The organism is Streptomyces cinereospinus, assembly GCF_042430725.1.
GTDB classification, from domain to species: domain Bacteria; phylum Actinomycetota; class Actinomycetes; order Streptomycetales; family Streptomycetaceae; genus Streptomyces; species Streptomyces cinereospinus.
The window spans coordinates 1-55,895 of sequence record NZ_JBHMCY010000020.1; the positions used below are offsets into that span (position 1 = coordinate 1).

The 55,895-nt window shown below is 72.5% G+C and carries 53 protein-coding genes and 7 tRNA genes (1 of these 60 running past the window's edge); 15 read left to right on the top strand and 45 right to left on the bottom strand.

Annotation, left to right across the window (positions count from 1 at the left end):
* The 7 genes from ACFF45_RS12855 to ACFF45_RS12885 all read right to left on the bottom strand — a co-directional run.
* Window positions 1–364 (bottom strand): chorismate synthase (locus ACFF45_RS12855; RefSeq protein ID WP_381345815.1); only part of this gene is annotated, 364 nt, incomplete at its 3' end.
* Between the two features lie 232 nt (window positions 365–596).
* Window positions 597–1,436, bottom strand: coding sequence for a shikimate dehydrogenase (locus ACFF45_RS12860; protein ID WP_381345817.1), 840 nt, complete (start codon window positions 1,434–1,436; stop codon window positions 597–599).
* Window positions 1,417–3,093 carry an endolytic transglycosylase MltG gene (gene mltG / locus ACFF45_RS12865; RefSeq protein WP_381345819.1) on the bottom strand — a complete coding sequence of 559 codons (1,677 nt, stop codon included), beginning with the start codon at window positions 3,091–3,093 and terminating at the stop codon, window positions 1,417–1,419. Before mltG ends, ACFF45_RS12860 begins: the two co-directional genes overlap by 20 nt.
* 120 nt (window positions 3,094–3,213) lie before the next feature.
* Window positions 3,214–3,678, bottom strand: a complete 465-nt coding sequence (gene ruvX, locus ACFF45_RS12870) for a Holliday junction resolvase RuvX (protein ID WP_381345820.1) — start codon at window positions 3,676–3,678, stop codon at window positions 3,214–3,216.
* Window positions 3,679–3,691: 13 nt separating this feature from the next.
* On the bottom strand, window positions 3,692–6,364 hold the full coding sequence (gene alaS, locus ACFF45_RS12875; RefSeq protein ID WP_381345821.1) for an alanine--tRNA ligase: 2,673 nt from the start codon (window positions 6,362–6,364) through the stop codon (window positions 3,692–3,694).
* Complete coding sequence (locus tag ACFF45_RS12880) at window positions 6,364–6,714, bottom strand: hypothetical protein (RefSeq protein WP_381345823.1); 351 nt, start codon at window positions 6,712–6,714, stop codon at window positions 6,364–6,366. The genes alaS and ACFF45_RS12880 overlap by 1 nt, the downstream gene beginning before the upstream one ends.
* 8 nt (window positions 6,715–6,722) lie before the next feature.
* Window positions 6,723–7,157, bottom strand: a complete 435-nt coding sequence (locus ACFF45_RS12885) for a DUF948 domain-containing protein (RefSeq protein ID WP_381345825.1) — start codon at window positions 7,155–7,157, stop codon at window positions 6,723–6,725.
* Window positions 7,158–7,316: 159 nt separating this feature from the next.
* Between ACFF45_RS12885 and ACFF45_RS12890 the strand changes: the two genes are divergently transcribed.
* Complete coding sequence (locus tag ACFF45_RS12890; RefSeq protein ID WP_381345827.1) at window positions 7,317–9,476, top strand: ATP-binding protein; 2,160 nt, start codon at window positions 7,317–7,319, stop codon at window positions 9,474–9,476.
* 24 nt (window positions 9,477–9,500) lie between these two features.
* Here ACFF45_RS12890 and rpsD read toward each other — a convergent pair whose 3' ends face one another.
* The 5 genes from rpsD to ACFF45_RS12915 all read right to left on the bottom strand — a co-directional run bounded on the left by rpsD (window position 9,501) and on the right by ACFF45_RS12915 (window position 14,646).
* On the bottom strand, window positions 9,501–10,115 hold the full coding sequence (gene rpsD, locus ACFF45_RS12895; protein ID WP_381345829.1) for a 30S ribosomal protein S4: 615 nt from the start codon (window positions 10,113–10,115) through the stop codon (window positions 9,501–9,503).
* A gap of 305 nt (window positions 10,116–10,420) precedes the next feature.
* Complete coding sequence (locus tag ACFF45_RS12900) at window positions 10,421–11,776, bottom strand: replication-associated recombination protein A (protein ID WP_381345830.1); 1,356 nt, start codon at window positions 11,774–11,776, stop codon at window positions 10,421–10,423.
* A 48-nt stretch (window positions 11,777–11,824) separates the two neighbouring features.
* Window positions 11,825–12,487 (bottom strand): vitamin K epoxide reductase family protein, encoded by a 663-nt coding sequence (locus ACFF45_RS12905; protein WP_381345832.1) that lies wholly within the window; start codon window positions 12,485–12,487, stop codon window positions 11,825–11,827.
* Window positions 12,488–12,662: 175 nt separating this feature from the next.
* Entirely contained in the window at window positions 12,663–13,925 is a 1,263-nt protein-coding gene (gene hisS, locus ACFF45_RS12910) for a histidine--tRNA ligase (protein ID WP_381345834.1), read from the bottom strand.
* 13 nt (window positions 13,926–13,938) lie between these two features.
* Window positions 13,939–14,646: an MBL fold metallo-hydrolase gene (locus ACFF45_RS12915; protein ID WP_381345835.1), complete on the bottom strand. Its 708-nt coding sequence runs from the start codon at window positions 14,644–14,646 to the stop codon at window positions 13,939–13,941.
* 181 nt (window positions 14,647–14,827) lie between these two features.
* On the opposite strand from ACFF45_RS12915, the gene ACFF45_RS12920 reads away from it, so the two are divergent.
* Together ACFF45_RS12920 and ACFF45_RS12925 are read left to right on the top strand one after the other, a co-directional pair.
* Window positions 14,828–15,643, top strand: a complete 816-nt coding sequence (locus tag ACFF45_RS12920) for a peptidylprolyl isomerase (RefSeq protein WP_381345837.1) — start codon at window positions 14,828–14,830, stop codon at window positions 15,641–15,643.
* 134 nt (window positions 15,644–15,777) lie between these two features.
* Complete coding sequence (locus ACFF45_RS12925) at window positions 15,778–17,007, top strand: DUF349 domain-containing protein (RefSeq protein ID WP_381345838.1); 1,230 nt, start codon at window positions 15,778–15,780, stop codon at window positions 17,005–17,007.
* An 89-nt stretch (window positions 17,008–17,096) separates the two neighbouring features.
* Here ACFF45_RS12925 and ACFF45_RS12930 read toward each other — a convergent pair whose 3' ends face one another.
* From ACFF45_RS12930 to pgsA, 15 genes are all read right to left on the bottom strand, one after another.
* Window positions 17,097–19,628: a RelA/SpoT family protein gene (locus ACFF45_RS12930; RefSeq protein WP_381345840.1), complete on the bottom strand. Its 2,532-nt coding sequence runs from the start codon at window positions 19,626–19,628 to the stop codon at window positions 17,097–17,099.
* A 290-nt stretch (window positions 19,629–19,918) separates the two neighbouring features.
* Window positions 19,919–20,458 (bottom strand): adenine phosphoribosyltransferase, encoded by a 540-nt coding sequence (locus ACFF45_RS12935; RefSeq protein WP_381345842.1) that lies wholly within the window; start codon window positions 20,456–20,458, stop codon window positions 19,919–19,921.
* Entirely contained in the window at window positions 20,455–21,570 is a 1,116-nt protein-coding gene (gene secF / locus ACFF45_RS12940) for a protein translocase subunit SecF (protein WP_381345843.1), read from the bottom strand. The genes ACFF45_RS12935 and secF overlap by 4 nt, the downstream gene beginning before the upstream one ends.
* 1 nt (window position 21,571) lies before the next feature.
* Entirely contained in the window at window positions 21,572–23,350 is a 1,779-nt protein-coding gene (gene secD, locus ACFF45_RS12945; RefSeq protein ID WP_381345844.1) for a protein translocase subunit SecD, read from the bottom strand.
* A 131-nt stretch (window positions 23,351–23,481) separates the two neighbouring features.
* Window positions 23,482–23,964, bottom strand: a complete 483-nt coding sequence (yajC, locus tag ACFF45_RS12950; RefSeq protein ID WP_381345846.1) for a preprotein translocase subunit YajC — start codon at window positions 23,962–23,964, stop codon at window positions 23,482–23,484.
* A gap of 174 nt (window positions 23,965–24,138) precedes the next feature.
* Window positions 24,139–25,209 carry a Holliday junction branch migration DNA helicase RuvB gene (gene ruvB / locus ACFF45_RS12955; RefSeq protein WP_381345848.1) on the bottom strand — a complete coding sequence of 357 codons (1,071 nt, stop codon included), beginning with the start codon at window positions 25,207–25,209 and terminating at the stop codon, window positions 24,139–24,141.
* Between the two features lie 202 nt (window positions 25,210–25,411).
* The gene (gene ruvA / locus ACFF45_RS12960; RefSeq protein WP_381345849.1) at window positions 25,412–26,017 is read right to left on the bottom strand and encodes a Holliday junction branch migration protein RuvA; all 606 of its coding nucleotides are present in this window, start codon (window positions 26,015–26,017) and stop codon (window positions 25,412–25,414) included.
* Window positions 26,014–26,559: a crossover junction endodeoxyribonuclease RuvC gene (ruvC, locus tag ACFF45_RS12965; RefSeq protein ID WP_381345851.1), complete on the bottom strand. Its 546-nt coding sequence runs from the start codon at window positions 26,557–26,559 to the stop codon at window positions 26,014–26,016. Before ruvC ends, ruvA begins: the two co-directional genes overlap by 4 nt.
* Before the next feature lie 135 nt (window positions 26,560–26,694).
* Window positions 26,695–27,447, bottom strand: a complete 753-nt coding sequence (locus ACFF45_RS12970) for a YebC/PmpR family DNA-binding transcriptional regulator (RefSeq protein ID WP_381345853.1) — start codon at window positions 27,445–27,447, stop codon at window positions 26,695–26,697.
* 78 nt (window positions 27,448–27,525) lie between these two features.
* Window positions 27,526–28,134 (bottom strand): pyridoxal 5'-phosphate synthase glutaminase subunit PdxT, encoded by a 609-nt coding sequence (gene pdxT, locus ACFF45_RS12975; protein WP_381345855.1) that lies wholly within the window; start codon window positions 28,132–28,134, stop codon window positions 27,526–27,528.
* 13 nt (window positions 28,135–28,147) lie between these two features.
* Window positions 28,148–29,059, bottom strand: coding sequence for a pyridoxal 5'-phosphate synthase lyase subunit PdxS (gene pdxS / locus ACFF45_RS12980; protein WP_512701186.1), 912 nt, complete (start codon window positions 29,057–29,059; stop codon window positions 28,148–28,150).
* Window positions 29,060–29,221: 162 nt separating this feature from the next.
* Window positions 29,222–29,764 (bottom strand): LemA family protein, encoded by a 543-nt coding sequence (locus ACFF45_RS12985; RefSeq protein ID WP_381345858.1) that lies wholly within the window; start codon window positions 29,762–29,764, stop codon window positions 29,222–29,224.
* A 40-nt stretch (window positions 29,765–29,804) separates the two neighbouring features.
* Complete coding sequence (locus ACFF45_RS12990) at window positions 29,805–30,968, bottom strand: glycosyltransferase family 4 protein (RefSeq protein ID WP_381345860.1); 1,164 nt, start codon at window positions 30,966–30,968, stop codon at window positions 29,805–29,807.
* Complete coding sequence (locus ACFF45_RS12995) at window positions 30,965–31,870, bottom strand: phosphatidylinositol mannoside acyltransferase (protein WP_381345861.1); 906 nt, start codon at window positions 31,868–31,870, stop codon at window positions 30,965–30,967. Before ACFF45_RS12995 ends, ACFF45_RS12990 begins: the two co-directional genes overlap by 4 nt.
* Window positions 31,867–32,607, bottom strand: a complete 741-nt coding sequence (gene pgsA, locus ACFF45_RS13000; RefSeq protein ID WP_381345863.1) for a phosphatidylinositol phosphate synthase — start codon at window positions 32,605–32,607, stop codon at window positions 31,867–31,869. The genes ACFF45_RS12995 and pgsA overlap by 4 nt, the downstream gene beginning before the upstream one ends.
* Before the next feature lie 226 nt (window positions 32,608–32,833).
* On the opposite strand from pgsA, the gene ACFF45_RS13005 reads away from it, so the two are divergent.
* Both ACFF45_RS13005 and ACFF45_RS13010 read left to right on the top strand, forming a co-directional pair.
* Window positions 32,834–35,032, top strand: coding sequence for an elongation factor G-like protein EF-G2 (locus tag ACFF45_RS13005; RefSeq protein ID WP_381345864.1), 2,199 nt, complete (start codon window positions 32,834–32,836; stop codon window positions 35,030–35,032).
* Window positions 35,033–35,330: 298 nt separating this feature from the next.
* Window positions 35,331–36,992 carry an AbeC-like domain-containing protein gene (locus ACFF45_RS13010; RefSeq protein WP_381345865.1) on the top strand — a complete coding sequence of 554 codons (1,662 nt, stop codon included), beginning with the start codon at window positions 35,331–35,333 and terminating at the stop codon, window positions 36,990–36,992.
* 64 nt (window positions 36,993–37,056) lie between these two features.
* On the opposite strand, the gene ACFF45_RS13015 is transcribed toward ACFF45_RS13010, so the two are convergent.
* From ACFF45_RS13015 to ACFF45_RS13030, 4 genes are all read right to left on the bottom strand, one after another.
* Window positions 37,057–37,617: an HIT family protein gene (locus tag ACFF45_RS13015; RefSeq protein ID WP_381345866.1), complete on the bottom strand. Its 561-nt coding sequence runs from the start codon at window positions 37,615–37,617 to the stop codon at window positions 37,057–37,059.
* 315 nt (window positions 37,618–37,932) lie between these two features.
* On the bottom strand, window positions 37,933–39,909 hold the full coding sequence (gene thrS, locus ACFF45_RS13020) for a threonine--tRNA ligase (RefSeq protein ID WP_381345868.1): 1,977 nt from the start codon (window positions 39,907–39,909) through the stop codon (window positions 37,933–37,935).
* 108 nt (window positions 39,910–40,017) lie between these two features.
* Window positions 40,018–41,235 carry a hypothetical protein gene (locus tag ACFF45_RS13025; protein ID WP_381345870.1) on the bottom strand — a complete coding sequence of 406 codons (1,218 nt, stop codon included), beginning with the start codon at window positions 41,233–41,235 and terminating at the stop codon, window positions 40,018–40,020.
* Window positions 41,232–41,798: a DUF4365 domain-containing protein gene (locus ACFF45_RS13030; RefSeq protein WP_381345871.1), complete on the bottom strand. Its 567-nt coding sequence runs from the start codon at window positions 41,796–41,798 to the stop codon at window positions 41,232–41,234. The genes ACFF45_RS13025 and ACFF45_RS13030 overlap by 4 nt, the downstream gene beginning before the upstream one ends.
* A gap of 189 nt (window positions 41,799–41,987) precedes the next feature.
* On the opposite strand from ACFF45_RS13030, the gene ACFF45_RS13035 reads away from it, so the two are divergent.
* Complete coding sequence (locus ACFF45_RS13035; RefSeq protein ID WP_381345873.1) at window positions 41,988–42,713, top strand: 3'-5' exonuclease; 726 nt, start codon at window positions 41,988–41,990, stop codon at window positions 42,711–42,713.
* A 56-nt stretch (window positions 42,714–42,769) separates the two neighbouring features.
* Here the strand turns inward: ACFF45_RS13035 and ACFF45_RS13040 are convergent.
* The 5 genes from ACFF45_RS13040 to ACFF45_RS13060 all read right to left on the bottom strand — a co-directional run bounded on the left by ACFF45_RS13040 (window position 42,770) and on the right by ACFF45_RS13060 (window position 45,035).
* A tRNA-Val gene (locus ACFF45_RS13040) sits at window positions 42,770–42,841 on the bottom strand.
* 39 nt (window positions 42,842–42,880) lie between these two features.
* A complete protein-coding gene (locus tag ACFF45_RS13045; RefSeq protein WP_381345978.1) occupies window positions 42,881–43,339 on the bottom strand; it encodes an SRPBCC family protein in 459 nt (152 codons plus the stop codon).
* Window positions 43,340–43,698: 359 nt separating this feature from the next.
* The gene (locus tag ACFF45_RS13050) at window positions 43,699–43,962 is read right to left on the bottom strand and encodes a hypothetical protein (protein ID WP_381345874.1); all 264 of its coding nucleotides are present in this window, start codon (window positions 43,960–43,962) and stop codon (window positions 43,699–43,701) included.
* A 469-nt stretch (window positions 43,963–44,431) separates the two neighbouring features.
* Window positions 44,432–44,503, bottom strand: a tRNA-Val gene (locus tag ACFF45_RS13055).
* 79 nt (window positions 44,504–44,582) lie between these two features.
* Window positions 44,583–45,035, bottom strand: a complete 453-nt coding sequence (locus ACFF45_RS13060; RefSeq protein WP_381345876.1) for a TIGR02611 family protein — start codon at window positions 45,033–45,035, stop codon at window positions 44,583–44,585.
* A 191-nt stretch (window positions 45,036–45,226) separates the two neighbouring features.
* Here ACFF45_RS13060 and ACFF45_RS13065 point away from each other — a divergent pair, with 191 nt between their 5' ends.
* Together ACFF45_RS13065 and ACFF45_RS13070 are read left to right on the top strand one after the other, a co-directional pair.
* Window positions 45,227–45,640: an SsgA family sporulation/cell division regulator gene (locus ACFF45_RS13065; RefSeq protein WP_004002642.1), complete on the top strand. Its 414-nt coding sequence runs from the start codon at window positions 45,227–45,229 to the stop codon at window positions 45,638–45,640.
* Between the two features lie 513 nt (window positions 45,641–46,153).
* Window positions 46,154–46,714: a CGNR zinc finger domain-containing protein gene (locus ACFF45_RS13070; RefSeq protein WP_381345877.1), complete on the top strand. Its 561-nt coding sequence runs from the start codon at window positions 46,154–46,156 to the stop codon at window positions 46,712–46,714.
* A 114-nt stretch (window positions 46,715–46,828) separates the two neighbouring features.
* Here the strand turns inward: ACFF45_RS13070 and ACFF45_RS13075 are convergent, their stop codons facing one another.
* Together ACFF45_RS13075 and ACFF45_RS13080 are read right to left on the bottom strand one after the other, a co-directional pair.
* Window positions 46,829–46,981, bottom strand: a complete 153-nt coding sequence (locus ACFF45_RS13075; protein WP_189699665.1) for a hypothetical protein — start codon at window positions 46,979–46,981, stop codon at window positions 46,829–46,831.
* A 160-nt stretch (window positions 46,982–47,141) separates the two neighbouring features.
* A complete protein-coding gene (locus ACFF45_RS13080) occupies window positions 47,142–47,588 on the bottom strand; it encodes a hypothetical protein (RefSeq protein WP_381345879.1) in 447 nt (148 codons plus the stop codon).
* Between the two features lie 196 nt (window positions 47,589–47,784).
* Here ACFF45_RS13080 and ACFF45_RS13085 point away from each other — a divergent pair, with 196 nt between their 5' ends.
* Window positions 47,785–48,303, top strand: coding sequence for a DsbA family protein (locus ACFF45_RS13085; RefSeq protein WP_381345881.1), 519 nt, complete (start codon window positions 47,785–47,787; stop codon window positions 48,301–48,303).
* Window positions 48,304–48,440: 137 nt separating this feature from the next.
* Here the strand turns inward: ACFF45_RS13085 and ACFF45_RS13090 are convergent, their stop codons facing one another.
* From ACFF45_RS13090 to ACFF45_RS13100, 3 genes are read right to left on the bottom strand one after another with little or no spacing between them, the layout of a single operon-like run.
* Complete coding sequence (locus tag ACFF45_RS13090; protein ID WP_381345883.1) at window positions 48,441–49,265, bottom strand: GNAT family N-acetyltransferase; 825 nt, start codon at window positions 49,263–49,265, stop codon at window positions 48,441–48,443.
* A 52-nt stretch (window positions 49,266–49,317) separates the two neighbouring features.
* Window positions 49,318–50,139 (bottom strand): aminotransferase class IV, encoded by an 822-nt coding sequence (locus ACFF45_RS13095; protein ID WP_381345884.1) that lies wholly within the window; start codon window positions 50,137–50,139, stop codon window positions 49,318–49,320.
* An 11-nt stretch (window positions 50,140–50,150) separates the two neighbouring features.
* On the bottom strand, window positions 50,151–51,263 hold the full coding sequence (locus ACFF45_RS13100; RefSeq protein ID WP_381345885.1) for a chorismate-binding protein: 1,113 nt from the start codon (window positions 51,261–51,263) through the stop codon (window positions 50,151–50,153).
* Between the two features lie 178 nt (window positions 51,264–51,441).
* Here ACFF45_RS13100 and ACFF45_RS13105 point away from each other — a divergent pair.
* The 5 genes from ACFF45_RS13105 (at window position 51,442) to ACFF45_RS13125 (ending at window position 51,915) form a co-directional block, all read left to right on the top strand.
* Window positions 51,442–51,514, top strand: a tRNA-Gly gene (locus tag ACFF45_RS13105).
* Between the two features lie 38 nt (window positions 51,515–51,552).
* Window positions 51,553–51,626 (top strand) — tRNA-Cys (locus ACFF45_RS13110).
* 1 nt (window position 51,627) lies between these two features.
* Window positions 51,628–51,699, top strand: a tRNA-Val gene (locus ACFF45_RS13115).
* Window positions 51,700–51,725: 26 nt separating this feature from the next.
* A tRNA-Val gene (locus ACFF45_RS13120) sits at window positions 51,726–51,797 on the top strand.
* A gap of 46 nt (window positions 51,798–51,843) precedes the next feature.
* A tRNA-Val gene (locus ACFF45_RS13125) sits at window positions 51,844–51,915 on the top strand.
* Window positions 51,916–51,973: 58 nt separating this feature from the next.
* On the opposite strand, the gene ACFF45_RS13130 is transcribed toward ACFF45_RS13125, so the two are convergent.
* The 4 genes from ACFF45_RS13130 to ACFF45_RS13145 all read right to left on the bottom strand — a co-directional run bounded on the left by ACFF45_RS13130 (window position 51,974) and on the right by ACFF45_RS13145 (window position 54,969).
* Window positions 51,974–52,258, bottom strand: coding sequence for a TFIIB-type zinc ribbon-containing protein (locus ACFF45_RS13130; protein WP_381345887.1), 285 nt, complete (start codon window positions 52,256–52,258; stop codon window positions 51,974–51,976).
* Between the two features lie 81 nt (window positions 52,259–52,339).
* Complete coding sequence (locus tag ACFF45_RS13135) at window positions 52,340–53,275, bottom strand: phosphotransferase (RefSeq protein WP_381345888.1); 936 nt, start codon at window positions 53,273–53,275, stop codon at window positions 52,340–52,342.
* Between the two features lie 1,006 nt (window positions 53,276–54,281).
* Window positions 54,282–54,497, bottom strand: coding sequence for a hypothetical protein (locus ACFF45_RS13140; RefSeq protein WP_381345890.1), 216 nt, complete (start codon window positions 54,495–54,497; stop codon window positions 54,282–54,284).
* A 202-nt stretch (window positions 54,498–54,699) separates the two neighbouring features.
* Window positions 54,700–54,969, bottom strand: a complete 270-nt coding sequence (locus ACFF45_RS13145; protein ID WP_381345892.1) for a DUF8836 family protein — start codon at window positions 54,967–54,969, stop codon at window positions 54,700–54,702.
* Window positions 54,970–55,164: 195 nt separating this feature from the next.
* Here ACFF45_RS13145 and ACFF45_RS13150 point away from each other — a divergent pair, with 195 nt between their 5' ends.
* On the top strand, window positions 55,165–55,895 hold the 5' portion of the coding sequence (locus ACFF45_RS13150) for a serine/threonine-protein kinase (protein ID WP_381345894.1). 712 nt of this gene lie beyond the right edge of the window; 731 of the gene's 1,443 nt are visible here — the first part of the coding sequence; its start codon is at window positions 55,165–55,167; the stop codon falls past the right edge of the window.

The following is a 55,895-nucleotide window of genomic DNA, read 5'->3' on the forward strand; positions in this document are numbered from 1 at the left end:
CGGCGAGATCGGCGTGGCCGGGCCGGGGCCGGGTCAGCGGCGCGTTGCGCGCCAGCTCGGCCAGCTCGGCCGGGTCCACGGGGTCGGCCGCCATGACCTTCTCCCACTTCGGCCACTCGGTGTTGCCGACCATGACGGCCACCGGCGAGCCGAGGGTCAGCCCGTGCCGGACACCGCCGAGGAACGTCACCTCGTCCCGCTCGAACTTCATGCGCGCACCGCGTCCGTAGCCGAGCCGCCGCCTCGCCAGGTGGTCCGCCACCATCTCCGTGGTGATCGGCACGCCGGCGGGAAGGCCCTCCAGCGTCGCGACGAGTGCGGGACCGTGGGACTCCCCCGCGGTCAGCCAGCGCAACCTGCTCAACGGTGCTCCTCAGTGCTCGCGCCCTGGTACTGCCCTGCCGCACACGCGTCCTCGCGTACGGCGACGGCGTGACCGGGGTGCGCGGCCCTGGCCCGCCAGGTCCGATCCTCCCACGTTCCGGCCACCGGTCAGCCCGCCGGTCCAGCAGACGGACGCCGCGGTGGCCGGGTCGCGGCCGGGACGGAACCCGGCGGCGCGCTCCCGCGCCGGGAGGGCGAGCGGGTAACGCCCCCTAGTGACCGGCGAGGGCGTGCTCACCGGCCTTGCGCATGGCGTCCAGCGGCGCCGGCGCGCGGCCCGTCATCTGCTCCACTTGGAGCACGGCCTGGTGCACCAGCAGGTCCAGCCCGCCGACCACGGCCCCGCCGTACGCCGACCAGCGCGCCGCCAGCGTGGTCGGCCACGGGTCGTACAGCACGTCGAAGAGCGTCGCTGGCCGCTCCGGGACGGCCGCGGCGAGGGCGTCGGTCGCCCCGGCCGGGGTGGTCGCGACGACCAGCGGGTGGTCCAGCCCTTCGGCCGCGTCCGCCCAGTCCGCGATCCGCACCTCGGCCTCCAGCCGCTCGCCCCACTGCCGCATCTCGGCGGCCCTGGCCGCGCTGCGGACGTATACGACGACCTCCCCGGTGCAGATCCGGGCGAGCGCGGCGAGCGCCGAGGAGGCGGTGGCGCCGGCGCCCAGCACCGCGGCCGAGTCGGCCTGTTCGATGCCGTGTTCGCGCAGGGCCGCGACCATGCCGGGGATGTCGGTGTTGTCGCCGACGTACCGGCCGTCCTCGGTCCGGACGACCGTGTTGACCGCCTCGACCGAGGCGGCGGTGTCGCTGATCGAGTCCAGCAGCGGGATCACGGCCCGCTTCAGCGGCATGGTCAGCGACAGCCCGGCCCACTCGGGGCCGAGCTGCGCGAAGAAGCCCGGCAGCCCCTCCTCGTCGACCTGGAATCGGTCGTACGTCCAGCCCGTCAGTCCCAGTTCCTGGTAGGCCGTCCGGTGCAGCACCGGGGACAGGGAGTGGACGATGGGCGAACCGAGCACGGCGGCCCGGCGCGCTTCAGTTGCCGGCGCTCTCATTGAACTTGTCCTTCAGATCCAGGAATTCGTCGTGGGTCCGGGCGAACTCCGTCTTGTTCAGGCCGTCGGTCGCCACGAAGTACATCCAGCCGTCGTCGGTCGGGTTCAGCGCCGCCTTGAGCGCCTCCGCCCCGGGGTTGCCGATCGGTCCGGGCGGCAGGCCCTTCTGGGTGTAGGTGTTGTACGGGTCCTGGTTGCTGTTGATCTCGTCTTCGCTGATGTTGATGTTGCTCTCGCCCTTCAGGTAGTTGAAGGTCGAGTCGAACTGGAGCAGTTGGTAGGTCTCCGTGTTGTCCGGCGACAGGCGGTTGTAGACCACCTCGGCCATCCGGCGGAAGTCGTCCTCCGTCTTGCCCTCGGCCTGCACGAGGCTGGCGACCGTGATGACCTGCATCGGGTTGTCCAGGTTCAGCGTCTTGGCCTGGGCGTCGAGGTCGTACTGGCCGTACTGCCGGTTGGCCTGGGTGATCATCTCCTTCAGGACCGCCTCGGGCTTCATGCCCTTGGCCGCGGGATAGGTGCCCGGGAAGAGGAACCCTTCCAGCGGGTCCTTGACCTGGGCGTCGGTGCTGTTCCTCGCCCAGCTGGGCAGGCCGAGGCTCTTGTACTGCTTCTCGGCGACGTCCTCGGTGGTCCCGGACTCCAGGCCGAGCTTCTCGTCGATGGCGCGGTAGACGGCGACGTTGCGCTGGCCCGGGGTCACCATCACGTTGTTCTGGCTCTTGGGGTCGAGCATCATCTCGACGGCGCTCTTGGCGGACATCTGCTTGTTCAGCAGGTAGGCGCCGGCCTGGATGGACTCGCCGTCGGGGTTCTGCGACTGGGCGGCCACGAAGGCGTCGACGCTCTTGACGACGCCGGCCGCCTTCAGCCGGCGGCCGATCTCGGCACCGGCCGCGCCCTTGGGGATCTCGACGGTGACCTGCTCGTCCGTACCCTCGCCCGCGTAGTCCGGGGCCGCGCCGAAACGGTCCTGGTAGAACTGGTAGCCGAAGTAGGTGACGCCGGCCAGACCGCCGCCGAAGACCAGGGCCACCACCAGGCAGGCGCACCCGTTGCGGCTGCGCTTGCCCTTGCCGCCCCGGCCGCGCCGCTCACCGCGGCCGCGCCGCTCGCCGGGCTCGTCGTCGTTCTCGCCCTCGCCCGAGAAGAAGGCGTGCTCGCCCTGGTCCGGGCCGGGATCCCAGTCGGCTCCGGGTTCCGGCTCGGCGCGCCGCCGGCCGGGCGGCTCGGGCGGCGGATAGGCGTCGGGCGTCCCGTAGAGGTCGGGCTGCTCGCCGCCGAAGGCGGCCGCCTGCTGGGGGTAGGGGTCGGTCGGGTCGCCGGTGTAGGACAGCTGCGGCTGCGCCCCGGTGGGCCAGTTGCCGGTGTCGTACTGCTGCTGGGGGTACGGCTGCTGCGTCTGGCCGGCGTACTGCTGCTGGTCGTACTGGGGCGGATACTGCTGCGGGCCGTAGGCGGGCTGCCCGCCGGTGCCCCAGTCGCCGTACTGCGGCTGCTGCTGCGGCTGCGGCTGCTCTGGACAGTGCTGCGGCTGGCCGCCGTAGGGGGACTGCTGACCCGTCCGGGCCTGCTGTCCTCCCCATCCGCCGTCCCCGTACAACGGGTCCTCCGGATGCCACGGTTCGGAGCCTCGGCCCCGGCCATACTCAGTCATCGATCCCCTAGAGCCGCGAGGCGGCGGTCGCCCGGCTTCGGACACGGCTTCCGTTCCGCCTCTTGCTGTGCGGCGCTGTTCGAATGCCGCCGCATCGCGCGGAACGTTACCGTATCGCGATCAGATGACCACTTCGACGCCCTCGCCGGGGGGCTCGCCTGACACCCGTTCGGATTCCAGTGCCTGCTGGAGGATGATCACAGCGGCGGCCTGGTCGATGACCGAGCGGCCCTTCTTGGATCTCACCCCGGAGGCCCGCAGGCTCTGCCCGGCGGTCACCGTGGTCATCCGCTCGTCGACCAGCCGGACCGGGACCGGGGCGATGCCCTTGGCCAGTTCCTGGGCGAAGCCGCGGACCTTCACCGCGGCGGGGCCCTCGCCCCCCTTGAGGGAGCGAGGGAGCCCGACGACGACCTCGATCGGCTCGTACTCCTCGACGAGGTGCCTCAGCCGGCGGTGAGCCGCGGGGGCGTCCCGGCCCGGAACCGTCTCGACGGGCGTGGCGAGGATCCCGCCGGGGTCGCACGAGGCGACCCCGATCCGGGCGTCCCCGACGTCGATCGCGAGGCGACGTCCTCTGCGCATCTGCACGGAATCCTTACTTGGCCGTCTCCGCCACGAGCCGTTCGACGGCGTCGACGGCCTCGCCGACGGCGGCCGGGTTCTGGCCGCCGCCCTGGGCGACGTCCGGCTTGCCGCCACCGCCGCCGCCGAGGGTCTTGGCGGCCGTGCGGACCAGGTCACCGGCCTTGAGGCCGCGCTCGCGGGCGGCCTCGTTGGTGGCGATGACCGTCAGCGGCTTGTCATGGGCCACCGTGAACAGGGCGACCACGGCGGCCCGGCCGCCCTGGATGCGTCCGCGTACGTCGAGCACCAGCTTGCGCAGGTCGTCGGCGGTGGTGCCGTCCGGGACCTGGCCGGTGACCAGCGCCACGCCGCGGACGTCCTTGGCGGACCCGGCGAGACCCGCGGCGGCCTGGAGCACCTTCTCGGCGCGGAACTTCTCGATCTCCTTCTCGGCGTCCTTCAGCTTGCCGAGCATGGCGGAGACCTTCTCCGGGAGCTCCTCGGGACGGCCCTTGATCAGCTCCTGGAGCTGGGCGACGACCGTGTGCTCACGGGCGAGGAAGTTGTAGGCGTCGACACCGACGAGGGCCTCGATACGGCGCACACCCGAGCCGATGGAGGACTCGCCGAGCAGCTTGACCAGGCCGAGCTGCGCGGTGTTGTGGACGTGCGTGCCGCCGCACAGCTCCTTGGAGAAGTCGCCGATGGTCACCACGCGGACCCGCTCGCCGTACTTCTCGCCGAACTCGGCGATGGCGCCCTGCTTCTTGGCCTCGTCGATGCCCATGACCTCGGCGCGCACGTCCAGGTCGCGGGCGAGCACCTCGTTGATCTTCTGCTCGACGTCGGTCATCACGGCCGTCGGAACGGCCGACGGGGAACCGAAGTCGAAGCGGAAGCGGCCGGGCTGGTTCTCGGAACCGGCCTGGGCGGCCGTCGGGCCGAGGGCGTCGCGCAGGGCCTGGTGGGTGAGGTGGGTGGCCGAGTGGGCGCGGGCGACGGCCGTGCGGCGGCGGGCGTCGATCGAGGCGTGCGCCTTGGCTCCGACGGTGACCTCGCCGACCTGGACGAGGCCCTTGTGGACGTAGACGCCCGGGACCGGCTTCTGGCAGTCGCGGACCTCGATGACGGCACCGGAGTCGACCTTGATCCGGCCGGTGTCGCCGATCTGGCCGCCGCCCTCGGCGTAGAAGGGGGTGCGGTCGAGGACGATCTCGACCTCGTCGCCCTCGGTGGCGGCGGGCGAGGAGACGCCGTCGACCAGGATGCCGACGACCGTGGACTCGCCCTCGGTATCGGTGTAGCCGATGAAGTCGGTCTCACCGGCGCGGTCGGCGATCTCGCGGTAGGCGCCGAGGTCGGCGTGGCCGGTCTTCTTGGCCCGGGCGTCGGCCTTGGCGCGCTCCCGCTGCTCCTTCATCAGGCGGCGGAAGCCGTCCTCGTCCACGGCGAGGCCCTGCTCGGCGGCCATCTCCAGGGTGAGGTCGATCGGGAAGCCCCAGGTGTCGTGGAGCAGGAAGGCCTTCTCGCCCGGCAGCACGGTGGAGCCGGCGGCCTTGGTCTCGGTCACGGCGGTGTCGAGGATGTTGGTGCCGGCCTTCAGCGTCTTGAGGAAGGCGTTCTCCTCGGCCAGGGCGACCTTCTCGATCCGCTCGCGGTCGGTGATCAGCTCGGGGTACTGCTGCCCCATCGTGCCGATCACGACGTCGATCAGGTCCTTGACGACCGGACCGGTGGCGCCGAGCAGGCGCATGTTGCGGATGGCGCGGCGCATGATGCGGCGCAGGACGTAGCCGCGGCCCTCGTTGCCGGGGGAGACGCCGTCGCCGATGAGCATGGCGGCGGTGCGGATGTGGTCGGTGACGACCCGCAGCGAGACGTCGGAGGCCTTGGCCCGGCCGTAGCGGACACCGGTCAGCTCGGTGGCCTTGTCGATGACGGCCATGGAGGTGTCGATCTCGTACATGTTCTGCACGCCCTGCAGAATCATGGCGAGGCGCTCCAGGCCGAGGCCGGTGTCGATGTTCTTGCTCGGCAGGTCGCCGAGGATCTCGAAGTCCTCCTTCGAGGTGCCCTCGCCCCGCTCGTACTGCATGAAGACGAGGTTCCAGATCTCCACGTAGCGCTCGTCGTTGACGGCCGGGCCGCCCTCGGCGCCGAACTCCGGGCCGCGGTCGTAGTTGATCTCGGAGCAGGGGCCGCACGGGCCGGGGACGCCCATCGACCAGAAGTTGTCCTTCTTGCCCAGCCGCTGGATGCGCTCGGCGGGGACGCCGACGACGTCGCGCCAGATCTGCTCGGCCTCGTCGTCGTCCTGGTAGACGGTGATCCACAGGCGCTCCGGCGCCAGGCCGTAACCGCCCTCGTCCTGGGGCGTGGTGAGCAGCTCCCAGGCGAGCTTGATGGCGCCTTCCTTGAAGTAGTCGCCGAACGAGAAGTTGCCGCACATCTGGAAGAACGTGCCGTGGCGGGTGGTCTTGCCGACCTCTTCGATGTCGGGCGTGCGCACGCACTTCTGCACGCTGGTGGCGCGCGGGGCGGGCGGGGTGACCTCACCCAGGAAGTACGGCTTGAAGGGCACCATGCCGGCGTTGACCAGCAGCAGAGTCGGGTCGTCCGCGATGAGCGACGCCGAAGGGACGACGGTGTGCCCGCGCTCCTCGAAGAAGCTCAGCCAGCGGCGGCGGATCTCAGCCGACTCCATCAGTGGTCCTCATTCCGGTTGTGCGTGTGCGTCGTGCGGTCGATGACGTACGACTTCGGCTTGTTGCGGTTCTCGATGGCGGCGTGACGCCGCGCGGGGGGAAGCTCCGGATCCGCGTGCAGGCCCAGCGCGTCCTCCAGTTCGGCCTCCCGCTGGGCCATGTTGGCGCGGACGTCGAGGGCGAAGCCCACGGCCCGGTCCTTGAGCCGGTGGCCCGCCTCGACCGCCTTGTTCGCGGCCGCGGCGGCGAGGCTCTCGGGGGTCAGCTGCTTCAGCTTGCGGTTGACCTTGGTGGTGGCCCACACGCCGGCGGCGACGCCCGAGGTGAACCAGAACGTACGGCGGAACATCGCTGGCCTCAGTCCTTCTTCCGCTTGACCCGCCGCGCGGCCGGTACGGTCCGGCCCACGATCACGGTACGTCTCGACGACTTGGCGGGCACGTCCTCCTTGTGGCCGCCGAGGGCCCGGCGCACGCCGTACCCGAAGGCGGCGACCTTGACCAGCGGGCCGCCGAAGGCGGAGGCGACGGTCGTGGACAGCGCGGACGCGTTCGACGTGACCTCCTGGACGTCCGAGGCGATGGCGTCGACCCGGTCGATCTGGGTCTGCGCCGAGCGCACCGCCGTCGAGGCGTCCGCCAGCAGCGGCACGGCCTGGTCGGTCACCTCCGCCACCAGCTTGGTCGTCGCCCTGAGCGTCTGGGCCAGCCTCGCCAGGGCCACGGCGAGGAAGGAGACCAGGATCGCCCAGAAGACCGCCACCAGGATGCCGGCCACCTCGCCACCGGACACTGCGCACCCGCTCCCTAAACGTGCCTGAACATCGAAGAAGTCGTGCACCGAGCCTATCGCGCCGGGGCTCGCGCTCCGTACCGGATTACGGCGCGGCCGCAGCGGAGCCGCGGGACGCGGTTGTACGGAGCGAACACGCTTCAGTACGCTCCGTGTCCCATGCGACCTCCTCGGCGCGACGGTGCGCCCGCCCCCGGCAATCTTCCCCCGGAGCTGGACGCGTTCGTGGGCCGGGCGGCCGAACTGGCCGGACTGGCCGGGGCGCTGGACGCCTCCCGGCTGGTGACCGTGACCGGGACCGGCGGGGTCGGCAAGTCGCGGCTCGCCGCGCGGGCCGCGGCCCGGTCCGCGCCGCCGGACGGGGTGTGGCGCGTGGACCTGGCGCCGGTGCGCGATCCGGAGTTCGTGGACCACGCGGTCGCGGCGGCGCTGGGGCAGACCGACCACACCGCGCGGCCGCCGCGCGAGACGCTCCTCGCGCACCTCGCCGACCGCCGGCTCCTGCTAATCCTCGACGGGTTCGAGCATCTGGTGGGCGCGTGCGCCCCGCTGGTGACGGCGGTGCTGCGGCGGGCGCCGGGGCTGCGGGTGCTCGCGGTGGGGCGCCGGCCGCTGGGGGTGGCGGGCGAGCGGCTGTTCCCGCTGGCGCCGCTGCCCGAGGACGAGGCCGCCGAGCTCTTCCGGGACCGGGCCGCGCAGCAGGGGGTGGCGTGCGGTGACGACCGGACGGTACGGCAGGTGTGCCGGCGTCTGGACGGCATCCCGCTCGCCGTCGAACTGGCGGCGGGACGGCTGCGGGCGCTGTCGCCCGGGCAGTTGCTGGACCGGCTGGACGACCGGTTCGGGCTGCTGGCCGGCGGCGGGCGGGAGGCGCCGCACCGGCATCGGACGCTGCGCACGGCGATCGGCTGGAGCCACGAGCTGTGCACGCCCGGGGAACGGCTGCTGTGGGCCCGGTTGTCGGTGTTCGCCGGCGCCTTCGACCTGGAGGCCGCCGAGTACGTGTGCGGCGGGCACGGCCTGCCCGCCGACGAGGTCCTCGACGTGCTGACCGAACTGATCGCGCAGTCCGTGGTGGCCCGCGAGGAGACCCGGGCCGGGCCGCGCTACCGCATGCTGGACACGGTCCGGGCGTACGGCGCGCAGTGGCTGGCGGCGGCCGGCGACGCGGCCCGGATGCGCCGACGGCACCGCGACTGGTACGTGGGCCTGGCGACCTGGTGCGAGCTGGACTGGTTCTCCCCGCGGCAGCGCGAGGTGGCGGCGCGCGTCGAGGCGGAACTGCCGAATCTGCGCTGCGCCCTGGAGTACTGCCTGAGCGAGCCGGAGGAGGCCCGGCTGGGCCAGTACCTCGCGGGTTCGCTGTGGTTCTGCTGGGTCGGCTGCGGGCGACTGGCGGAGGGGCGGCACTGGCTGGAGCGGAGCCTGCGGCTGGACTCCGGCAACGAGCACTCCCGGCTGAAGGCCCTGTGGGTGCTCGGGTACGTCGCCGTGCTCCAGGGCGACGCGGCGGCGGCGCCGGCCGCGCTCCAGGAGTGCCGGGAGGCGGCGCAGCGGTCCGCGAGCGCCGTGGCGCTGGCCTACGCCGAGCACCGCACCGGCTGCCTGGCGCTGGTCACGGACGACATGGCGGGCGCGGAAACGCTGCTGCGCTCGGCGCTGGCGCGCTACCGGGAGGTCGGCGAGCTGAACAGCAACGTCCTGATGGCCCAGGTCGAGCTGGCGATGGCGCGGGCGTTCCGGGGCGATCCGGCGGACGCGGTGGAGCTGTGCGAGGACGTGCGCCGGGTGTGCGAGGACCACGGCGAGCGCTGGGCCCGCGGTTACGCGCTGTTCGTGCTGGCGTACGCCGCCTGGGCCGAGGGCGACCCGCCCCGCGCCCGCACCCTGCTCACCGACTTCCTGTCCGGCGCGCACGCCTTCCACGACCTGCTCGGCACGGTGCTGGCGATCGAGCTGCTGGCCCTGGTCACCACGGCGGACGGCGATCCGGCCGAGGCCGCGGTGCTCCAGGGCGCGGCGCAGGGCATGTGGCCGTCGGTGGGCCTGCCGCTGTTCGGGTCGGCGCACTACAACGTCCCGCACGAGCGGTGCGAGGCGACGGCGCGGCGGCTGCTGGGCGACGAGCGCTACGAGGCGTGCGTACGGCAGGGCGCGCGGCTCGGCCGGGAGGAGGCGGTGGGGCTGGCGCTCGGCCGGCCGGGGTCGGTGGCGGCGCCGCCGGATCCGTGCGGGCCGGTGCGGCGGGCCCGCGGCGCGGCGCACATGCGCGAGCCCGCCGCCTCGCCCACCCGGAAGGGCGGGGAGACGGCGGGCTGATGCGCGGTTCGGGCTGCGTCCGGGTCAGCGGGCGTAGTACTCGACGACGAGCTGCTCGTCGCAGATCACCGGGATCTCCTTGCGGTTCGGCTCGCGGTCCAGGCGGAACGCCAGGGCCCTGAGGTTCACCTGGAGGTAGCGCGGGGTCTCGCCGTCGGGGGCGAAGCCGCCCTCGCGGGCGATGGCGAAGAGGGTCTTCTCGCGGCTGCGCTCGCGGACCATCACCACGTCGTCGGGACGGACACGGAACGAGGGCTTGTCGACCTTCTGGCCGTTGACCTCGATGTGGCCGTGGACGACCATCTGGCGGGCCTGGTAGATCGTGCGGGCGATGCCCGAACGCAGCACCAGGGCGTCCAGACGACGCTCCAGCTCGATGATCAGGGCCTCACCGGTCTTGCCCTGGACCTTGGAGGCACGCTCGTAGGCGCGGACGAGCTGGCGCTCGGACACGTCGTACTGCGCGCGCAGACGCTGCTTCTCGAGCAGGCGGACCTTGTAGTCCGAGTTCTGCTTGCGGCCACGGCCGTGCTCGCCCGGCGGGTAGGGGCGGGCCTCGAAGTACTTGACGGCCTTCGGGGTCAGCGCGATACCGAGGGCACGCGACTTCTTGACCTTGGGGCGGGACTGGTTCGCCACTGTCTTTGTCTCTTTCGTAGTCTTCCGGCTCGTCAGGGTTGAGGGAGGTCGCATCCGCAGCCGGGGAATCCCGCCGGGTCCGCGCAGGACCTGCCGGGCAGCCGCTCCCCTGGTCTGGGCACATACGTGCAGCACGCGAGTGGCCCACCGACCGTCCCGGGACTCCGGGTGGTGGTGGGCTGCCCGCGACACCGTTCGACGGTGCGCGACGCTCCTGGAGCCGGTCCGCGAGGGGCCGGGCTCCGACCGGCCTGCCCCGCTCTGACAGCACGGGACTCGGCACTCCAGGCAAGTCTACAGGGTGCTCAGGACCGCTTGCGCCCCAGGTGCTTCCTGGTCCACTCGACGGCGTCCGCGTACCGCGCCTCCGCCCCGTGCCGGGTCGGGGTGTAGTACGTGCGGTCCTTGAGGGCGTCCGGCGCGTACTGCTGCTCGGCGATGCCCTCGGGCAGGTCGTGCGGGTAGACGTACCCCTGTCCGTGACCGAGCTTGCCCGCGCCCTGGTAGTGGGAGTCGCGCAGATGCGTGGGCACCGGCCCCGCCGACCCCGTGCGGACGTCGTCCAGGGCGGCGCCGATCGCGGTGGTGGCGGCGTTGGACTTGGGCGCCAGGGCGAGGGCGATGGTGGCGTGGCTGAGGGTGAGGGCGGCCTCCGGGAAGCCGATCATGGCGACGGCCTGGGCGGCGGCGACCGCGATCGGCAGGGCGTTCGGGTCGGCCAGGCCGATGTCCTCGCTGGCGGAGATCATCAGGCGGCGGGCGATGAAGCGCGGGTCCTCCCCGGCATCGATCATCCGGGCCAGGTAGTGCAGGGCGGCGTCGACATCGGAGCCGCGGATCGACTTGATCAGGGCGCTGGCCACGTCGTAGTGCTGGTCGCCGTCCCGGTCGTACTGCACGGCGGCGCGGTCGACCGTCGCCTCCAGCGTCGCCAGGCCGATGCCGCTCTCGCCCTTGTCCAGGGCGGCTCCGGCGGCGGCCTCCAGGGCGGTCAGGGCACGGCGGGCGTCGCCGCCGGCGATCCGCAGCAGGTGGGCCTCGGTGTCCTCGGGGAGCGTGACGGCGCCCCCCAGGCCGCGCTCGTCGGTGAGGGCGCGCCGGATCAGGCCCCGCACGTCGTCGTCGGTGAGGGGTTCGAGGGTCAGCAGCAGGGATCGGGAGAGCAGAGGGGAGATCACCGAGAAGTACGGGTTCTCGGTGGTCGCCGCGATCAGCGTGACCCAGCGGTTCTCCACGGCGGGCAGGAGGGAGTCCTGCTGGGCCTTGCTGAAGCGGTGGATCTCGTCCAGGAAGAGGACGGTCTCCTTGCCGAAGCCGCCGGTGGCGCGGCGGGCGCCGTCGATGACCGCGCGGACCTCCTTGACGCCGGCGGTGATCGCGGACAGCTCCACGAACCGCTTGTCGGTCGCCTTGGAGACGACGTACGCCAGGGTCGTCTTGCCGGTGCCGGGCGGGCCCCACAGGATCACCGAGGACGGGCCCGCCGGTCCCCCGGCGCCCTCGCCGACCAGCCGGCGCAGGGGTGAGCCGGGCTTGAGCAGGTGCTGCTGGCCGACCACCTCGTCGAGGGTGCGCGGGCGCATGCGCACCGCCAGGGGACTCGCGGTCGGGTCTTTCTCCTGGCGTTCTTCTGCCGCGGCGGTGAACAGGTCGGGCTCCACGCCGGAAACCCTAATTCACCGCGCCGACAACGCCGCCCGGCACCGGTGTCAGGCCCAGAGCTGGCTGCCCCAGCGGGTCAGGACCAGCATGACGATGATGCCGACGTGCGTGACCGGCAGCACCCAGGTGAACTCGGCGAAGAACCGCTTGAGCCCGTCCGGCGCCGGCAGGAAGCCGTTGCGGACGTTGAGCGACGTCACGTACCAGAACATGACGATGGTGGCGACCCAGGCCAGCGAGCACCACAGGCACAGCGCGTTGATCCGGTACAGCGACTGGAACATCAGCCAGGCGCAGAAGACGACGCCGAAGAGCGTGCCCGCGTTGAAGGCGAGCCAGTACCAGCGCGGGAAGCGGGCCCGGGCGAGCAGGCTCATGCCGACGCAGATCACGATGCCGTAGGTGACCAGGCCGAGCATCGGGTTGGGGAAGCCGAAGACCGAGGCCTGGGCGCTCTCCATGACGCTGCCGCAGGAGACGATCGGGTTGAGGCTGCAACTCGGCGTGAACGTCTCGCCCCGCGCCTCGGCTTCAAGGATCTTGAACTTGTCGAGCGTGATGACCCACGCGGCGAGCAGTCCTGCCGCGCCCGTGATCACCAGCAGCAGCGCGAAGGCCCGGCTGCCGCCCACCGTGCGCGGCTCGGCGGCGGCGCGCTGCGGCTCGGGCTCGGGCTCGGTGGAGACGTCCTTGACTGTCGTCTTGCTCATCACGCCGATTCCGTCACTTGAGGGGGGCCTGCTTCCGGCAGGGGACATTGTGCCGCACGCGCGCGTAAGTCCACCGTTCGCCGCACATGAGGACGTACGGCCCGGTGACCGGTTCCGGACACGCGTGAGGGCGCCGGCCGCCCGGCGCGGAGCGCGGCGCCCTCACGGGTGTCGGTCAGCCCAGCCGGGCTTCGAGTTCGGCGACGATCTCGTTGACGCCGACGGCCGTCTGCTCGCCGGACTCCATGTCCTTGAGCTGGACGACGCCCTCGGCGAGGTCGCGTTCGCCGGCCACGATCGTGTAGCGGGCACCGCTGCGGTTGGCGTTCTTCATGGCGCCCTTGAGGCCCTTGGCGCCGTAGCAGAAGTCCGCGGCGACGCCCTGCTTGCGCAACTCGGTGACCTTGGCGAACAGCACCCGGCGGGCCTCCTCGCCGAGCGGCACCGCGAAGACGCTGGTGGCGGCGGGGAGTTGCAGCTGGATCCCCTCCGCCTCCAGGGCGAGCACCGTGCGGTCGACGCCGAGCGCCCAGCCGACGGACGGCAGCGCGGGGCCGCCGATCATCTCGGACAGGCCGTCGTAGCGGCCGCCGCCGCCCACCGCGGACTGGGAGCCCAGGCCGTCGTGCACGAACTCGAAGGTGGTCCGCGTGTAGTAGTCCAGGCCGCGCACCAGCTTCGGGTCGTCCTCGAAGGCGACGCCCGCCGCGCCGATCAGCTCCCGGACCTCCTCGTGGTACGCCTTGCAGGCGTCGCAGAGGAAGTCGCGCAGCAGCGGGGCGTCGGTGAGCTGCTTCTGGACGTCCTGGCGCTTGTCGTCGAGGACGCGCAGCGGGTTGATCTCGGCGCGGCGCAGGGTGTCCTCGTCGAGGTCGAGGCCGCGCAGGAACTCCTGGAGGGCGGCCCGGTAGACCGGGCGGCATTCCGTGTCGCCGAGGCTGTTGAGCAGGATGCGGAAGTCGCTCAGGCCCAGCGACCGGTAGGCCTGGTCGGCCAGGATGATCAGCTCGGCGTCGAGGGCGGGGTCCTCCGCGCCGATGGCCTCGGCGCCGACCTGGGAGAAGTGGCGGTAGCGGCCCTTCTGGGGGCGCTCGTAGCGGTAGTACGAGCCCGAGTACCAGAGCTTGACCGGCAGGTTGCCCGCCTTGTGCAGGTTGGCCTCCAGCGCGGCGCGCAGCACCGACGCCGTGCCCTCGGGGCGCAGGGCGAGCCGGTCGCCGCCCTTGGTCTCGAAGGCGTACATCTCCTTGGTGACGATGTCGGTGGACTCGCCGACACCGCGCGCGAACAGCTCGACGTTCTCGAAGCCGGGCGTCTCGACGTAGCCGTAGCCGGACGTGCGCAGCGGGGCGGCGATCGCCTCGCGGACGGCCAGGTACGCGGCGCTGTCCGGCGGGATCAGGTCGTACGTGCCCTTGGGGGCCTTGAAGGTGCTCACGGAAGGTCTCTCGTCACATTCCTCGTCGGGGAGCCTCGGCGGCTTTCTGGCCGGCGGCCACCTGCCGCAGATACGGGTTGGTGGCGCGCTCCTGGCCGATGGTGGTCTGGGGGCCGTGGCCGGACAGCACCACGGTCGAGTCGTCGAGCGGCAGGCACACGCGGGCCAGCGAGTCGAGCATCTCGGCCATGTCACCGCCGGGCAGGTCGGTGCGTCCGATGGAGCCGGCGAAGAGCAGATCCCCGGAGAAGAACACGGACGGGACGTCCGCGCTCTCGGGCATCCGGAAGGCCACCGACCCCTTGGTATGGCCGGGCGCGTGCGCGACGGAGAACTCCAGCCCCGCCAGGTCCAGCGTCACCCCGTCGGACAGCTCCCTGACGTCGTCGGGCTCCCCCACGGTCAGCTCGCCCAGCAGCGGCGTCCCGACCGACAGGCCGATGGCCTTCGCCGGGTCGCTCATCATGTACCGGTCCTCGGGGTGGATCCAGGCCGGCACGTCGTGCGCTCCGCAGACCGGGACGACCGAGGCGACGTGGTCGATGTGGCCGTGGGTGAGGACGACGGCGACGGGCTTGAGCCGATGCTTCTTCAGCGCTTCCTCGACTCCTGGGGCCGCCTGGTGGCCCGGGTCGATGATCACGCACTCCTCACCGGCGGCGGGGGCGACGAGATAACAGTTCGTCCCCCAGGCACCGGCGGGGAACCCGGCAATGAGCACGATCGTCCTTCGTTTGTGTCGACGGGGGCGGACTCGGCGACCGCCGAGCCTGACCCCAAGAGCCTACCGGCGCTGCCGATTCCTCAGCGAACCCATATACGGTACGGGGCACACACAGGCGGTCGGCTCACCGCGCGTACGCGTACCGGTCGACGTTCGAGACGCATGAGGAGTACATCCGGTGGTCAGCCAGGAACAGCGGCGGCGTCAGCTCGCCCGGGAGAAGTTCTTGCGGCAGCAGCAGCGGCGCACCGACGCCCGGCGCAAGGCGCGTACGCGCAACGCCGTGATCGCTTCGGCGCTCGGCGTGGTCCTGATCGGCAGCCTCGCGCTGTACACGACCGGCGTACTCGAGGACGACGACAGGACCACCGCGGGCACGGAGGTCACGGAGAGCGCCTCGCCGAGCAAGGCGCCGGACCCGTGCGACGAGCCGGCCGCCGGCAAGGCCGCGACGGCGACCTGGGAGAAGGAGCCGGCGATGACCATCGACACGTCGGCGCAGTACACGATGAAGCTGGCCACGACCTGCGGCGACATAGACATCGCGCTGAAGACGTCGGCGGCCCCGCACACCGTGAACTCGTTCGGCTTCCTGGCCGGCAAGGGCTACTTCGACCACACCAAGTGCCACCGGCTGACCACCAACGGCATCTACGTGCTCCAGTGCGGCGACCCGACGGGCAGCGGCAGCGGCGGTCCCGGGTACACGATCCCGGACGAGAACCTCAAGGACACGAGCCTCAAGGACAACATCTACCCCGCCGGCACCGTGGCCATGGCGAACACCGGCCAGCCGGACTCCGGCGGCAGCCAGTTCTTCCTCGTCTACCAGGACAGTCAGCTGCCGCCCAGCTACACCCCGTTCGGTACCGTTTCCGAGTCCGGCATGACGGTCCTGAAGAAGATCGCCGACGCGGGCGAGAGCACCGGAGCCGGTGACGGAGCCCCGAACGCGACCGTTGTGATCGACAAGGCGACCGTCACGAAATCCTGACCGCCAACTGCGCAATTTCGGTCGCGCGGGATGCGGACAGGCAACCCGCCGGTCGCCTATGTTGGCCGTGACGAAACTGTGGACGATGCCCGGGAGAGCTGAGGCCCCCGCAGGCATCATGTGGAGGAGGCGCTGTGAGCAGCGACCCGTGGGGCCGCGTCGACGAGACGGGGACCGTGTACGTGCGTACGGCCGACGGCGAGCAGGTCGTCGGTTCCTGGCAGGCCGGCTCCCCCGAGGAAGCGTTGGCCTACTTCGAGCGCAAGTACGAGGGCCTGGTTGTCGAGATCGGCCTCCTCGAGAAGCGTGTGCGCACCACCGACCTGTCGGCGAAGGACGCGACGGCGGCCATCGACCATCTGCGCGAGCAGGTCGAGGCGCACCACGCGGTCGGCGACCTGGACGCGCTGCGGGCCCGCCTGGACAAGCTGGCCCAGACCGTCGAGGCGCGACGCGAGGAGCGCAAGGTGCAGCGGGCGCGGCAGACCGACGAGGCCCGGCACGCCAAGGAGGCGCTGGTCGCCGAGGCGGAGGAGCTGGCGCAGTCCGACCAGTGGCGGGCGGCCGGTGAGCGGCTGCGGGCCCTGGTGGACACCTGGAAGGGGCTGCCGCGGCTGGACCGCAAGTCGGACGACGAGCTGTGGCACCGCTTCTCACACGCCCGGTCGGCGTTCTCCAAGCGCCGCAAGGCGCACTTCGCGCAGCTGGACGCGCAGCGCGAGGAGGCCCGCAGGACCAAGGAGCGGCTGGTCGCCGAGGCCGAGGAGCTGTCGAACTCGACGGACTGGGGGCCGACGGCCGCGCGCTACCGGGAGCTGATGACCGAGTGGAAGGCCGCGGGCCGCGCACAGCGTGAGCACGAGGACGACCTGTGGAACCGCTTCCGCGGCGCCCAGGACGTCTTCTTCGCCGCCCGCAGCTCGGTCTTCGCCGAGCGGGACGCGGAGCAGGCGGAGAACCTCAAGCTCAAGGAGGAGCTGGCCGAGGAGGCCGAGAAGATCCTCCCGGTCACCGACCTGAAGGCCGCGCGGGCCGCCTTCCGCTCGGTGAACGAGCGCTGGGAGGCCATCGGCCATGTGCCGCGCGACGCCCGGCCGAAGGTCGAGGGCCGTATGCACGCCGTGGAGCGGGCCATCCAGGAGGCCGAGGAGGCCGAGTGGCGCCGCACCAACCCGGAGGCACGCGCGCGTGCCGAGGGGCTGACCGGCCAGCTCCAGGCCGCCGTCGACAAGCTGACGCAGCAGATCGAGCAGGCGCGCGCGCAGGGCAACAACGCCAAGGCGGACAAGCTCGAAAGGGAGCTGGAGGGCCGTCAGGCGCTGCTGGACCAGGCGCTCAAGGGTCTGCAGGAGTTCGGCGGCTGACCCGTCGCACGCGGAAGGGGCTCCCCGCGGGGAGCCCCTTCCGCGTGTCTGCTGGTGTCCGTGCCGGTGCGTGTGCCTGGTGCGGAGTGCTACGACCGGCTGCGCGCCGACGTCACCCGGTACACGTCGTAGACGCCCTCGACGCCGCGGACGGCCTTCAGGACGTGGCCCAGGTGTTTGGGGTCGCCCATCTCGAAGGTGAAGCGGGAGATGGCGACGCGGTCGCGGGAGGTCTGGACGGCCGCGGAGAGGATGTTGACGTGCTGGTCGGACAGCACGCGCGTGACGTCCGACAGCAGCCGGGAGCGGTCCAGCGCCTCGACCTGGATGGCGACCAGGAAGACCGAGGACTGGGTGGGTGCCCACTCGACGTCGAGGATCCGCTCGGGTTCCCGGGACAGTGACTCCACGTTCACGCAGTCGCTGCGGTGAACCGATACGCCACTACCGCGCGTGACGAAGCCGATGATCGGGTCGCCGGGGACGGGCGTACAGCAGCGGGCCAGCTTGACCCAGACGTCCTCCACGCCCTTGACGACCACGCCCGGGTCGGCGCTGGAGCGGCGTTTGCGGCCGCGGCCGCGCGCCGGCGGGACGCTCTCGTCGATCTCCTCGGTGGCCGCCTCCTCCCCGCCGAAGCCCTGGACCAGCTTCTGCACGATGTTCTGTGCCGAGACATGGCCCTCGCCGATCGCCGCGTAGAGGGCGGAGATGTCCGAGTAGCGCATCTCGTGGGCGAGCGTGACAAGGGAGTCGCCGGTCAGGATGCGCTGGATCGGCAGGTTCTGCTTGCGCATGGCGCGCACGATGGCGTCCTTGCCCTGCTCGATCGCCTCGTCGCGGCGCTCCTTGGAGAACCACGCCCGGATCTTGTTGCGGGCGCGCGGCGACTTCACGAACCCGAGCCAGTCGCGGGACGGGCCCGCGCCGGCCGCCTTGGAGGTGAAGACCTCCACCAGGTCGCCGTTGTCCAGGGTGGATTCGAGCGGGACGAGCCGGCCGTTGACCCGCGCCCCTATGGTGCGGTGCCCCACCTCGGTGTGGACGGCGTAGGCGAAGTCCACGGGGGTGGCACCCGCGGGGAGCGCTATGACGTCACCCTTGGGGGTGAAGACGAAGACCTCGTTGCGGGACAGGTCGAAGCGCAGTGACTCCAGGAACTCGCTGGGGTCCTCGGTCTCCTTCTGCCAGTCGAGGAGCTGGCGCAGCCACGCCATGTCGTTGATGGCGTCCTTGTCCTTGCCGGACGCCTTGGGCACGTCGGTGCGCACCTTGGAGGCGCCGGCGACGGCCTCCTGCTTGTACTTCCAGTGCGCGGCGATGCCGTACTCGGCGCGGCGGTGCATGTCGAAGGTGCGGATCTGCAACTCGACCGGCTTGCCGTTGGGGCCGATGACCGTCGTGTGCAGCGACTGGTACATGTTGAACTTGGGCATCGCGATGTAGTCCTTGAACCGGCCGGGGACCGGGTTCCATCGCGCGTGCACCGTGCCGAGGGCCGCGTAGCAGTCGCGGACGGTGTCCACCAGGACGCGGATGCCCACCAGGTCGTAGATCTCGGCGAAGTCGCGGCCGCGGACGATCATCTTCTGGTAGACGCTGTAGTAGTGCTTCGGGCGGCCGGTGACGGTCGCCTTGATGCGGGCGGAGCGCAGGTCCTGCTGGACCTCGTCGGTCACTATGGCGAGGTACTCGTCGCGCTTGGGGGCGCGCTCGGCGACCAGGCGGACGATCTCGTCGTACATCTTGGGGTAGAGGATCGCGAAGGCGAGGTCCTCCAGCTCCCACTTGATGGTGTTCATGCCCAGGCGGTGGGCGAGCGGCGCGTAGATCTCCAGGGTCTCGCGCGCCTTCTTCTCCTGCTTCTCACGCTTGAGATAGCGCATGGTGCGCATGTTGTGCAGGCGGTCGGCGAGCTTGATGACCAGGACGCGGGGGTCCTTGGCCATGGCGACGACCATCTTGCGCACGGTCTCGGCCTGCGCGGCCTCGCCGAACTTGACCTTGTCCAGCTTGGTGACGCCGTCGACGAGCAGGGCGACCACGTCACCGAAGTCGCGGCGCAGGTCCTCCAGGCCGTACTCGGTGTCCTCGACGGTGTCGTGCAGCAGGCCGGCCATCAGCGTGGCCGGGTCCATGCCCAGCTCGGCGAGGATGGTGGTGACGGCGAGGGGGTGCGTGATGTACGGGTCGCCGCTCTTGCGCTTCTGGCCGCGGTGCCAGCGCTCGGCGACCTGGTAGGCCTTCTCGATCTGGCGCAGCGTCGACGTCTCGATCTTGGGGTCGTTGCTGCGGACTATCCGGAGCAGGGGCTCCAGGACCGGGTTGTACGGGTTGGCGCGCTGGACGCCGAGGCGGGCCAGACGGGCGCGGACGCGGTTGGAGGAGCCGGAGCGGGGTGCCTGGGGCGTCGCGGCCGGGCGGATCGGGGCCGTCGGCGCGGGCCGCTCGGGAGGGGCCGGCTTGGGGCGCGAGGGCTCGGCGGTGTTCGCGAGGGGCGCGGACTGGGCGTGCTCGACCGACCCGCGGGAGTCGTTCCTCGTGGGCTGCGCGGGCTGGGCCGCGGCGTCCGAGGCGCGCTCGGGCTTGGCGGCGGTCAGGTGCTGGGCCTCGTCTGGCAAGAGGGCTCCTCGTGCGCGATCCGGGTCCCCCGGTCAGGCTCCGGAAACCCCATGGTAGCGATCCTGGGCTCCAGGATCGCCTTCAGGCCGGAGTGAGGGGCCGTCTGTCCGGGCAACGCCTGGGGCGGGCGGTGGATTCCCCCGGGCCGGTCCCGCGGGTGTCGGCCGGCTTGCGCCCGCCTTGCCGGCGGATTTCGCGCGGCCTGCGGGCGCGTTCCGGTCCGGCCGGGTCCGCGCGACGCGAAGGCGCCCCCCGGAGGTGAGGGGCGCCTTGTGTGCCGCACCGTGCGTCAGACCGTGAGCAGGGCCTCCAGCGGGGCCCCGGCCAGCGCCCGTGCCAGACGGGTCCGGCCGTCGAGGAAGGCCAGCTCCATCAGCACGGCCACACCCGCCACCTCGGCGCCGGACCGGCGGATCAGCTCCAGGGACGCCTCCGCCGTGCCGCCGGTGGCGAGGACGTCGTCGACGACCAGCACACGGTCACCGCCGGTCAGGTCCTCGGCGTGCACCTCGATCTCGGCCGAGCCGTACTCCAGGTCGTACGCCTGGCGCAGGGTCGCTCCCGGGAGCTTGCCCGCCTTGCGGACGGGGACGAAGCCGACGCCCGCGCGGACGGCGACCGGGGCGCCGAGGATGAAGCCGCGGGCCTCCAGACCGACGACCTTGGTGGCGCCGGTGCGCTGCGCGATGCCGGCCAGCTCGTCCGTCAGCGCGGTGAACGCCGCCGGGTCCGCCAGGAGCGGGGTGATGTCCTTGAACATCACTCCCGGCTCCGGGTAGTCGGCCACGTCACGGATGCGGCTGAGCAGCAGCTCCTGGATGTCGGTCATCGGCGCTTCCCCGAAGGTCGGCCGCGGCCGCGGGTGCGCGACGCGGGCTGGTTGCGCGGGCCGACGACCGCCGGAGCGGCGTCCTCCGGCCCGTCGTCGAGCGGCTCGCCGGCGTCCTCGACGGCCGGCGTCGCGCCCTGCTCGGCACTCTGGGCCCGCTTGGCGAGGACCCGCTTGCGCAGGGCCTTCATCTGCGGCTCGCGCTCCTTGAGGTCGGCGACGAGCGGCGTGGCGATGAAGATCGAGGAGTACGCGCCGGCCGCGAGGCCGACGAACAGCGACAGCGAGATGTCGTTGAGCATGCCGGCGCCCAGCACACCGCCACCGATGAACAGCAGGCCCGCCACCGGCAGCAGCGCGACCACCGTGGTGTTGATCGAGCGGACCAGGGTGCTGTTGATCGAGCGGTTGGCGATGTCGCCGTAGGTCCAGCGGGTCTGCTTGGTGATGTCCCTCGTCTGTTCCTTGAGGCTGTCGAAGACCACCACGGTGTCGTAGAGCGAGTAACCGAGGATCGTGAGCAGACCGATCACCGTGCCGGGTGTGACCTCGAAGCCCACCAGGGCGTAGATGCCGACGGTGATGGTGATGTCGTGGATCAGGGCGACGAACGCGGCGACGGCCATGCGCCACTCGAACGCGATCGCCAGGTAGATCACGACCAGGAAGAGGAAGATGCCGAGGCCCTGCCAGGCCTTGTTGGCGATCTGTTCGCCCCAACTGGGGCCGACCAGCTCGGCGTTGATCTTCTCGGCGTCGACCTTCATGTCCTCGGCCAGCGCCTGGTTGATCCGGTCCGCCTGGCCCGTGTCGATGCCGGCGATCTGGATGCGCAGGCTGCCGTTGCCGAGCTGCTGGACGATCGCGTCGTGCCCGGAGGCCTCCTCCGCGAACTCCTCGGCCTGGGTGACCGAGACGGACGTCCTCGGGGTGGTGAAGACGGCGCCGCCCTGGAACTCGATGCCCATGTTCAGGCCGCGCACCGCCAGGCCGACGATGGCCGTGATGGTGATCAGGATCGAGATGCCGTACCAGATCTTGCGGTTGCCGACGAAGTCGTAGCTGACCTCGCCGCGGTGCAGTCGGGCGCCGAGGTTGCCGAGCTTCGACATCTCACGCCTCCTTCGTTTCGACGGGGGCGGCGGGGCGGCGGGTGCGGCGCAGCGGCGGCCGGGCACCCAGGCGCTTGGGGTCGAGGCCGGACCACGGGTGGCCGCCGGCGAAGAACTCCCGGCGGGCCACGATCGTCAGCAGCGGCTTGGTGAAGAGGAAGACGACCACGACGTCGAGCAGGGTGGTGAGGCCGAGCGTGAACGCGAAGCCCTGGACCTTGCCGACACTGACGATGAACAGCACCGCGGCGGCGAGGAACGACACGAAGTCGGAGACCAGGATGGTGCGCCGGGCGCGCGGCCAGGCCCGCTCGACGGCGGGCCGCAGCGTACGGCCCTCGCGGATCTCGTCCCGGACCCGTTCGAAGTAGACGATGAACGAGTCCGCCGTGATGCCGATGGCGACGATGGCGCCGCAGACGGCCGGCAGGTTCAGCGCGAAGCCGATGGCCGGGCCGAGCAGCGACATCAGTACGTAGGTGAGGGCGGCGGAGACCAGCAGCGACAGGATCGCGATGAACGACAGGCCGCGGTAGTAGACCAGCAGGTAGACCACGACCAGGGCCAGACCGATGGCGCCCGCGATCAGACCGGCCTCCAGCTGGTCGCCGCCGAGCGCCGCGGTCACCGTGGTGACGCTGTCCTCGCGGAAGGTCAGCGGCAGCGCGCCGTACGACAGCATGTTCGCGAGGCCCTGCGCCTCGTCCTGCGTGAAGCTGCCGGAGATCTCGGCGTTGCCGCCGGTGATCGACTGGCTGACGTAGGGGCTGGAGACGACCTCGCCGTCGAGGACGATGCCGAACTGGTTCTGCGGGGACTGGTTCTGCGCGAGCGTGCCGGTGATGTCGGCGAACTTCCCGGCACCGGCGGAGGTGAAGTCCATCTGGACCTTCCAGCCGGCGCCGCTCTGGGTGTCGTAGACGGCCTGGGCGTCGTCGACCTCGGTGCCGTCGACCGCGGCCGGGCCGAGCAGGTACTTGTACCAGACGCCCTGGATCTCGCCGCAGCCCACGGTGGAGTCGGTGGGCTTGGCGCCCTCACCGGTGGTGGCGCGGACCGACTGCTTGCTGCAGTCGAGCGCCGCGTACGCGGCCTGGAGTTCGCTGTCGGCGTCGCCGGTGGTGCCGCCGCTCGCCGACGGGGTGGGGCTGGGCGAGCCGGAGCCGGACGCGGAGGGGCTGGCGTCGGCCTTGAGGGCGTCCGTGACGGCCCGGCCCTGGGTGGTGGCACCGGCCGAGGGGGTCGCGCTCCGGTCGGCGGAGTCCGACGCCGAGGGGCTCGCCGAGCCGGTGGCCTGCTCCTGGTCGGTGGCCTTGTCCGAGCCGCCGGAGGAGGAGGCGCTGGGCGAGGGGCTCGGCGAGGCGCTGCCGCCGGACGGCTCGGTGGCCAGCACCGGGCGGAAGTAGAGCTTGGCGGTGGTGCCGACCTGTTCCCGGGCCTGCTGCGAGTTGGTGCCCTTGGGGATGTTGACGATGATGTTGCGATCGCCCTGGGTCTGTACCTCGGCCTCCGAGACACCCAGACCGTTGACGCGGCGCTCCATGATGTCGACCGCGGTCTGCATGTTGGTCGGGTTGATCGCGGCCTCGTCGCCGTCCTCGGGGACGGCCCCGAGCGTGATGCTCGTACCACCGGCCAGGTCGATGCCGAGACGCGGAGTGGTGTGTCCGGAGGCGAACATTCCCCCGGTGAGCGCCACGATGGCGATCAGGATCAGGACCAGCGAGCGCCATGGCTTGCTCTGGGCGCTCGAGCTCCGGCCCTTCTTAGGTGCTGCCACCTTCTCGTACTCCCTCTCGGGCCGCCTCACTCCGGGTCAGCGGGCGGACGGCCATGACATGGTGTCGGGATCCCGTGCGGGATGCGCACGTCCAGGGCACGCGAGCCCGGCCCGCGCACTCCGGGACACGGCTACTTCGCGTCGGCGTCGCCGTCGGTCCTCTTCGGCTCCTCGTCCCGCTTCGCCTCGGCGGGCTCCTCGGCCGCGTCCTTCTTGCCGAGGTCGACGGACTTCGCCTCCGAGGGGGCGGCGTCGACGGGCGCGTCGGTCTCGGCGAGGGAGGAGGCGTCGTCCGGGACGGAGTCCGCGTCGGCCTTCAGGTCGTGCTCGATGCCGTGCACGATGCGGTTGTACTCGTCGTCCGAGAGCACCGCGCCGATGGAGTTCTTGGCGAAGAGGAGCTCGACACCCGGGCCGGCGTCGAGGAGGACCGTGTCCTCGCTGACCTCCTTGACCGTTGCGTACATGCCCCCGATGGTGCGGACTCCGGAACCGGGCTGCATCTGGTTCCGCATGTCGACGGCGGCCTGCTGCTTCTTCTTGGCCGAGCGGGTCATCAGGATCATGGCCCCGATGAGCACGATGAACGGGAGGAGGGTCGCGAGGCTATTCACGGGACGATTTCCTTCGCACGACCGCGCAGGTGGGCGGCCTGTTGGCTGGGGGTGTGTCAGCCGCCGGAGAAGGCGGCATCGGCGGAGTCTAAGCGAGTCCGCGCGCAGGGAACAACGCTCAGCATGGCACCCGGGTTCCTGGTCCGGCCAATGCCCTCGCCGTCCTGCCCGCCGTCACGCCCCGAACAAGTTCCCTTGTCCGTTTCCCGCGGCGCCGGAGCGGGGCGGGGTCAGGCCGAGATGTGCCCAGGCCGCGGGCGTGGCGACCCGGCCGCGCGGGGTACGGGCGAGCAGGCCCTCCCGGACCAGGAACGGCTCGGCGACCTCCTCAACGGTCTCGCGCTCCTCTCCCACCGCCACGGCGAGCGTGGACAGGCCCACCGGTCCGCCGCCGAACAGCTTCAGCAGCGCTTCGAGCACGCCGCGGTCCAGGCGGTCCAGGCCGCGGGCGTCGACCTCGTACACCTCCAGCGCCGCCGCGGCGATCTCGCGCGTGATGATCCCGTCGGCCTTGACCTGCGCGTAGTCCCGGACACGGCGCAGCAGCCGGTTGGCGATCCGGGGCGTGCCACGGGAGCGGCCGGCGATCTCGGCGGCGCCGTCGGTGTCGATCTCGACGTCCAGCAGGTTCGCCGAGCGGTGCACGACCCGCTCCAGCTCGGCCGGCTCGTAGAACTCCATGTGCGCGGTGAAGCCGAAGCGGTCGCGCAGCGGCGGCGGCAGCAGGCCGGCCCGGGTGGTGGCGCCGACCAGGGTGAACGGGGGCAGTTCCAGGGGGATGGCGGTGGCGCCGGGTCCCTTGCCGACGATGACGTCGACGCGGAAGTCCTCCATCGCCATGTACAGCATCTCCTCGGCGGGCCGGGACATCCGGTGGATCTCGTCGAGGAAGAGGACCTCGCCCTCCTGCAAGGAGGACAGGATCGCGGCGAGGTCTCCGGCGTGCTGGATGGCGGGCCCGGAGGTGATGCGGATCGGGGCGCCCATCTCGGCAGCGATGATCATGGACAGGGTGGTCTTGCCGAGGCCGGGGGCGCCGGAGAGCAGCACGTGGTCGGCGGTGGCGCCCCGCGCGCGGGCGGCGCGCAGGACGAGGTCGAGCTGCTCGCGGACCTTCTCCTGGCCGATGAACTCACCGAGGTCCTTGGGGCGCAGCGCGGCCTCGACGGCCTGGTCGTCGCGGTCGGCGGACGCACCGACGAGCCGCTCGGCGGCGGGGGTGTCGGTGGTGTCGTCCCAGTTCACTGAAGTCTCCTAGCGGGGTGTGCCGGGGAGGGCCGGCGCCGGCCGGGGCCTGCGGCGGGGCCCGGGCGGACACGGCGGGGGCGGGCCGCGGGGCCGTCGCGCGGCGGGGCGGTCGTGCCGGGGGCGGAGGCGGCCCGCGCGCGGGGGTGCGTTTCCGGCCGATTTCCGGCCGGGCCCGGACCCCCGCCGGGGGCGGCGGGGGTCAGCGTGCTCTGCTGAGCGTCTGCAGGGCGGCCCGGAGCAGCCGGCCCACTTCGGGCGTGCCCTCGGCCGCCTCCGCCTGGGGCGTCACCGCGGCGACCGCCTCGTCGGCCTCGCGGGTGGCGTACCCCAGGCCGATCAGGGCGGCGTGCAACTGGTCGCGCCAGCCGGTGCTCACCGGTGCGCCGACCGCGGGGGCGCCGATCGGCTCGCCCAGGCGGTCCTTCAGCTCCAGCAGCAGTTTCTGGGCGCCCTTCTTGCCGATGCCGGGGACGGCCGTGAGCGCCTTCTCGTCGCCCGTCGCGATGGCGCGGCGCAGCGCGTCCGGCCGGTGCACGGCGAGCATGGCCTGGGCGAGCCGGGGTCCCACCCCGCTCGCGGTCTGGAGCAGTTCGAAGACCTGCCGCTCGTCGTCGTCCGCGAAGCCGTACAGCGTGAGGGAGTCCTCCCGGACGACGAGGGAGGTGGCGAGCTTGGCGGGCCGGCCGACGCGGAGCGCGGAGAGCGTGTCGGGCGTGCACTGGACGGCCATGCCGACGCCGCCGACCTCGACCACCGCGGTGTCGGGAGCGAGTGCGGCGACCGTGCCGCTGACGAAGGCGATCATGCCGTACGGCCTTTCGATGCGGTTGCTTGTGCGGTGTGCAGGGCGACGGCCTGCTGGAGGCGGTTCTGCGCGGGGGCGCGCCAGATGTGGCAGATGGCGAGCGCGAGGGCGTCGGCGGCGTCGGCCGGCCTGGGCGGCGCGGCGAGCCGCAGCAGCCGGGTGACCATGGCGCCGACCTGCGCCTTGTCGGCCCGTCCGGTGCCGGTGACAGCGGCCTTGACCTCGCTGGGGGTGTGCAGCGCGACGGGGATGCCGCGGCGGGCCGCGCAGAGCATGGCGACGGCGCTGGCCTGGGCCGTGCCCATCACCGTGCGGACGTTGTGCTGGCTGAACACGCGCTCCACGGCGACGACCTCGGGCCGGTGCTCGTCCAGCCACCGCTCGATGCCCTGCTCGACCGCCACCAGGCGGTGTCCCAGCTCCGCGTCGGCCGACGTGCGGACGACTCCGACGCCGAGCATGGTGAGCGGGCGTCCGGGCACCCCCTCCACGACGCCGACTCCGCACCGGGTCAGTCCCGGGTCGACCCCCAGTACGCGCACCCGCCCCTCCTTCTGTGGCCTGTTCGTGCAGGCTATCGGGTGCCGCCGACAACGCGACGGGCCGACGGGGGTGTCCCGCCGGCCCGTGGAGTACGCCTCAGACCACAGCGCCGTCACGCGTCACGCGCGACGGCGTCACGCGTCGACCTTCTCCATGATCTCGTCGCTCACGTCGAAGTTGGCGAAGACGTTCTGCACGTCGTCGCTGTCCTCCAGCGCGTCGATCAGCTTGAAGATCTTCTTCGCGCCCTCCTCGTCCAGCTCGACCTGCATGGTCGGGACGAAGTTGGCCTCGGCGGAGTCGTAGTCGATGCCGGCCTCCTGCAGGGCCGTGCGGACCGCGACCAGGTCGGTGGCCTCGCTGAGCACCTCGAAGGACTCACCGAGGTCGTTGACCTCCTCGGCGCCCGCGTCCAGGACGGCGCCCAGGACGTCGTCCTCGGTCAGCTCGCCCTTGGGGACGATGACGACGCCCTTGCGGTGGAACAGGTACGACACCGAGCCCGGGTCGGCCATGGAGCCGCCGTTGCGGGTCATGGCGACGCGGACCTCGGAGGCGGCGCGGTTGCGGTTGTCGGTGAGGCACTCGATGAGCACCGCGACGCCGTTCGGGCCGTAGCCCTCGTACATGATCGTCTCGTAGTCGGCGCCGCCGGCCTCGAGACCGCCACCGCGCTTGATCGCGGAGTCGATGTTCTTGTTCGGCACCGACTGCTTCTTCGCCTTCTGCACGGCGTCGTAGAGCGTCGGGTTGCCTTCGAGGTCGACGCCGCCCATCCGGGCCGCGACCTCGATGTTCTTGATCAGCTTCGCGAAGAGCTTGCCGCGCTTGGCATCGATCACGGCCTTCTTGTGCTTCGTCGTGGCCCATTTAGAGTGGCCGGACATCTGCCTGTCTCCTTCGCGTAACCCATCTCTGCAACGGACTCCCCCAGACTTTAACGGCTGGGGGGACCCCCGGAGATCCTACAAGGACTCCGCTGTCCGCCGGGCGCGCACCATGTCCACGAAGAGGCCGTGCACGCGGTGGTCGCCGGTCAGCTCCGGGTGGAACGACGTGGCGAGCGCGGCGCCCTGGCGGACGGCGACGATGTGGCCGTCGTGCTCGGCGAGCACCTCGGCCCGGGCGCCCACGGACTCCACCCAGGGGGCGCGGATGAAGACGCCCTCCACGGGGCCGCCCGCGACGCCCTTGACGTCGACCGCCGCCTCGAAGGACTCGTTCTGCCGTCCGAAGGCGTTGCGGCGCACGATCATGTCGATGCCGCCGGCCGTCTCCTGGCCGGAACGCGGGTCGAGGATCTTGTCGGCCAGCATGATCATGCCCGCGCAGGTGCCGTAGACGGGCATGCCGTCGCGCACGCGCGCGCGGAGGGGTTCCATCACGCCGAACAGGACGGCGAGCTTGGAGATGGTGGTGGACTCGCCACCGGGGATCACGAGCCCGTCGACCTCGGCGAGCTCTTCGGGGCGCCGCACCGCCCTGGCCACGGCGTCGGCCGCGGCCAGGGCGATGAGGTGCTCCCGCACGTCGCCCTGGAGGGCCAGAACGCCTATCACGGGGGTGTTGCTCATGGGATGCAGTGCCTTACCAGCCGCGGTTGGCGTAGCGCTCGGTCTCGGGCAGGGTGTCGCAGTTGATGCCGACCATGGCCTCGCCGAGGTTGCGGGACGCGTCGGCGATGATCTTCGGGTCGTCGTAGAAGGTGGTCGCCTTCACGATGGCGGCGGCGCGCTTGGCCGGGTCGCCGGACTTGAAGATGCCGGAACCGACGAAGACGCCCTCGGCGCCCAGCTGGCGCATCAGCGCGGCGTCGGCCGGGGTGGCCACACCACCGGCGGAGAACAGCACGACCGGGAGCTTGCCCAGCTCGGCGACCTCCTTGACCAGCTCGTACGGGGCGCGCAGCTCCTTGGCGGCGGCGTACAGCTCGTGGTTGTCGTAGCCGCGCAGACGGGCGATCTCGTTCTTGATCTGGCGCAGGTGGCGCACGGCCTCGACGACGTTGCCGGTGCCGGCCTCGCCCTTGGAGCGGATCATCGCGGCGCCCTCGGCGATGCGGCGCAGGGCCTCGCCCAGGTTGGTGGCGCCGCACACGAAGGGCGTGGTGAAGGCCCACTTGTCGGAGTGGTTGACCTCGTCGGCGGGGGTGAGGACCTCGGACTCGTCGATGTAGTCGACGCCGAGCGACTGCAGGACCTGGGCCTCGACGAAGTGGCCGATGCGGGACTTGGCCATGACCGGGATGGAGACGGCCTCGATGATGCCCTCGATCATGTCCGGGTCGGACATCCGGGCCACGCCGCCGTCCTTGCGGATGTCGGCCGGGACGCGCTCCAGGGCCATGACGGCGACGGCGCCGGCGTCCTCGGCGATCTTCGCCTGCTCCGGCGTGACGACGTCCATGATCACGCCGCCCTTGAGCTGCTCGGCCATTCCGCGCTTCACGCGCGCGGTGCCGGTGGCGGGGGCCTGGTTTTCGGAGAGCGTGCTGGACACGGGTGACCTCGCTGAAGTGAAAAAGAGGGTTGCTGCGAACATCGAGGAAACGGGAGGTGCCCAAGCCACAGCAAGGGCCAATGGGAAGCCGGTGGATCCTTTTCCGCCGGGGGTGTCCCGTCGAGCGAGCCCGGCCCGGTCGCGGAGACCCCCTGGGGCGGCCTACGCGGCCCGGGTCACCAGGGCCGTGGGCGGCTCGTCGTCCATCTCGAAGGCCATCGGGAACGGGGCGTGGCCGGCCAGCCGGAACCAGCGCACCTTGCGGTGCTCGCGCAGTCGGCGGGCCGCCCCCACGGCGTCGTTGTGGAAGCGCCGCGCCATCGGCACCCGGCGGACCGCCTCGGTCAGCTCCCGGGCCGCCGCCTCTCCCCCGGGCGCCCCCCGGACCGCCTCGACCTGCTGCGGGTCGGCGAGGACCGCGCGCAGGGCCTGGCTCAGCTCGCTCTCGGCGACCTCCCGGTTCTCCTCCTCGGCCTGCCGGGCGGCGTGCGCCGCCTCGTACAGGACGATCGAGGCGGCCGGGTCGAGCACCCCGGAGGTGGCCAGTTCCTGCGCGACGGACGCGCGCCGCAGCAGCTGGGCGTCGAGCGCCGCGCGGGTGGCGTCGATCCGGGCGTGCAGCCGGTCCAGCCGGCCCGCCGTCCAGCTCAGGTACAGGCCGACGGCGACGAGGGCGACGATGATCCAGATGAGGGTTGCGGTCACGGGCGGCAAGGCTACCGGGGCGTCCCGCGGGCCGGGCAGGTCAGTCGCGGGCCGGCCCGAACCGCCCCCACAGCCCCAGCGGGCGGTCGTCGGCGGCGACCGCGGCGGCGCCGTCCGTCACCGTCTCGTAGACCGACAGGATGTCCGCGCCGACCGTCGCCCAGTCGAACCGGCGGACGTGCGTGCTGCCCCGCTCGCGCAGCTTCGCCCGCCGCTCGGGGTCGCCCAGCAGCCGCAGCGCCGCCTCGGCCAGCGCGTCCGCGTCCTCGGTGGCGAACAGCTCCCCCGCCGCGCCCCGGTCGAGGACCTGGGCGAAGGCGTCCAGGTCCGAGGCCAGCACCGGCGCGCCCGCCGACATCGCCTCCACCAGGATGATCCCGAAGCTCTCGCCGCCGGTGTTGGGCGCCACGTACAGGTCGACGCTGCGCAGGAAGCGGGCCTTGTCCTCGTCGCTCACCATGCCGAGGAACTCCACCCGGGAGCGCAGCTCGGCCGGCAGCGACTCGACGGCCTGCTGCTCGTCCCCGCGGCCGGCGACCAGCAGCCGGGTCTGCGGCCGCTCGGCGAGGATCCTGGGCAGCGCACGCATCAGCACCGGCAGGCCCTTGCGGGGCTCGTCGATCCGGCCGACGAAGCCGATGGTGTCGCCCTGCCAGTCCGGGTGGGGCTCGGCCCGGGCGAAGAAGTCGACGTCGACGCCGTTGGGGATCACCACGGCGTCCCCGCCGAGGTGCTCGACGAGCGTGCGGCGGGCGTACTCGCTGACCGCGATCCGGGCGCTGATCTTCTCCAGCGCCGCCTGGAGGATCGCGTACGCGGCGATCATCGCGCGGGAGCGGGGGTTGGAGGTGTGGAAGGTGGCGACGATCGGGCCGCGCGCGGCCCAGCAGGCCAGCAGGCCGAGCGACGGGGAGGCCGGCTCGTGGATGTGGATCACGTCGAAGGCGCCGTCGTGCAGCCAGCGGCGCACCCGGGCCGCCGACAGGAAGCCGAAGTTCAGCCGGGCCACCGAGCCGTTGTACGGCACCGGGACCGCGCGCCCGGCCGAGACGACGTACGGCGGGAGCGGGGTGTCGTCGTCGGCGGGGGCGAGGACGGACACCTCGTGCCCGAGGCGGAGGAAGTACTCGGCGAGGTCCCGGATGTGGAACTGGACGCCGCCCGGCACGTCCCAGGAGTACGGGCAGACGATGCCGATTCTCACGGGGTCCCCTTCGCGGGGTCGAGGTCGTCGGGCCACAACCGTTGCAGCATGTGCCAGTCCTCCGGATGGTCGGCGATCCCCGAGGCGAAGGCGTCCGCCAGCGCCTGCGTCATGACGGACGTCTTCTCGGCGCGGGTACCCGACCCGGGTACCTCGATCGGGGGATGCACGCGGCCGCGCATGACGGAGGCGTCGTACCAGAGCGTCGCCGGCAGCAGCAGCGCGCCGGTGTGCTGGGCCAGCAGGGCGGGTCCGGCCGGCATCCGGGCGGTGGCGCCGAAGAAGCCGACCTCCACCCCGGAGGCGGACAGGTCGCGGTCGGCGACCAGGCAGACCAGGCCGCCGTCGCGCAGCCGCCGGGCCAGCGTGCCGAACGCGGCGCCGCCGGTGTGCGGCAGGACCTCCATGCCGAGGCCCGCGCGGTAGGCGACGAAGCGGTCGTACAGCGACTCGGGCCTGAGCCGCTCGGCGACCGTGGTGAAGGGGATGCCCAGGGCGGTGGTGACCCAGGCGCCGGCCAGGTCCCAGTTGGCCAGGTGCGGCAGCGCGAGGACCACGCCCCTGCCCGCGGCCAGCCCGTCGGTCAAGTGGTGCATGTCCTCGCCCTCGAAGCCGTTCCTGACGCGTTCGGCGCTCCAGGCGGGCAGCCGGAACGACTCCATCCAGTAGCGCAGGTACGAGCGCATGCCCGCGCGCGAGAGCTCGGAGAGCCGTTCCGGCGTCGCGTCGGGCACCACGCGCGCGTAGTTGCTCTCCAGCCGCAGCACGCCCTTGCCGCGCCGTTTCCAGGCCAGGTCCGCCACGATGTCGCCGAGGCGGACGGCCATCGGCTCGGGCAGCTTGCGCACCGTGCTCCAGCCGAGGCCGTACAGGGCGTCGGTCAGCGTGTCCCGGGCGCTCACGTCGCCGTCTCCCTCCCCGGGGAGGCGTTGTTCGCGTTCTGCCGCTCCGCCGCCTCCGCCTCCGCGGACTCCCGGCGGACGGTGACGACCCGCTGGATCAGCGTGATCAGGCTGCCGACGGCGACCAGCCACAGGGCGATCGGCAGCAGCACGTCGATGCCCGGCACGCCGAACGCGTGCAGGCCCGCGAGCCCGGCCGCGACCAGCGAGATCACCAGGCGTTCGGCGCGCTCCACGAGCCCGTTCACCGCGACCGGCAGCCCGATCGACTCGCCGCGCGCCTTGGTGTACGACACCACCTGGCCGCTGGCCAGGCAGAAGATCGAGACGGCGCACAGCACCAGGTCGTCGCCGCCCCCGGCGTACCACAGGGCGAAGCCGCCGAAGACGGCGCCGTCGGCCACCCGGTCCAGGGTGGAGTCCAGGAAGGCGCCCCAGCGGCTGGAGCGGCCCAGCTGGCGGGCCATGTTGCCGTCGACCAGGTCGGAGAAGACGAACAGGGTGATGACCACCGTGCCCCAGAAGAACTCGCCCCGGGGGTAGAAGACCAGCGCGCCCGCCATCACGCCGGCGGTGCCGATCAGCGTGACCGTGTCGGGACTCACGCCCCGGCGGATGAGAAACGCGGCGAACGGTGTGAGGACACGCGTGAAGAATGCACGCGCGTACTTGTTCAGCATGGCCTTCCCGAGGGTCATGGGCGCCGCGCGGCCCCTGCTGGCCGTCGGCTGGCCCATCGTAGCCACGCGCGCGTGGGGGCGGCCGCCCGGCACCCGCGCCCGCCGAGGGTCCGGCGCGCGGCCCGCAACCGACGCGGGTCGGCGCCTTGCCGTCCTCCGTATGGACGCACCATGACGAGAGTGGAAAGCTCGAAGGATCGCGGGCGTCGCCGGAGCCGCCCAGCACGCGGTTCCCGCGTGTCCCGCGCCCACAGTGACCTCACCGTGCACGGGAGGCAGGAGCATGGGCGACAAGACCACCGCACACCCCGGAGCCGCCGGCAGGGCGATGGCGGCCGACCGACCCACGTCCGTACGGAACGTGGTGCTGGTCGGCCCCTCCGGAGCGGGCAAGACGACACTGGTGGAGGCTCTCGCGCTGACCGCGGGAGCGGTGAACCGGGCGGGCCGCGTGGAGGACGGCGGCACCGTCTCCGACTACGACGACATCGAGCACCGGCAGCAGCGCTCGGTGCAGCTGTCCCTGGTGCCGGTCGAATGGGACGGCATCAAGGTCAACCTCCTCGACACCCCCGGGTACGCCGACTTCGTCGGGGAGCTGCGGGCCGGTCTGCGCACGGCGGACGCGGCCCTCTTCGTCGTCTCGGCCTCGGACGGCGTCGACGGCTCGACCCGCATGGTGTGGGAGGAGTGCGCGGCCGTCGGCATGCCGCGCGCCATCGTCGTCACGCACCTGGAGGCGGCCCGCGCGGACTACGAGGAGACGACACGGTCCTGCGCGGAGGCCTTCGGCGCCGACGACCCCGACGCCGTCCTGCCGCTCTACCTGCCGCTGCGCGGCCCGCAGGCGCCGGACGGGCACGCGCCCGTGACCGGACTGGCCGGGCTGCTGTCGCGGAAGCTGTTCGACTACTCGACCGGCCGGCGCGCGGAGTCCGAGCCCGGCGAGGACCGGCTGCCGCTGCTCGAGGAGGCCCGCAACCGGCTGATCGAGGGGATCATCGCGGAGAGCGAGGACGAGACCCTCATGGACCGCTACCTCGGCGGTGAGCGGATCGACGTCAAGACGCTCGTAGAGGACCTGGAGCGGGCCGTGGCGCGCGGGACGTTCTTCCCCGTGCTGGCCGCCTCCCCCGCCGCCGACGGGGCCCGGCAGGGCCTCGGCACGGTCGAGGTGCTGGAGCTGGTCACCGGCGGGTTCCCGACCCCGCTGGAGCACGACCAGCCGCAGGTCACCACCGTCGACGGCAGGCCGCGCGAGCTGACGCCGTGCGACCCGGACGGACCGCTGCTCGCGGAGGTCGTCCGGACCTCGTCCGACCCGTACGTCGGCCGGGTATCGCTCGTGCGCGTCTTCTCGGGCACGCTGCGGCCGGACGAGACGGTGCACGTCTCGGGGCACGGGCTGGCCGACCGGGGCCACGAGGACCACGACGTGGACGAGCGCGTCGGCGCCCTGTCCACGCCGTTCGGCAAGCAGCAGCGCCCGGTGCCGCACTGCGTCGCGGGCGACCTCGCCTGCGTGGCGAAGCTGAACCGCGCGGAGACCGGCGACACCCTCTCCGCCAAGGACGACCCGCTCCTGATGGAGCCCTGGGACATGCCCGACCCGCTGCTGCCGCTCGCCATCCAGGCGCACAGCAAGCCGGACGAGGACAAGCTCTCCCAGGGACTGGCCCGGCTGGTCGCCGAGGACCCCACCATGCGGCTGGAGCAGAACCAGGACACCCACCAGGTGGTCCTGTGGTGCCTGGGCGAGGCGCACGCGGACGTCGCCCTGGAACGGCTGCGCAGCCGGTACGGCGTCCAGGTCGACGTGGTCCCGCACCGGGTCTCGCTGCGGGAGACGTTCGCGGCCAGGGCCGGCGGGCGCGGCCGGCACGTGAAGCAGTCCGGCGGGCACGGGCAGTACGCGATCTGCGAGATCGAGGTCGAGCCGCTGCCCGGTGGCTCGGGCATCGAGTTCGTCGACAAGGTGGTCGGCGGCGCGGTGCCCCGGCAGTTCATCCCGTCGGTGGAGAAGGGCGTGCGCGCGCAGGCCGCCAAGGGGGTCGCGGCGGGGCATCCGCTCGTCGACGTCCGGGTCACGCTGCTGGACGGCAAGGCGCACTCGGTGGACTCCTCCGACGCCGCGTTCCAGACGGCGGGCGCGCTGGCGCTGCGGGAGGCCGCGGCCGACGCGAGGATCCATCTGCTGGAGCCGGTGGCCGAGGTGAGCGTGCTGGTCGGCGACGACTACGTGGGCGCCGTGATGAGCGACCTGTCCGGGCGGCGCGGCCGGGTCCTGGGCACCGAGCAGACGGCCGGCGGGCGCACGCTCGTCCGGGCCGAGGTGCCGGAGATCGAGATCGGGCGGTACGCCGTCGATCTGCGCTCCCTGTCGCACGGCACCGCCCGGTTCGGCCGGCGCTACGCCCGGCACGAGCCGATGCCCGCCCAAGTCGCCGAGCGGCTGCGCAAACAGGAGCAGCAGGCCTCCTAGGAGCGCCGCGGCAGGCAACGTTCGCGACGGGGCGAACGTCGCCTGCCGCGGCACCAGGACCCTGTGCGCCGGGCGGGGACTGCCCGGCGCACAACGGGCGCGCGCCGCCCGCCGGTTGCGGTCGGGGGCGCGCCCGGGGCCGGTTCGCGGCGTTTTCTCCCGGCCGGCGGGCGGCTTCCGCCGTCCGCCGACGCCGTGCCGCTGCCTGCGGATACGCTGATGACCTGATCAACAGGTGTGCGGAGCACGGAAGTCGGGAAGGCCGCAGGAGCGACAGTGGCGGCGATCGGGGGCGGGAATGACCGTTGACAGCGGTTACGCGGACATCTTCGGGCCGCAGGTGCCGCGCACGGGCGACGAGGGGCAGACGGCGACGTTCGCGCTGGCCTCGGCGGCGTACCGGGACAACGAGGTCGAGGAGATACTCAAGGCCAACAGCGAGTGGCACGAGTCGAAGGTCAAGCCCGGCCAGAGATGGGCGAGGATCTTCCGGCCCAACCTCGGTGAGGCGTTCTCCCGCGCGGTCGTCGACCGCATGCTCGGGGGCGGCCGGGCACCGCTGATCCAGTCCTTCGGCGCCGAGCCCCAGGTCGTCGTGGAGCACTGCCTCGCGGCCAACCGCATCCGCCGGGAGCGCGACAACCTGCTCTCGATCGTGATGGTCCTGTGCGGCGTGCTCTTCCTGCCCGGGCTGCTGGTCTGGCTGATGGTCTTCACGATCCGCACCACCATCGCCCGGCGCGAGGACAAGCGGGGCTCGACGCTCGCGACCACGCTGCTGGTCGCGGTGGGCGCGCTGGCCGTGCTGTTCCTGGTCCAGATGCCCTTCACCGGCTTCTGGGCCTGGTACGCGCGCGCGGCGGTCGTCATGCCGGTGGTCGGCTGGTTCTGGGCCAAGCAGATCTGCGAGCGCACCGCGAAGGACCTGCGGGAGCGCTGGGCCAGCCTGCTCGCGGGCAGCAGCGTCGGCGCCAAGGTGCCCGAGGCGGTGCCGAGCAACCCGGGCGAGACCGCCGCCGAGCAGTTGCGCCAGTCGCTCGCCCGGCTCAGCGCCGAGCAGCAGTCCAACTCCGTCTTCTACGCCGGGCCCAAGGGCATACTCGGCATGGGCACCCGCTGGGGCAGCTGGCAGCTCGCGGAGGATCTCGCCCCGGCCGATCCGGACCGGGAGATCCACCCGTTCCGCAGCTGGGACGTCATACGGTCGATCCACGACCAGCTGCGCATGCTGGAGCGGGGGCCGCTGAACACGGGCGGATTCACCAAGCCGTCGATACGGCACTGGATCGTCACGCCGATCGGTGAGAACGCCACGGCGGTGTCCCGGCCCGAGGGCGCGGACGTCGAGGCGTACCAGATCAAGTCGCACGCCGTGCAGGACATCTGCAACAAGCAGCAGTTCGGCAGCGGCGACCGGCACTACCTGGGCGTGCAGTGGACACTGTGGGACGGACAGCTGGTGATCACCATGCTGATCACCGTCACCGTGCTCTACGAGACGCTGCGTATCGAGGTCACCGGCCACGCGCTGGGGCCCGTGCACCCGCTCTTCACCACCAAGCCGGCGGCGAAGGAGAAGTCGGTGCAGAAGTCCCTGAAGCGGTGGGAGACGCGGACGGTGAAGCTGCCGCTGGTCGACGCCGACGAGGTGGTGCGGCTGGCCGCCCGGGCGCCGCTGACCTGGTACCCGCCGCTGCTGAACTGGCTCGGCGGCTCGCTGGCCCTGCCCGAGCCGTTCGGCCTGCGGCACGCGTGGGCCGCCAAGCCGTGGCGGCACCGGTTCATGGCGGACGACGCGCTGCGCGCGGCCACTCCGGTGCTCCGGGTGGTCCACTCGGCGGCGATCCGGGTGCTGGCGGAGAACGGCGTGGACACCGAGAAGTTCGGCGCGCGCTCGTCGTTCCTCAGCTCCGCGGTGCAGGACCCCTCGCCCCGCAAGGCGGACCTGTACGACGCGTAGGCCCGCGCCTGCGGCGGGGGCTTCCCGGGCCTCACCGCCGCCGGCCGGGCCCCGCGGCCGGGCCTCACGCCGCCGGCCAGGCCTCCGCCAGCATCTTGCGGGTGTCGGCGAGCAGCTGCGGCAGCACACGCGTGTGCCCGACCACCGGCATGAAGTTCGTGTCACCGCCCCAGCGCGGCACGATGTGCTGGTGCAGGTGCGCGGCGATGCCGGCGCCGGCGACCGAGCCCTGGTTCATGCCGATGTTGAAGCCCTGGGCGCCGGAGGCGGTGCGCAGGGCCGTCATCGCCTGCTTGGTCAGCACGGCGAGCTCCGCCGTCTCCGGCTCGGTGAGGTCCGTGTAGTCGGCGACGTGGCGGTACGGCACGACCATGAGGTGGCCGCCGTTGTACGGGTACAGGTTCAGCACCGAGTAGACCTGCGCGCCGCGCCGGACGATCAGCCCGTCCTCGTCGGACTTGGCCGGGATCGAGCAGAAGGGGCAGCCGTCGTCGGCCCCGGGGCCGGTCGGCTTGTTCTCGCCCTGGATGTACGCCATCCGGTGGGGCGTCCACAGGCGCTGGAACGCGTCCTGCGTCCCCACTCCGATCTGCTGCTCCGGCTCACTCGTCATGCAAGGCAGCATATGGCTTCGTCGGTTCGCGGCGTGTCGCCGGGGCTGGTCGAAGACGCCCGGGGACGAAGCCGGGCCGATGGACGACGGCGGCCCGGCCGTACGGGGCCGTGCCGCGGCGGCGCGGCCGGGCGCGGTCACCGGGGCGCTCTCGTCGCGGCTGATCCAGGTGAGCTCGCGGAAGGAGGACGCCAGGCCACCGGCAGGCCGGGCCGGCCGCCCGGGGGCGTCGTCGGGGACGCCCGGCGGACGGAGCGGCCCGCACGGGCCGCTCCTGGGTACGCCACCGGCAGGCCGGGCGGCCTGCCGGTGGCGTACCACGAGCGATCAGACCTGCGCCCGCTCCTCGATCACCTTCGCGATCTTGGCGATGGCCTCGTCGAGCGGGATGCCGTTCTCCTGGGAGCCGTCGCGGTAGCGGAAGGAGACGGCGCCGTTGGCCATGTCCTCGTCGCCCGCGATGACCATGAAGGGCACCTTCTGCTTCTGGGCGTTGCGGATCTTCTTCTGCATCCGGTCGGAGGACGAGTCGACCTCGACGCGCAGGCCCTTCTTCCGGGCCGCCGCGGCGAACCTTTGCAGGTACTCGACGTGCGCGTCCCCGATGGGGATGCCGATCGCCTGGACCGGTGCGAGCCAGGCCGGGAAGGCGCCCGCGTAGTGCTCCAGGAGCACCGCGAAGAACCGCTCGATGGAGCCGAACAGCGCGCGGTGGATCATGACCGGCCGCTGCTTGGAGCCGTCCGCGGCGGTGTACTCCAGGTCGAACCGCTCGGGCAGGTTGAAGTCGAGCTGGATCGTCGACATCTGCCAGGTGCGCCCGATCGCGTCCTTGGCCTGCACGGAGATCTTCGGCCCGTAGAAGGCCGCACCGCCCGGGTCCGGGACCAGGGGCAGGCCCTGCTTCTCGGCGACCTGCCGCAGCGTCCCGGTCGCCTCCTCCCAGGCCTCGTCGGAGCCGACGAACTTCTCCGGGTCCTTGGTCGACAGCTCCAGGTAGAAGTCGGTCAGGCCGTAGTCGCGCAGCAGGCCGAGGACGAAGGTGAGCGTCTTGTCCAGCTCCTCGGACATCTGCTCACGCGTGCAGTAGATGTGCGCGTCGTCCTGCGTGAAGCCGCGCGCCCGGGTCAGGCCGTGCACCACGCCCGACTTCTCGTACCGGTACACGGTCCCGAACTCGAACAGGCGCAGCGGCAGTTCGCGGTAGGACCGGCCACGTGCGTCGAAGATCAGGTTGTGCATCGGGCAGTTCATGGGCTTGAGGTAGTAGTCCACGCCCTCGTCGAGCTGCATGGGCGGGTACATGCCCTCGGCGTACCAGTCCAGGTGCCCGGACGTCTCGAAGAGCTTCCCCTTCGTCGCGTGCGGGGTGTAGACGAACTCGTAGCCCTCCTCCTCGTGGCGGCGGCGCGAGTAGTCCTCCATGACGCGGCGGACGATGCCGCCCCTGGGGTGGAAGACGGCGAGGCCGGAGCCGATCTGCTCCGGGATGGAGAACAGGTCCAGCTCGCTGCCCAGCTTGCGGTGGTCGCGCTTCTCGGCCTCGGCGAGGAAGTCCAGGTACGCCTTCAGTTCGTCCTTGGACGGCCAGGCGGTGCCGTAGATGCGCTGGAGCATGGGGTTCTTCTCGCTGCCGCGCCAGTAGGCGGCCGCGTTGCGCATCAGCTTGAACGCCGGGATGAGCCGGGTGGAGGGCAGGTGGGGACCGCGGCAGAGGTCCTTCCAGCACAGCTCGCCGGTCTTGGCGTCCAGGTTGTCGTAGATCGTCAGCTCACCGGCGCCGACCTCGACGTCCGCGCCGTCGTCGCTGGAGGCGGCGCCCTTGAGGCCGATCAGCTCCAGCTTGTACGGCTCGTCGGCCAGTTCCTCGCGGGCGGCCTCGTCGGTGACCACGCGGCGGGCGAACCTCTGCCCGCGCTTCTGGATCTCCTGCATCTTCTTCTCGACGGCCTTGAGATCCTCGGGCGTGAACGGCTTCTCGACGTCGAAGTCGTAGTAGAAACCGTCCTTGACGGGCGGGCCGATGCCCAGCTTGGCCTCGGGGAACAGTTCCTGCACGGCCTGCGCCATGACGTGCGCGGTGGAGTGGCGCAGGATGTTCAGGCCGTCCTCGGAGGAGATCTCGACGCCCTCGACCTCGTCGCCGTCGGCGAGCGCGTAGGCCAGGTCCTTGAGCTCGCCGCCCACGCGCGCGGCGACGACCGAGCGCTCACCGGCGAAGAGGTCGGCGGCCGTGGTGCCCGTCGTCACCGTGCGCTCTTCCCGCTCGGAATCGCGTTGGATGATCACACGGACGTCTGACACCGGTCTCTCCTGACTGAAGGGGATCCACACTCACCGCATCGGCATGACGGTCCAATGCTGTGTACGGATCCTACCGAGCCGCGGGAGCGCTCCGCGAAACAGTTGTCCTCAGTCCTCGCCGCCGCAGGCCTCCTCGAAGAAGTCGAGGTTCTCCTGCAACGACTTCATCAGCCGGTCCCGCTCCGCCTCGTCCACCTGCACCGGGGCGACCCCGAAGGCGCCGGTGAGCCGGCGGAAGCCGCCCCGGCTCTCCAGCCGGCCGTGCACCCGCACCGGCAGCCCGACGAGGTGGGCGTGCCCGGCGATCCGGTAGTCCTCCTCGTCCAGCGTGAGCCGGACGTGCGGTATCTCGGCGCCGGCCAGCACCCGCAGCCGCACGGTGCCCTCGCCCCGCCGCTCCGACCTGCGCATCCGGACCACCTCGCCGGTGATCCGCACCGGCACGGACGGCTCCCCGCGCAGGTAGCGGGTGCCGGCCTCGCGCAGCACGGGCAGGTCGCCCGGCGAGAACTCGACCGCCTCGCCGGGCGCGGCGCCGCCCACGGGGGGACCGGCGCCGGGCGCCCACTCGACGGTGATGCGCGCCCCTTCCGTGCCGCGGACCAGGGCGATCAGGGCCTCGGTCAGCTCGCGGCTGACGCCCGCCGCCACGGCGCCGTCGAAGGCGTCCATGCCGCCGGTGGCGCGCCGGTAGTCGATGGCCTCGCGGACGGCGTACAGCGCCTGGTGGAGGCGGACGGCGAGCGGGCGGGCCGGGTCCACGGGCACGAACGCGGCGAGGCGGCGGCCGCCGGTCGCGGCGCCGACCAGGACGCTCTCCAGCATCACGGCGGCGGCGCGCCGGTGCCGGGCGCCGTAGTAGCCCGCCCGCGCGCGGGTGGCGAGCGCTCCGGCGAGCAGCATCTGCCGGGCGGCGGCACGCAGCCGCTCCTCGGCGGTCCAGGACGCCGCCCCGGCCGGTCCGTCCGGCACGTCCCGCCACCAGCGGATCTCGTCGCTGGGCACGCTCAGCCCGACCAGCACCTCGCGCGCGGAGGGGCTGCCGCTGCGGGAGAGGGCGACGAGCGCCTCACCGAGCAGGTCGTCGCTGTCGGGGAAGGCCCGGCTCTCCGGCACCAGCAGGCTGGTGCCGGACGCCCCGGGGCCGGGCGGGGTCCAGCGGCCGTAGCGCCCGGCGGCGCCGCCGCGCCGCTGCCAGCCGTGCCGGCGCAGCAGCGCGCCGAGCACGGCGGGGTCGACCCGGCCGGGCTCGGGCGGCCGGTCCCAGGGGGTCTCGGGGTGCGGCCGGACGGGCCTCAGGGGCTCGTCGGACGGGCGGTGCGTCATGGTCTGCCTCCCGTCCCGACCCGCGTCATGATCTCGCACAGCGCCCGGTCGTCGAAGATGCGCGCGGTCGGTATGCGGACGTTGGTCCGGTGCCGGCCGGTGACGGGGTGACCGGCGAGGTTGACCCAGTAGCAGCAGTGCCTGAGGTCGAGCCGGTCGTGGCCGGCGCGCAGCCAGTCGTCCCGCGAGCGCGGCACGAGCATCACGACGAGGATCTTGTGCACCGAGACCGGTGTGCGGGCCAGTTTCGTCAGGTGGTCGTTGTCGAGCGTGAAGGAGAAGAAGCGGCCCGGCGGCTGGGGCGCGATCTGGTACGTGGCCTTGAGCTGGACCTTGATGGTGACCTCGTCGTCGACCGTGTGTCCGGGCGCGCTGTGGCTGACGTGCCAGTCGATGCCGTTGTCCGGGAACGGCTGGGACAGCGAGCAGCCGGCGGCCGCCGCCACGGCGTGCAGATATCCCACCTGCAGGGTCTCCATGCAGGCGGTGGTGGCGAGTGAACCGCGATGGGGGCCCGTGCGTTCGGGCAGCAGCCCGCCCCGCTCGGGCTGCGCTATCGCCATGGCCAGCAGCCTTCCAAGCAAAGTGATGGTCCCCGTGCCGGGCCCGCGCCCGCGGAACACGCCGCTGAACTGCGCGGACCCGTACTTCTGTTGTCTCCTCCCGGCGTACGGCGCAAACGGCCCGGGTATCACCAAACGGGCAGAAGACGGGACGTCAGCTGCCGTGGGTGAACGAGGAGTTGTGTGCGTATGACGTGCTGGTACGAGGGCCCGCTGGCGGCATTCGACACGGAGACAACGGGCGTGGACGTCGAGACCGACCGGATCGTGTCGGCCGCCCTCGTCGTCCAGGACGCCCCTGGCACCCGGCCCCGGGTGCACCGCTGGCTGGTGAACCCGGGCGTGCCGGTGCCCGCCGGGGCGACGGCGGTGCACGGGCTGACGGAGGACCACCTGGCGCGCAACGGCCGCTGGCCGGCGCCGGTGATGCACGAGATAGCCACCGAGCTGGCCGAACAGGCGGGCGCCGGGCGGCCGTTGATGGTGATGAACGCGCCGTTCGACCTGACGCTGCTGGACCGGGAGCTGCGCCGGCACCGCGCCTCGTCGCTGGGCCGCTGGTTCGAGTCGGTGCCCCTGCTCGTGCTGGACCCACGGGTCCTGGACAAGCATCTGGACCGCTACCGCAAGGGCCGCCGCACCCTCACCGACCTGTGCGCGCACTACGGCGTCCCGCTCGACGGCGCGCACGACGCGGCCGCGGACGCGGTGGCCTCCCTGGAACTCGTACGCGCCATAGGGCGTCGTTTCGCGGCCCGGCTGGAGCGGCTGTCCCCCGCCGAGCTGCACACGCTTCAGGCGGTGTGGCACGCGGCACAGGCGCGGGGTCTGCAGGCGTGGTTCGCGCGCAGCGGCAGCGAGGAGGCGGTGGACCCGGCGTGGCCGCTGCGTCCGGACCTGTCGGCGGCCGCGTGAGCATGCCCGGCGCGCGCAAAAAGACCGGTCCGCTGCGGCGGACCGGCCTTTCCCGGTGGGCGATACTGGGTTCGAACCAGTGACCTCTTCGGTGTGAACGAAGCGCTCTCCCACTGAGCTAATCGCCCGGGAACGCACCGAACAATACAGGTGTCCCCGTGGTTCCTTCAAACCGCTTCGGGTCCGCGGGCCAGGTACGCCAGCAGGCCGCGCCGTCCGGCCCGCATCATCAGCCAGTGGTTGGCCCGGAAGACCGGCCGCCCCGGCACGGCCATCCGCCGCAGCAGCGGCTTGCGCACGTCCACCACCTGGTCGTAGCGGGCCAGGCAGCCGCGGCCCGCGGCTGCGACCGTCCAGCGCGCCCAGCCCTCGATGTCGCCGGACATCGCGATCCGCAGCACCCCGGCGCCCGGGTCCCGGCGCACCTCGCGCGCGGTGAAGGTCATGTCGTACGGCAGGAGCGACCGGATGCGGATCACGCCCGTGGCGCCGTCCGTCCGCTCGACCTCTCGCACCTGCCGCCACCAGCGCGGGTACTCCTCGGGCCGCTCCAGCACGCGGTACACGGCGGCGGGCGGGGCGGGCAGGGGCCACAGGCTGCGGAAGCGGTAGTGCGTCCAGTCCATGGACGGAGTCTGCCCCTGCGCGGACATACCAGTGCGGCGGCCGCGCGGGTTTTGGGTACGCGTACTCGTGGCGTACGGCGTGACCCGGCCCACGCTCCCGCGGAGGGCGCCGGGCGGGCATGCGGCCGGCCGCGCGTCGCCGGTCTTGACGGCGGCGCAGGCGTCGAGGCGGGAGCGGCCCTGGATCTTCTCCCCTTTCCGGCCCCTGCGCTCCCGCTCGGTCAGCCGCGCCGGGGCCAGGCCGCTCCAGTCGGTGTTGAAGCCGATCGACAAGGCGTGCCGTGTCGGCTCCGACGGGAATGCCGATCTGCTTGCCGTCGACCTGACCGTGCGCCAGAACGCCATGGGGGAAGGCCGATTCAGATGGCCGCGTCCGCCTGGGACGTGAGGTCCATGAGAACCCCGCGCTCGTCGTGCTTGCGCAGGAACGCGACCGCATTCCGGAAAACGTCCGGCGGATTCCCACCGGAGGCCAGGGGCTGGAACGTCTCCAAGAACGCCTCGCACTCGGTGAATTCCGGCTTGATCGCGGTCTCGGGTACTTCTTTCCCCAAGAGCGCGACGGTCTTCTCGATGGCGACGCTGCGCGGCTCGCCACCCCACCATGGGTAGCGAAGTGTCACCGTCCCGTCGGCGGGCGCTCCTCCGCCCCCACCGCAACGGGTCGTCGCGGCGCGCCCGAAGGTGGCCGCCGAGGCTCCCGCCCCCTTGACGGCTCGTGCGTCTCCCCCACACTTCTGCCTGCCGTCACCAGATCTCTGCCCGCGACGCCCTCACCGGTCATGAATCGTTTCAAGGAAGCGCTCGCCGACCTGAGGCGCGAAGGGCCGGGGTGCGTCAGTACGCGGACCGGAACGGACCCGGTGCGCACCGGGTCCGGCGACGCCGCAGGCGGGAGGCGCGTGATCGACGGGCCGGACGGGAGACGGGGGGCGGCGGCACCCGCACCGATGGCCACCGACCGTGACCGCGGCCCCACGCGGCAGCAGCGGACCCGCGGGGCGGCGACGCCCGCCGACGGCGGCGGACACGACCGGCGGCGGACACGACAACGGCCCACCTGCTGTCTCGCAGATGGGCCGCGTCTCCGGGTGGGCGATACTGGGTTCGAACCAGTGACCTCTTCGGTGTGAACGAAGCGCTCTCCCACTGAGCTAATCGCCCGGGCGCAGGATGAACATTACCCCATGTCAGGGGGTGCGGGTGACCATGGCGGGCCGCCCTCGCACCCCGTGCCCGCGGATCACTGGTCCTTGATCTTCCAGGGCATCACGAAGCCGAACTTCCAGACGTAGAACCCGACGATCGCGGCCATGATCACGCAGCCGACGGTGGTCAGGACGATGTTGCGCCGGCGCACCTTCGGGTCCAGGGCGCGCTGGGCCGCCTCCGTGACCTTGCGCTTGGTCCAGCGCAGGACCAGCTGGGCCCAGACGAACTCGGTCGCCCAGACCGCCATGCCGCCGAAGATGATCACCCAGCCCGGACCGGGCAACGGCAGCAGGACGATGCCGGTGACCACGACCCCGAGACCGACGAGGAAGACCCCCACCTGCCAGCTGACGTGGAGCAGGCGGCGCGCCTTGATGAATTCCGGCGCCCGCGAACCGAGCTCCCGCTCGCCCTGCACCCCGTCCGCCCCCGTTCCGTCCGCAGCCACGGCGACCTCACCGGGCTTGCTACTCCCCGTATTCATACGGCCAAACCCTACCGGAACGATTCCGGTCACCGAAATGGGCGCATCGGACGAACAGCTTCTCGGCCGGAAGAGTTACGTAAACACACGCAAAACCCTCAGAGGGGTTTACAACGGCACCGTAGGTGGCATGTCGATTTCGCCGACGTGCGAATCCCCGAGCGCACACTGAGCGAAAGGCCCTGGCGCTTATGAACACCACGGTCAGCTGCGAGCTGCACCTGCGCCTCGTTGTGTCGAGCGAGTCCTCCCTGCCTGTCCCCGCAGGCCTGCGGTACGACACGGCCGACCCCTACGCCGTGCACGCCACCTTCCACACCGGAGCCGAGGAGACCGTCGAGTGGGTGTTCGCCCGCGACCTCCTCGCCGAGGGGCTTCACCGGCCCACAGGGACCGGCGACGTCCGCGTCTGGCCGTCGCGCAGCCACGGTCAGGGCGTCGTCTGCATCGCCCTGAGCTCCCCCGAGGGGGAGGCGCTGCTGGAGGCCCCGGCGCGGGCTCTGGAGTCCTTCCTGAAGCGCACCGACGCCGCCGTGCCGCCCGGCACGGAGCACCGGCACTTCGACCTCGACCAGGAACTCTCGCACATCCTGGCGGAAAGCTAGGGAGAGAGCGAGACCCCCACCAAGCTGCCCGGCCGTCCACTCGGGGAGACGGCTCGGGCCTGTCCGGCGGATCAGGTCGGGGCAAGCCCACGGCGCTGATCGGCCTCCGTGCAGCGTGCCAGGGCCCTCGTCTCCGGCAGGATCCTCCGGGCAGGCCCCCAGGCGCCCAGGACAACCGCATACGGCACACACCGGCGCCGCCACCGCGTGATGCACGCGGGGGTGGCGCCGGTCTGCGTCACGACCGGCGTGGGCCGGTGCAGAGTGGGCGCCGGGGAGGACGGGGCGCCGGCCGGTGCCGGAGTGCTCGCCGGTACGCGGCGGGGCCGGTCTTCCGGTGACGCGCTGTGAGGGGGCGTGTCCCCCGCCGCCGGGAACCGTGGCACGCCTCGGCGGCGTTCCACGGGGCAAGTGCGGTCGCGTCGGCCGGAGGCGGTGGGACGGCGCCGGGAGCCATTACCATCGGCCAGCATCGGCGGGCGCCCGCCCGACCCTCAGGCCAGGGAGCGAAACGTGCTGATCACCCACGACACCCGGTGCGCGCTCGACACCGTGGTCGATCTGGTGAACACCGCGCCGGAGGACGAGACGGCGCGGGACGGGCTGGCGGACGTCACGGCTCTCGCGGACTTCGTGCGCAGGCACGACATCAGCGATGTCGGGGTGCTCTCGGAGGTGGACCTGTCCGCGGTGCGCAGGATCCGCGGCCGGTTCGCGGGGATCTTCGCCACCTCGGACGCCCGGACCGCGGCCGGGATGATCAACGAGCTGGTCGCCGCCGCCGGCACCACGCCCCGCCTCACGGACCACGACGGCTACGACTGGCACGTGCACTACTTCGCGCCCGGCGCCTCCGTCGCCGACCACCTGGCCGCCGACTGCGGGATGGCGCTGGCCTTCTTCGTGGTGGCCGGCGAGCGTGAGCGGCTGCGGCGCTGCGAGGCCCCCGACTGCCGACGCGCCTTCGTCGACCTCTCGCGCAACCGCTCCCGGCGGTACTGCGACAGCCGTACCTGCGGAAACCGCCTGCACGTGGCCGCCTACCGGGCCCGCCGCAAGGAGGCGGCGGGCTGACGCCCCCTTCTAGGGGCGGCCGGGCGGGGGGCGTCGACGCGACGCGGTGTCCGGCGGGGAGGCGTCGGTGTGACGCGGTGCCCGGCGGGTGGCGCCGGGGACCGCGTGTACGGCTCACAGCAGGAACAGATCGTGCAACGCAGCCATGAGCAGCAGACACCCGATCACCGCAAGGAAGATCATCAGCGGTGGCTGGGAAAGGGCGAAGAGGCACCCGCGCGGCTCGTCCTTCGGCGGCGCGGCATCACTCTGTGTCGTGTCCAGCATCTCCCGGGGATGATGGCGCAGGGGGCGCCCCCGGCGCGATCAAGACGCACGAAGATGCGAGAGTTCGCCGGTTTCCGTGCTGACCTGCACATCTCAGGCGCGAGCCGGACAGCTTCCGATCATCCTGGGGGTGGGGTCGTTTCAGACCCGCTCCCCGGGGTCATATGCCGTGCTTCTTGAGGATGGCCTCGATGTCGCTGAAGTCGTCGGCGGCGTCGGCACGGGGCGCGGCCTGAGGCTGGGCGCGGGGCGTGCCCGCCGCGCGGGAGGCCTGGCCGAGGGAGGGCGCCGAGGTCTGGGGTGCCACCGCTTCCCGCGGGGCCGCCGCGCCCGCCGCGCGTCCCTTGCGGTCGCGGCGCCGCTCCACCGCCCGGGTGGCCGTGAGGAGCAGCCAGGCACCGCCCAGTACCCCGAATCCCGCCCAGGCCACCGGGCTGAAGGCGGTGTCCGCGGCCCACTGGACGACGCCGGTCATCACCAGGCCGAGGGGCACCAGCGCATAGGCCGCGATGCGGGCCGCCGTGCGGAAACGCCTGCGGAACGCCGTCACCGCCGCGATGCCCAGGCCGGCCGCGGCAACGGCGGAACACACGGTCTCGGCAATCATCCGGTCCTCCATGGCGGGCTCGGGCGGGGCACGTCGTCCCTCCATCCTGCACCTGCCGGACCCCGCCGGGCCATGCCCGGCCCGGACATCGGGGACATCTCCGGGTCGGCTCCTGCTCAGGTGCCGGTGGTGGCGTACGCCCCGGGGGCGAGGCGGCCGATTGGGTCCGGGGCGCCGGTCCTGGGAGACTGGGCCCATGAACGACTCCTCCCCCGTCCGGCCCACGGCCGTCCTCGACGTCTGGTGCGAACTCCAGTGCCCGGACTGCCGCAGCGCCCTGGACGATCTGCGTGCCCTGCGCGCCCGTTACGGCGACCGGCTCGAACTGCGGCTGCGGCACTTCCCGCTGGAGAAGCACCAGCACGCCTTCGCCGCCGCGCAGGCCGCCGAGGAGGCCGCGGCGCAGGGGCAGGGATGGCCGTACGTCGAGGCGGTGCTGGCCCGGGTCGAGGAGCTGGACCGCAGGGGCGAACCCGTGCTGGTCGAGGTGGCCCGGGAACTCGGCCTGGACGCCGAGGAGTTCGACACCGCGCTGATCGACGGCCGGCACATCCTGGTCGTGGACGCCGACCAGGCCGAGGGCAAGGCGATCGGCGTCACCGGCACGCCGACGTACGTCATCGACGGCCGGCGCCTGGACGGCGGCAAGAGCCAGGAAGGGCTGCGCGAGCGCGTCGAGGAGATCGCCGGCCGGCTGCTCGGCGGGCCGGAGTGACGTCCGGCTCCCCGGAGCGGGGCGCGCAGGGTGGAGCGGGCCTTGCGGTCCCTCAGCACGTGCGGTCCCTCAGAACAGCACGTGCGGTCCTTCGGCACGTGCGTCCATCGGCACTCGCGGTCCTTCGGCCCCCGCGGTCAGAGCAGGTGCTTGTAGAGGGTGTGCCGCGTCGTCGTGTAGCCCAGTGACTCGTAGAGCCGCTCGGCCGGGGTGTTCCCCGCGAAGACGTTGAGGCCGAGGACGCGCCGGCCCGCCTCGATCGCCTGCCGCTCGGCCAGCAGCATCAGCGTGCGGCCGTGTCCCCGGCCGCGGTGGGCCGCGTCGGTCTCGACGCCGAAGACGTAGGCCTGGGCCTCCTGAAGGGCCACCCACAGGACGCCCACCCGCGTCCCGTCCTGTTCCAGGACGCTGAACACCATGTCCGCGGTGGTCACGCCGTCCGGCAGGAGCTGCTCGTGGTCGCGCCGCGCCTTGGCCTGCGCCCCGGCCTCGGGCACCCCCCGCTCGATGCAGGCGCGCGCGAACCGCTCCCTGTCGCAGTCCTGCCACGGGGCGAACTCGGCCTCCGTCATCGGCCGCGCGCGGCTGCCCGCGGGCAGACCGGGCGGGACGGCGCCGAGGTGCTTCTCCATGGCGCGCATGCGCGGGACGTAGCCGAGTGCCGTGGCGAGCCTGAGGCCCGCGGCCGCGTCGCCGGGCACGGCCACCTCGATCTGCCGGCAGCCCCAGCCGCGCGCCACCTCCTCGGCGGCCAGCGCGGCGACCGTGCCGCGGCCCCGCCGGCGGTCCGGCTCCGCGACGCGCAGGTCGTTGATGCGGGCCACCGTGTCGCCGAAGGCGGGTGACGTGCCGAGGTGGATCGCGCCGACGGGACGGCCGTTCACGCACACCTGGTAGTGGCGCGAGCGCGTCCCGTCAGCCGCGCGCTGAAGCGGCTCGGTCGGCCGCAGGGTGGTGGTCATCAGGGGTGTTCTACCCCGGTCCGGACCGCCCTGTCCGCCCCGCGGTCCCCGCTCACGGGTCCAGGTCGTCGCCCGACCGCTCCTGGAAGAGCCGCATCGCCTTCGCGGTCACCGGGCCGGGGGCCCCCGGCAGTTCGCGGCCGTCGACGCGATGGACGGCCTGCACGTCGCGCAGGGTGGACGTCAGGAAGATCTCGTCGGCCCGCTCCAGCACGTCCAGCGGCAGGTCGGTCTCCCGGGCGCCGGTCCACTCGACCGTCAGCGCGCGGGTGATGCCCGCGAGACAGCCGGAGGCGAGCGGCGGGGTGTGCATCTCGCCGTCGAGGACGACGAAGACGTTGGAGCCGGTGCCCTCGCAGAGCTGCCCGACGGTGTTGGCGAACAGCGCCTCGGACGCGCCCTGTTCGTGCGCGCGGGTCAGGGCGACGACGTTCTCGGCGTACGAGGTGGTCTTCAGGCCGCTGAGGGCACCGCGCTCGTTGCGGGTCCAGGGGACCGTGACGACGGCGGTGGAGTCGGGCCGGCGCCGGGTCTCGCCGAGGGCGACGACCAGGGTCGGGCCGTGCTCACCGCGGTCGGAGCCGAGCGGGCCGTGGCCGCCGGTGTACGTGATGCGCAGCCGGCCCAGCGGCATGGGGTTGGCGGCCAGGACGGCGGCGCAGGCGCGCCGGACCTCGTCGTGGTCGGGGTCGGGCAGGCCCAGGCCGCGTGCCGAGCGGGTCAGCCGGTCCAGGTGCCGGGTGAGCGCGAACGGCGTGCCGTCGACCGCCTTCACCGTCTCGAAGACGCCGTCCCCCACGGTCAACCCGTGGTCGAAGACGGAGACGCGGGCGGATCCGACGTCCCGGAGCCCACCGTCGAGCCAGATCTTCACTGCTCCCCACCTCACCTGTCCGTGCCGGGGACCCGGCCGCGGCCGGCGTTCCGGGGGGCGTCCCCCGGATGGGCCCAGCACGCCCGCAGTCCCTCGCCAGTCACCTCGTACGCTCCCGACGCTACCGCGAGCAGCCGGGCGGCCTTCAGTTCGGTCTCCCGCCACTCCCCCTCGGGGTCCGACCCCCAGGTGATGCCCGCGCCGGTGCCGAAGCGCAGCACGCCCTCGGCCCGGTCGATCCAGAAGGTGCGGATGCCGACGGCCAGCTCGCCGGTGCGCCGGTCGGCGTCGACCCAGCCGACGCCGCCGCAGTACGGCCCCCGGGGCGCCGTCTCCAGGGCCTCGATGATCCGCAGGGCGCTCGACTTGGGCGCGCCGGTGACCGAGCCGGGCGGGAAGGCGGCGGCGAGCAGCTCGGGCCAGCCCGCGCCGTCGCGCAGTTCGCCGCGCACGGTGGAGACCAGGTGGACCAGCCCCGGGTGCTTCTCCACGGCGCACAGGTCGGGGACGGTCACGGTGCCGGAGGCGCAGACGCGGCCGAGGTCGTTGCGGACCAGGTCGACGATCATGACGTTCTCGGCGTAGTCCTTCTCCAGCAGGTCCGCCTCGGTGCGGCCGGTGCCCTTGATCGGCCCCGACTCGACGGTCCGGCCCGCGCGGCTCAGGAAGAGCTCCGGAGACGCACTCGCGATCTCGACGCCGTGACCGGGCAGGCGAATCGTTCCGGCGTACGGCGCCGGGTTGCCCCGGGCCAGCAGTGCGGTGAGTGTGTCGGCGTCGGCGTCCGGGGCGACGGGCGCGGTGAGGACGCGGCAGAGGTTGGCCTGGTAGACCTCGCCGGCCGCGATGTGCCGGCGTATCCGGCGCACGCCGTCCAGGTACGCGGCGCGGTCGAGTGAGGACGTCCAGTCACCGACGGCCGGGCCGCGCCAGCCGTCCGGTGCCGGGGCGGGCACCGGCTCCTCCCGCACCTCCGCGAACCGGGCGCAGGTCAGACGGCCCTCGAAGTCGGCGGCGACGGCCCAGAACCCGGTGGAGTCGAGGGCCGCGGGGTCGCTGGTGACGTCGAGCAGGCCGGTGGCGACACGGTCACCGAATCGGGCGAGAGGAGGCAGGTCGAGCACGCTGTCGAGTCTATGGCGGGTGTCCCGCGGGTGGCCGCGCCATGGCCTTCCCGGTGGCCCGGGCGCCTCCGTGGCCAGGTGCAGCGCAGCACGCTGCACAAACGCGTTTTTGTGCTGGCCCGGGAATCCGCTAGAGTTCAACACGTCGCCGGGACGCGCAAGCGGACCGAAACGACAGGCGGACGTAGCTCAGTTGGTAGAGCGCAACCTTGCCAAGGTTGAGGTCGCGAGTTCGAGCCTCGTCGTCCGCTCGCAGGAACAGGGGTTCCACGTGGTCCCCTGCACTCCTGGTGGAGTGGCCGAGAGGCGAGGCAACGGCCTGCAAAGCCGTCTACACGGGTTCAAATCCCGTCTCCACCTCCACGGACGATTAGCTCAGCGGGAGAGCGCTTCCCTGACACGGAAGAGGTCACTGGTTCAATCCCAGTATCGTCCACTGGATCTTTCCGAAGATCCCGACCCGCGCGATTAGCTCAGCGGGAGAGCGCTTCCCTGACACGGAAGAGGTCACTGGTTCAATCCCAGTATCGCGCACGCAGTGCCCACGGTCGGCTCCGGCGAGTGACGATCGTGGTCCCGAGGACGATTAGCTCAGCGGGAGAGCGCTTCCCTGACACGGAAGAGGTCACTGGTTCAATCCCAGTATCGTCCACGCGCACCGAAGCCCCCGGCCGTTCGCGGCCGGGGGCTTCGTCGTGGTGCGCCGGCGCTCAGCTGGAGAACAGCATGTGGCCGAAGCTCTTGTGCCGGTGCCCGTGGTGCCCGCCGTGGTGGCCGCCGTGCGGGGCGCCCCAGGCCGGGGCGTGCGGGGCCGGGTACGCCTGTCCGGCGGGCGGGGGCGGCGGCGCCGGCTGGGACCACTGGGACTCCAGACGGGTCAGCGCCTCCAGCTCGCCGTAGTCCAGGAAGATCCCGCGGCAGTTGGCGCACTGCTCGATCTGGACGCCGTTGCGGTTGTACGTGTGCATGGGCGCATGGCACTTCGGACACTGCATGGTCGGCTCAACTCCTCGCCGGTCGGTCCTGCTTCGCGTATCGCTCAGAACAGACTCTGCCCGGCTGCGGTCGGTTGCACCCTACGTCGCGCGGTTGCGGGGCAACTGGGCGGGGACCGGGTCCATTCGGGCACAGGCGTCGACAAGGGACCGCTCCACGTCGTCCAGGGGCCGCTGCGCCGCGACAGCCTTGGTCACGGCGCGGGCGGCGGTCTGCACGGTGAGGGCGCGGGCCGGGACGTCCAGGGCGGGCCAGGGGTCGCCGTCCGGCGGGACAGCGGGGCCGCCGGACGCTCGGTAGGCGGCGAGGAAGCGGGTCCACTCGTCGGGCGGGAGCAGTCCGCAGGCGTACCAGGCGGCCGGGCGGGCCAGGTCCCAGGCGGCGGGGCCCGCACCGAGGTCGTCGACGTCGATCAGCAGCCAGGCGCCGGTGCCGGCGGGGTGGCGGACGAGCTGGCCGAGGTGCAGGTCGCCGTGGCAGAGGGCGCCGGTGCCCGGCGGCGCGACCTCGCCGCGGGCCCAGGCCGGAAGGGCGGACCAGGCGCGCAGAACGGTCCCGGTGGCCGGGTGCGGGGCGGCCGCGCGGAGGCGGGCCAGCGCACGGGCCGCCTTCGCGGGGCCGCGCATCGGGGGCAGGGGTACGGGAGGTGGCGTGCGGTGCAGGCGGGCGAGGAGGGTGGCGGCGGCTTCCCAGGGCGCGGCGTTGGGGGTGTCCGGGTCGACGGGGGTGCCGTACGGCCAGAGGGTGACGAGCCTGCCGTGCAGGGGGACGGGCGTCGGGGCGAGCGGCGGGAGCAGTACGCCGGGGATGCGGGCGGCCGTCGTGAGGCGGGCGGCGAGGTCGGCCGGGTCGGTGTCCGGGGCGTGCGCCTTGGCGACGGCGCCGGCGTGCCGGACGACCGTGGCGTCGGCGCGGTCGGCGAGGGTGACCACCGCTTCGCAGGCACAGGCGTCGGCGCGCGGGTGCGCGGCGGACCTGGCCCGGGCGGCCAGGTCGGTCAGGAGCGGTGTGGTCACGGGCGTTCCTAGAGGTGGGGCGGGTGGTGGGAGGGTACGCCGGGGAGGGGTGGGTTGGTGGCGGAGGGTGCGGCGTTGCGGCCGGGGTGGGGGCGCGGCGCCCCGCTGCCGGGACCAGGTGGGGCGCAGCTGCCACCGGGACGGGGTGGGGCGTGGCGGGGGCGCCGGGACGAGGTACGGCGCAGCGGCACCGGTGTGGGGCGTGCCGGTGGCACCGGGGCGAGCGCGCGCAGCGCGCTGCCGCCGAGGTGGAGGGCGCGGCACGGCACCGCCGGGACGACGTCGGGCACAGCCGCCGTCGAAGCGGCGAGGGACACGGCGGCGCCGGGGCGCTGAGACACGTTGTTGCAGCCGGGCGGCTGGGGCGCGGCTGCCACCTGCGCCGGAGGTGGAGCGGCGGCGCCGAGGCGGGGCGCCGCGTGGTGTCGCGGCCCGGACAGGGGTGGGGCGCGGCGGTGACGCCAGGCAAGGTGGAACGGCCGCCCCGAGGACGGGCGCCGCGTGGTGTCGCGGCCCGGACGGGGGTGGGACGCGGCGGTGACGCCAGGCAAGGTGGAACGGCCGCGCCGAGGCGGGGCGCCGCGTGGTGTCGCGGCCCGGACGGGGGTGGGGCGCGGCGGGGGCGACGGGACGAGAAGCGGGGCGCGGCGGGCCCCGCCTGGCCGGGGTGACGCATGGTGTGCCGCCAGGGCGATGAGGGACGCGGCGTTTCCGGTGGGACGCGGTGGGTCGCCTTGCTGCCGGGTGAGGCAGGGCGTGATCCCGCTGAGGGCAGACACGACGTTGCCGCCGGGGCGAGGTGGTCAGGGGCATGGCCGCCGGGGTGGGTCGTGGCGTAGCCGTAGCGGGGATGCGGGTGGGGCGGACGGGTGCCGCCGGGGGAAAAGCAATGCCGGCGCAGCTCCCCAGCTGCGCCGGCATTTTGCCGTCCGCCGCACCCCCGTCCCCACGGGGTTATGGGTGGATGTCCCCGCCCGGACCGCTCTTCCGGGCCTGGGGTCGCCGCTCAGCGCCCCAGCATCACGCCCACGGACGACGCCTGTGTGGCCACTGTCTCCCAGCCGTCGAAGACGACGAGGAGCAGGACCGCCAGGGGCAGGGCCATGGCCGTTGCCACCAGGGGATGGCGGCGGCCCGTGCGGCCCGTGCGGTGCGGGCGGAACGCGGCGTGCGCCTTGCGTCCCTGCTCGCGGATGAGTGTCCGCGGTGCCGTGTGGGCCATGGTCCCTCTCCTGACCGTTCTGTGTGGTTGGCAGCGGCGGGTGGCTGACCTCGGGGGACGAGTGCTGCACCCGCCGCTTGACCTCAAATCTAGGCGCGCGACCAGGTGGGGGGCGTCATGCCCTCGTACCGATTGGCGGGCCTCCCGGAGGATGAGCCGGAGGGTGGCGACTACTCCCCTGGGTGGAGAAGCGAGGTCGGGTCTAGGGGTCTTCCCGGAGGGGGCGCCCGGAGTGTCCGGGCATTTCCGAGCTGTCCTCACGGGGCACCGGCTGCTCGACCAGGGCCGGCACCCGGTTCGCCATGAAGCGTGCCGTACGGACCACAACACCGGTTCGCGTGACTTCACTCACTTCCACCACGCCTCGGCGTACCGCCGTCTCCGCCCGGCGGCCCGCCCTGCTCGCCACCACCCCGTACGCACGCGTCGTGTCCCCGGCGTCCGCGACTGTCTCCACGCGGTCACCCTTCACGCGACCAATCCCCCTTTCGAGACGGATGGTTGGAAGCGCGGAAGGCGCAATGGCGCCCTGTGGGCGCGCTCCCTGACCACCCCCCAAGTCTCGCACCCGGCACTGACAATCCGTCCGGGCGAGAGGGCGCGGCCTCTGCGCGCGGGCGGCCACGGAAACGTAAGCTGTGGCACGTCATACGGACCGGCAGCGGGGATGAACATGGCGATGATGCGCCTGAGGCGCGAGGACCCGCGCGTCGTCGGCTCGTTCAGGCTGCACAGACGGCTCGGTGCGGGCGGCATGGGCGTGGTCTACCTGGGCTCCGACAAGAAGGGGCAGCGGGTCGCCCTGAAGGTGATCCGGCCGGACCTCGCGGAGGATCAGGAGTTCCGGTCGCGGTTCGCCCGTGAGGTCTCGGCGGCACGGCGGATCCGCGGCGGGTGCACCGCGCGGCTCGTCGCGGCGGACCTGGAGGCGGACCGGCCGTGGTTCGCCACCCAGTACGTGCCCGGCCCCTCCCTGCACGACAAGGTCGCCGAGGAGGGGGCGCTCGGCGCCGCCGACGTCGCCGCGGTCGGCGCCGCCCTGTCGGAGGGCCTGGTCGCGGTGCACGAGGCCGGGGTCGTCCACCGGGACCTGAAGCCGTCCAACATCCTGCTCTCCCCCAAGGGCCCGCGGATCATCGACTTCGGCATCGCCTGGGCGACCGGGGCCTCCACGCTCACCCACGTCGGCACCGCCGTCGGCTCGCCCGGCTTCCTCGCACCCGAGCAGGTGCGCGGTGCCGCGGTCACGCCGGCCACCGACGTGTTCTCGCTGGGCGCCACCCTGGCGTACGCGTCGACCGGCGACTCGCCCTTCGGACAGGGCAGTTCCGAGGTGATGCTGTACCGGGTGGTGCACGAGGAGCCCCAGCTGCACGGCGTACCGGACGCGCTGGCTCC

Excerpts from the sequence above, each read along its gene's own strand:
- secF (WP_381345843.1), bottom strand. The coding sequence starts at position 21,570 with ATGTCGAAGCTCGGCAACCTCGGCGCCCGACTGCACCGCGGCGAGGTC.
- ACFF45_RS13085 (WP_381345881.1), top strand. The coding sequence starts at position 47,785 with ATGAACGACTCCTCCCCCGTCCGGCCCACGGCCGTCCTCGACGTCTGG.
- ACFF45_RS12935 (WP_381345842.1), bottom strand. The coding sequence starts at position 20,458 with ATGACCGACATCCAGGAGCTGCTGCTCAGCCGCATCCGTGACGTGGCC.
- ACFF45_RS13045 (WP_381345978.1), bottom strand. The coding sequence starts at position 43,339 with ATGGACTGGACGCACTACCGCTTCCGCAGCCTGTGGCCCCTGCCCGCC.
- ACFF45_RS13065 (WP_004002642.1), top strand. The coding sequence starts at position 45,227 with ATGAACACCACGGTCAGCTGCGAGCTGCACCTGCGCCTCGTTGTGTCG.
- ACFF45_RS13035 (WP_381345873.1), top strand. The coding sequence starts at position 41,988 with ATGACGTGCTGGTACGAGGGCCCGCTGGCGGCATTCGACACGGAGACA.
- ACFF45_RS12860 (WP_381345817.1), bottom strand. The coding sequence starts at position 1,436 with ATGAGAGCGCCGGCAACTGAAGCGCGCCGGGCCGCCGTGCTCGGTTCG.
- ACFF45_RS12905 (WP_381345832.1), bottom strand. The coding sequence starts at position 12,487 with ATGAGCAAGACGACAGTCAAGGACGTCTCCACCGAGCCCGAGCCCGAG.
- pdxT (WP_381345855.1), bottom strand. The coding sequence starts at position 28,134 with ATGAGCAACACCCCCGTGATAGGCGTTCTGGCCCTCCAGGGCGACGTG.
- mltG (WP_381345819.1), bottom strand. The coding sequence starts at position 3,093 with ATGACTGAGTATGGCCGGGGCCGAGGCTCCGAACCGTGGCATCCGGAG.
- pgsA (WP_381345863.1), bottom strand. The coding sequence starts at position 32,607 with ATGGGCCAGCCGACGGCCAGCAGGGGCCGCGCGGCGCCCATGACCCTC.
- ACFF45_RS13140 (WP_381345890.1), bottom strand. The coding sequence starts at position 54,497 with ATGGCCCACACGGCACCGCGGACACTCATCCGCGAGCAGGGACGCAAG.
- ruvA (WP_381345849.1), bottom strand. The coding sequence starts at position 26,017 with ATGATCGCCTTCGTCAGCGGCACGGTCGCCGCACTCGCTCCCGACACC.
- ACFF45_RS13090 (WP_381345883.1), bottom strand. The coding sequence starts at position 49,265 with ATGACCACCACCCTGCGGCCGACCGAGCCGCTTCAGCGCGCGGCTGAC.
- ACFF45_RS13015 (WP_381345866.1), bottom strand. The coding sequence starts at position 37,617 with ATGCTGCCTTGCATGACGAGTGAGCCGGAGCAGCAGATCGGAGTGGGG.
- ACFF45_RS13010 (WP_381345865.1), top strand. The coding sequence starts at position 35,331 with ATGACCGTTGACAGCGGTTACGCGGACATCTTCGGGCCGCAGGTGCCG.
- ACFF45_RS13030 (WP_381345871.1), bottom strand. The coding sequence starts at position 41,798 with ATGGCGATAGCGCAGCCCGAGCGGGGCGGGCTGCTGCCCGAACGCACG.
- ACFF45_RS13060 (WP_381345876.1), bottom strand. The coding sequence starts at position 45,035 with ATGAATACGGGGAGTAGCAAGCCCGGTGAGGTCGCCGTGGCTGCGGAC.
- ACFF45_RS12890 (WP_381345827.1), top strand. The coding sequence starts at position 7,317 with ATGCGACCTCCTCGGCGCGACGGTGCGCCCGCCCCCGGCAATCTTCCC.
- ACFF45_RS13080 (WP_381345879.1), bottom strand. The coding sequence starts at position 47,588 with ATGATTGCCGAGACCGTGTGTTCCGCCGTTGCCGCGGCCGGCCTGGGC.
- ACFF45_RS13130 (WP_381345887.1), bottom strand. The coding sequence starts at position 52,258 with ATGCAGTGTCCGAAGTGCCATGCGCCCATGCACACGTACAACCGCAAC.
- ACFF45_RS13075 (WP_189699665.1), bottom strand. The coding sequence starts at position 46,981 with ATGCTGGACACGACACAGAGTGATGCCGCGCCGCCGAAGGACGAGCCG.
- ruvX (WP_381345820.1), bottom strand. The coding sequence starts at position 3,678 with ATGCGCAGAGGACGTCGCCTCGCGATCGACGTCGGGGACGCCCGGATC.
- ACFF45_RS12970 (WP_381345853.1), bottom strand. The coding sequence starts at position 27,447 with ATGTCCGGCCACTCTAAATGGGCCACGACGAAGCACAAGAAGGCCGTG.
- alaS (WP_381345821.1), bottom strand. The coding sequence starts at position 6,364 with ATGGAGTCGGCTGAGATCCGCCGCCGCTGGCTGAGCTTCTTCGAGGAG.
- ACFF45_RS13005 (WP_381345864.1), top strand. The coding sequence starts at position 32,834 with ATGGGCGACAAGACCACCGCACACCCCGGAGCCGCCGGCAGGGCGATG.
- ACFF45_RS12880 (WP_381345823.1), bottom strand. The coding sequence starts at position 6,714 with ATGTTCCGCCGTACGTTCTGGTTCACCTCGGGCGTCGCCGCCGGCGTG.
- ACFF45_RS13025 (WP_381345870.1), bottom strand. The coding sequence starts at position 41,235 with ATGACGCACCGCCCGTCCGACGAGCCCCTGAGGCCCGTCCGGCCGCAC.